Annotated in this window: 56 protein-coding genes (2 of these 56 running past the window's edge); 9 read left to right on the plus strand and 47 right to left on the minus strand. The window is 43.9% G+C overall.

Annotated elements, in window-relative coordinates; genetic code table 11:
• The 24 genes from NQZ91_02250 to ligA all read right to left on the minus strand — a co-directional run.
• Positions 1 to 1,182, minus strand: the 5' portion of a protein-coding gene (locus NQZ91_02250) for a beta-hexosaminidase (GenBank protein UUM58213.1). 609 nt of this gene lie to the left of the window's left edge; the window shows 1,182 of its 1,791 coding nt (coding positions 1–1,182); its start codon is at positions 1,180 to 1,182; its stop codon lies off the left edge, out of view.
• 48 nt (positions 1,183 to 1,230) lie between these two features.
• On the minus strand, positions 1,231 to 2,031 hold the full coding sequence (locus tag NQZ91_02255; protein UUM58214.1) for an HAD hydrolase-like protein: 801 nt from the start codon (positions 2,029 to 2,031) through the stop codon (positions 1,231 to 1,233).
• The gene (locus tag NQZ91_02260) at positions 2,031 to 2,870 is read right to left on the minus strand and encodes an SDR family oxidoreductase (protein ID UUM58215.1); all 840 of its coding nucleotides are present in this window, start codon (positions 2,868 to 2,870) and stop codon (positions 2,031 to 2,033) included. Before NQZ91_02260 ends, NQZ91_02255 begins: the two co-directional genes overlap by 1 nt.
• 1 nt (position 2,871) lies before the next feature.
• Positions 2,872 to 3,972 (minus strand): mannonate dehydratase, encoded by a 1,101-nt coding sequence (locus NQZ91_02265; protein ID UUM58216.1) that lies wholly within the window; start codon positions 3,970 to 3,972, stop codon positions 2,872 to 2,874.
• A 13-nt stretch (positions 3,973 to 3,985) separates the two neighbouring features.
• Positions 3,986 to 5,386 carry a glucuronate isomerase gene (gene uxaC, locus NQZ91_02270; protein ID UUM58217.1) on the minus strand — a complete coding sequence of 467 codons (1,401 nt, stop codon included), beginning with the start codon at positions 5,384 to 5,386 and terminating at the stop codon, positions 3,986 to 3,988.
• A gap of 1 nt (position 5,387) precedes the next feature.
• The gene (eda, locus tag NQZ91_02275; GenBank protein ID UUM58218.1) at positions 5,388 to 6,008 is read right to left on the minus strand and encodes a bifunctional 4-hydroxy-2-oxoglutarate aldolase/2-dehydro-3-deoxy-phosphogluconate aldolase; all 621 of its coding nucleotides are present in this window, start codon (positions 6,006 to 6,008) and stop codon (positions 5,388 to 5,390) included.
• Positions 6,009 to 6,131: 123 nt separating this feature from the next.
• Positions 6,132 to 6,848 (minus strand): FadR family transcriptional regulator, encoded by a 717-nt coding sequence (locus NQZ91_02280; GenBank protein UUM58219.1) that lies wholly within the window; start codon positions 6,846 to 6,848, stop codon positions 6,132 to 6,134.
• A gap of 45 nt (positions 6,849 to 6,893) precedes the next feature.
• Positions 6,894 to 8,693, minus strand: coding sequence for a beta-glucuronidase (gene uidA, locus NQZ91_02285; GenBank protein ID UUM58220.1), 1,800 nt, complete (start codon positions 8,691 to 8,693; stop codon positions 6,894 to 6,896).
• A 15-nt stretch (positions 8,694 to 8,708) separates the two neighbouring features.
• A complete protein-coding gene (locus tag NQZ91_02290; GenBank protein ID UUM58221.1) occupies positions 8,709 to 9,737 on the minus strand; it encodes a sugar kinase in 1,029 nt (342 codons plus the stop codon).
• A gap of 55 nt (positions 9,738 to 9,792) precedes the next feature.
• A complete protein-coding gene (locus NQZ91_02295; protein ID UUM58222.1) occupies positions 9,793 to 11,346 on the minus strand; it encodes an MFS transporter in 1,554 nt (517 codons plus the stop codon).
• A gap of 187 nt (positions 11,347 to 11,533) precedes the next feature.
• On the minus strand, positions 11,534 to 12,367 hold the full coding sequence (locus NQZ91_02300) for a DNA/RNA non-specific endonuclease (protein ID UUM58802.1): 834 nt from the start codon (positions 12,365 to 12,367) through the stop codon (positions 11,534 to 11,536).
• A 28-nt stretch (positions 12,368 to 12,395) separates the two neighbouring features.
• On the minus strand, positions 12,396 to 12,587 hold the full coding sequence (locus NQZ91_02305; GenBank protein ID UUM58223.1) for a DNA-directed RNA polymerase subunit beta: 192 nt from the start codon (positions 12,585 to 12,587) through the stop codon (positions 12,396 to 12,398).
• Entirely contained in the window at positions 12,580 to 13,863 is a 1,284-nt protein-coding gene (gene murA, locus NQZ91_02310; protein ID UUM58224.1) for a UDP-N-acetylglucosamine 1-carboxyvinyltransferase, read from the minus strand. The genes NQZ91_02305 and murA overlap by 8 nt, the downstream gene beginning before the upstream one ends.
• Positions 13,864 to 13,877: 14 nt before the next feature.
• Entirely contained in the window at positions 13,878 to 14,108 is a 231-nt protein-coding gene (locus NQZ91_02315) for a DUF1146 family protein (GenBank protein ID UUM58225.1), read from the minus strand.
• 62 nt (positions 14,109 to 14,170) lie between these two features.
• Positions 14,171 to 14,587, minus strand: coding sequence for a F0F1 ATP synthase subunit epsilon (locus tag NQZ91_02320; GenBank protein UUM58226.1), 417 nt, complete (start codon positions 14,585 to 14,587; stop codon positions 14,171 to 14,173).
• Between the two features lie 9 nt (positions 14,588 to 14,596).
• Entirely contained in the window at positions 14,597 to 16,003 is a 1,407-nt protein-coding gene (gene atpD, locus NQZ91_02325) for a F0F1 ATP synthase subunit beta (protein UUM58227.1), read from the minus strand.
• Between the two features lie 99 nt (positions 16,004 to 16,102).
• The gene (locus tag NQZ91_02330) at positions 16,103 to 16,978 is read right to left on the minus strand and encodes a F0F1 ATP synthase subunit gamma (protein ID UUM58228.1); all 876 of its coding nucleotides are present in this window, start codon (positions 16,976 to 16,978) and stop codon (positions 16,103 to 16,105) included.
• A gap of 11 nt (positions 16,979 to 16,989) precedes the next feature.
• Positions 16,990 to 18,495, minus strand: coding sequence for a F0F1 ATP synthase subunit alpha (gene atpA / locus NQZ91_02335; protein UUM58229.1), 1,506 nt, complete (start codon positions 18,493 to 18,495; stop codon positions 16,990 to 16,992).
• Between the two features lie 21 nt (positions 18,496 to 18,516).
• The gene (locus NQZ91_02340; protein ID UUM58230.1) at positions 18,517 to 19,050 is read right to left on the minus strand and encodes a F0F1 ATP synthase subunit delta; all 534 of its coding nucleotides are present in this window, start codon (positions 19,048 to 19,050) and stop codon (positions 18,517 to 18,519) included.
• Positions 19,051 to 19,557, minus strand: coding sequence for a F0F1 ATP synthase subunit B (gene atpF / locus NQZ91_02345; protein UUM58231.1), 507 nt, complete (start codon positions 19,555 to 19,557; stop codon positions 19,051 to 19,053).
• 18 nt (positions 19,558 to 19,575) lie between these two features.
• On the minus strand, positions 19,576 to 20,292 hold the full coding sequence (gene atpB / locus NQZ91_02350; GenBank protein UUM58232.1) for a F0F1 ATP synthase subunit A: 717 nt from the start codon (positions 20,290 to 20,292) through the stop codon (positions 19,576 to 19,578).
• A gap of 36 nt (positions 20,293 to 20,328) precedes the next feature.
• Positions 20,329 to 20,529, minus strand: coding sequence for a F0F1 ATP synthase subunit C (locus tag NQZ91_02355; protein ID UUM58233.1), 201 nt, complete (start codon positions 20,527 to 20,529; stop codon positions 20,329 to 20,331).
• Positions 20,530 to 20,666: 137 nt separating this feature from the next.
• Positions 20,667 to 21,710, minus strand: a complete 1,044-nt coding sequence (locus tag NQZ91_02360) for a diacylglycerol kinase family lipid kinase (protein UUM58234.1) — start codon at positions 21,708 to 21,710, stop codon at positions 20,667 to 20,669.
• A 7-nt stretch (positions 21,711 to 21,717) separates the two neighbouring features.
• Positions 21,718 to 23,676: an NAD-dependent DNA ligase LigA gene (gene ligA, locus NQZ91_02365; protein ID UUM58235.1), complete on the minus strand. Its 1,959-nt coding sequence runs from the start codon at positions 23,674 to 23,676 to the stop codon at positions 21,718 to 21,720.
• 315 nt (positions 23,677 to 23,991) lie between these two features.
• Between ligA and NQZ91_02370 the strand changes: the two genes are divergently transcribed.
• From NQZ91_02370 to NQZ91_02385, 4 genes are read left to right on the plus strand one after another with little or no spacing between them, the layout of a single operon-like run.
• Positions 23,992 to 24,126, plus strand: a complete 135-nt coding sequence (locus tag NQZ91_02370) for an SPJ_0845 family protein (protein ID UUM58236.1) — start codon at positions 23,992 to 23,994, stop codon at positions 24,124 to 24,126.
• 57 nt (positions 24,127 to 24,183) lie between these two features.
• Entirely contained in the window at positions 24,184 to 25,671 is a 1,488-nt protein-coding gene (gene zwf, locus NQZ91_02375; protein ID UUM58237.1) for a glucose-6-phosphate dehydrogenase, read from the plus strand.
• A 42-nt stretch (positions 25,672 to 25,713) separates the two neighbouring features.
• The gene (locus tag NQZ91_02380; protein ID UUM58238.1) at positions 25,714 to 26,388 is read left to right on the plus strand and encodes a DNA alkylation repair protein; all 675 of its coding nucleotides are present in this window, start codon (positions 25,714 to 25,716) and stop codon (positions 26,386 to 26,388) included.
• A 1-nt stretch (position 26,389) separates the two neighbouring features.
• Complete coding sequence (locus tag NQZ91_02385; protein UUM58239.1) at positions 26,390 to 26,947, plus strand: GNAT family N-acetyltransferase; 558 nt, start codon at positions 26,390 to 26,392, stop codon at positions 26,945 to 26,947.
• Between the two features lie 27 nt (positions 26,948 to 26,974).
• Here the strand turns inward: NQZ91_02385 and ftsY are convergent, their stop codons facing one another.
• The 5 genes from ftsY to rnc are packed head-to-tail and all read right to left on the minus strand — an operon-like array spanning position 26,975 to position 34,081.
• Positions 26,975 to 28,249: a signal recognition particle-docking protein FtsY gene (ftsY, locus tag NQZ91_02390; GenBank protein ID UUM58240.1), complete on the minus strand. Its 1,275-nt coding sequence runs from the start codon at positions 28,247 to 28,249 to the stop codon at positions 26,975 to 26,977.
• A gap of 1 nt (position 28,250) precedes the next feature.
• Positions 28,251 to 29,063: a Cof-type HAD-IIB family hydrolase gene (locus tag NQZ91_02395; protein UUM58241.1), complete on the minus strand. Its 813-nt coding sequence runs from the start codon at positions 29,061 to 29,063 to the stop codon at positions 28,251 to 28,253.
• Positions 29,053 to 29,862, minus strand: a complete 810-nt coding sequence (locus NQZ91_02400; GenBank protein UUM58242.1) for a Cof-type HAD-IIB family hydrolase — start codon at positions 29,860 to 29,862, stop codon at positions 29,053 to 29,055. Before NQZ91_02400 ends, NQZ91_02395 begins: the two co-directional genes overlap by 11 nt.
• A complete protein-coding gene (gene smc / locus NQZ91_02405) occupies positions 29,859 to 33,392 on the minus strand; it encodes a chromosome segregation protein SMC (protein UUM58243.1) in 3,534 nt (1,177 codons plus the stop codon). The genes NQZ91_02400 and smc overlap by 4 nt, the downstream gene beginning before the upstream one ends.
• Before the next feature lie 2 nt (positions 33,393 to 33,394).
• Positions 33,395 to 34,081, minus strand: coding sequence for a ribonuclease III (rnc, locus tag NQZ91_02410; protein ID UUM58803.1), 687 nt, complete (start codon positions 34,079 to 34,081; stop codon positions 33,395 to 33,397).
• Positions 34,082 to 34,277: 196 nt separating this feature from the next.
• On the opposite strand from rnc, the gene NQZ91_02415 reads away from it, so the two are divergent.
• Positions 34,278 to 35,276, plus strand: coding sequence for a hypothetical protein (locus NQZ91_02415; GenBank protein UUM58244.1), 999 nt, complete (start codon positions 34,278 to 34,280; stop codon positions 35,274 to 35,276).
• Positions 35,277 to 35,297: 21 nt separating this feature from the next.
• Here NQZ91_02415 and NQZ91_02420 read toward each other — a convergent pair whose 3' ends face one another.
• Positions 35,298 to 36,338: an ArsR family transcriptional regulator gene (locus tag NQZ91_02420; protein ID UUM58245.1), complete on the minus strand. Its 1,041-nt coding sequence runs from the start codon at positions 36,336 to 36,338 to the stop codon at positions 35,298 to 35,300.
• A gap of 11 nt (positions 36,339 to 36,349) precedes the next feature.
• The gene (locus tag NQZ91_02425) at positions 36,350 to 37,621 is read right to left on the minus strand and encodes an MFS transporter (GenBank protein UUM58246.1); all 1,272 of its coding nucleotides are present in this window, start codon (positions 37,619 to 37,621) and stop codon (positions 36,350 to 36,352) included.
• A 273-nt stretch (positions 37,622 to 37,894) separates the two neighbouring features.
• Here NQZ91_02425 and NQZ91_02430 point away from each other — a divergent pair, with 273 nt between their 5' ends.
• Entirely contained in the window at positions 37,895 to 39,382 is a 1,488-nt protein-coding gene (locus NQZ91_02430) for a DUF1846 domain-containing protein (protein UUM58247.1), read from the plus strand.
• A gap of 80 nt (positions 39,383 to 39,462) precedes the next feature.
• Here the strand turns inward: NQZ91_02430 and ptsP are convergent, their stop codons facing one another.
• The 5 genes from ptsP to acnA all read right to left on the minus strand — a co-directional run bounded on the left by ptsP (position 39,463) and on the right by acnA (position 46,588).
• Positions 39,463 to 41,196 (minus strand): phosphoenolpyruvate--protein phosphotransferase, encoded by a 1,734-nt coding sequence (ptsP, locus tag NQZ91_02435; protein UUM58248.1) that lies wholly within the window; start codon positions 41,194 to 41,196, stop codon positions 39,463 to 39,465.
• Between the two features lie 4 nt (positions 41,197 to 41,200).
• Complete coding sequence (locus tag NQZ91_02440; GenBank protein ID UUM58249.1) at positions 41,201 to 41,464, minus strand: phosphocarrier protein HPr; 264 nt, start codon at positions 41,462 to 41,464, stop codon at positions 41,201 to 41,203.
• A gap of 155 nt (positions 41,465 to 41,619) precedes the next feature.
• Entirely contained in the window at positions 41,620 to 42,801 is a 1,182-nt protein-coding gene (icd, locus tag NQZ91_02445; protein ID UUM58250.1) for an NADP-dependent isocitrate dehydrogenase, read from the minus strand.
• A 2-nt stretch (positions 42,802 to 42,803) separates the two neighbouring features.
• Positions 42,804 to 43,922 (minus strand): citrate synthase, encoded by a 1,119-nt coding sequence (locus NQZ91_02450; GenBank protein ID UUM58251.1) that lies wholly within the window; start codon positions 43,920 to 43,922, stop codon positions 42,804 to 42,806.
• Positions 43,919 to 46,588, minus strand: coding sequence for an aconitate hydratase AcnA (acnA, locus tag NQZ91_02455; protein UUM58252.1), 2,670 nt, complete (start codon positions 46,586 to 46,588; stop codon positions 43,919 to 43,921). The genes NQZ91_02450 and acnA overlap by 4 nt, the downstream gene beginning before the upstream one ends.
• Positions 46,589 to 46,905: 317 nt before the next feature.
• Here acnA and nrdH point away from each other — a divergent pair, with 317 nt between their 5' ends.
• The 3 genes from nrdH (at position 46,906) to nrdF (ending at position 50,451) form a co-directional block, all read left to right on the plus strand.
• Positions 46,906 to 47,124 carry a glutaredoxin-like protein NrdH gene (gene nrdH / locus NQZ91_02460; GenBank protein ID UUM58253.1) on the plus strand — a complete coding sequence of 73 codons (219 nt, stop codon included), beginning with the start codon at positions 46,906 to 46,908 and terminating at the stop codon, positions 47,122 to 47,124.
• A 29-nt stretch (positions 47,125 to 47,153) separates the two neighbouring features.
• The gene (gene nrdE / locus NQZ91_02465; GenBank protein ID UUM58254.1) at positions 47,154 to 49,313 is read left to right on the plus strand and encodes a class 1b ribonucleoside-diphosphate reductase subunit alpha; all 2,160 of its coding nucleotides are present in this window, start codon (positions 47,154 to 47,156) and stop codon (positions 49,311 to 49,313) included.
• 169 nt (positions 49,314 to 49,482) lie between these two features.
• A complete protein-coding gene (nrdF, locus tag NQZ91_02470) occupies positions 49,483 to 50,451 on the plus strand; it encodes a class 1b ribonucleoside-diphosphate reductase subunit beta (protein ID UUM58255.1) in 969 nt (322 codons plus the stop codon).
• 39 nt (positions 50,452 to 50,490) lie between these two features.
• Here the strand turns inward: nrdF and NQZ91_02475 are convergent, their stop codons facing one another.
• From NQZ91_02475 to alaS, 11 genes are all read right to left on the minus strand, one after another.
• Complete coding sequence (locus NQZ91_02475) at positions 50,491 to 51,168, minus strand: CPBP family intramembrane metalloprotease (protein UUM58256.1); 678 nt, start codon at positions 51,166 to 51,168, stop codon at positions 50,491 to 50,493.
• A gap of 9 nt (positions 51,169 to 51,177) precedes the next feature.
• Positions 51,178 to 51,495, minus strand: coding sequence for a hypothetical protein (locus NQZ91_02480; GenBank protein UUM58257.1), 318 nt, complete (start codon positions 51,493 to 51,495; stop codon positions 51,178 to 51,180).
• A gap of 15 nt (positions 51,496 to 51,510) precedes the next feature.
• On the minus strand, positions 51,511 to 52,194 hold the full coding sequence (locus NQZ91_02485) for a CPBP family intramembrane metalloprotease (protein ID UUM58258.1): 684 nt from the start codon (positions 52,192 to 52,194) through the stop codon (positions 51,511 to 51,513).
• Positions 52,195 to 52,215: 21 nt separating this feature from the next.
• Positions 52,216 to 52,974, minus strand: a complete 759-nt coding sequence (locus tag NQZ91_02490) for a DUF3169 family protein (GenBank protein ID UUM58259.1) — start codon at positions 52,972 to 52,974, stop codon at positions 52,216 to 52,218.
• On the minus strand, positions 52,971 to 53,186 hold the full coding sequence (locus tag NQZ91_02495; GenBank protein UUM58260.1) for a helix-turn-helix transcriptional regulator: 216 nt from the start codon (positions 53,184 to 53,186) through the stop codon (positions 52,971 to 52,973). Before NQZ91_02495 ends, NQZ91_02490 begins: the two co-directional genes overlap by 4 nt.
• 12 nt (positions 53,187 to 53,198) lie before the next feature.
• On the minus strand, positions 53,199 to 53,765 hold the full coding sequence (locus tag NQZ91_02500) for a DUF3267 domain-containing protein (GenBank protein UUM58261.1): 567 nt from the start codon (positions 53,763 to 53,765) through the stop codon (positions 53,199 to 53,201).
• A gap of 152 nt (positions 53,766 to 53,917) precedes the next feature.
• Positions 53,918 to 54,121 carry a hypothetical protein gene (locus NQZ91_02505; GenBank protein UUM58262.1) on the minus strand — a complete coding sequence of 68 codons (204 nt, stop codon included), beginning with the start codon at positions 54,119 to 54,121 and terminating at the stop codon, positions 53,918 to 53,920.
• The gene (locus NQZ91_02510) at positions 54,105 to 54,329 is read right to left on the minus strand and encodes a hypothetical protein (GenBank protein ID UUM58263.1); all 225 of its coding nucleotides are present in this window, start codon (positions 54,327 to 54,329) and stop codon (positions 54,105 to 54,107) included. The genes NQZ91_02505 and NQZ91_02510 overlap by 17 nt, the downstream gene beginning before the upstream one ends.
• Before the next feature lie 252 nt (positions 54,330 to 54,581).
• Positions 54,582 to 54,791: a hypothetical protein gene (locus NQZ91_02515; protein UUM58264.1), complete on the minus strand. Its 210-nt coding sequence runs from the start codon at positions 54,789 to 54,791 to the stop codon at positions 54,582 to 54,584.
• A 198-nt stretch (positions 54,792 to 54,989) separates the two neighbouring features.
• Positions 54,990 to 55,892 carry a PfkB family carbohydrate kinase gene (locus NQZ91_02520; GenBank protein UUM58265.1) on the minus strand — a complete coding sequence of 301 codons (903 nt, stop codon included), beginning with the start codon at positions 55,890 to 55,892 and terminating at the stop codon, positions 54,990 to 54,992.
• Between the two features lie 72 nt (positions 55,893 to 55,964).
• Positions 55,965 to 57,671, minus strand: the 3' portion of a protein-coding gene (gene alaS, locus NQZ91_02525; protein ID UUM58266.1) for an alanine--tRNA ligase. It continues 912 nt past the right edge of the window; only the last 1,707 of its 2,619 coding nucleotides appear in the window; its start codon lies off the right edge, out of view; it ends in the stop codon at positions 55,965 to 55,967.

A 57,671-nucleotide genomic window follows, 5' to 3' on the forward strand; every position in this document is an offset into this window, starting at 1 on the left:
CGCCTTGTCAGCTATTTCTTTTGCAAGCTGTTTCGCCTCATCTCTACCAATCAAAGCCAGTGCTTCTTCTTTTGGCAACATGATTTCCTGACGACGACCTTCAAACTGATGAAGACCGAGTTTAGCTTTCAAGCCCAAGGTACGACGAAGAGCATCATGGAGGCGTTCCTCAGAAAGCAGACCATTTTCCAATCCTTCTTTCATCCATTGCAAATCTTCTTCTGGATCGTTGAAGAAAAGGAAAAGATCACAACCTGCCTCAATAGCTGTAGGCAATAACTCACGACGTGGCATAGAGGCTGTCATACCAATCATGTGACTAGCATCCGTGACAATGGCGCCATTGTAACCTAATTCTCCACGAAGCAATTCATCCAAGAGGGTTTTATTCAGCGAAGCTGGCAACATATCATCCAATTCACGTTCTGGATGCATTTCTTTCTCAACATTTGGCAAATGAATATGCCCCGCCATAATACCTGGGAGACCTGCGTCAGCCATCTCACCATAAATCCGTCCAAATGTTTCCATCCATTCAGATTTGGTCATGGGATTCGAAGCAAAAGAGAGATGATGGTCACGTTCATCAATACCATCGCCTGGGAAATGCTTAGCAAACGGCACAATGCCATGCTCCATAATACCTCGCATGTATTCTTTGGATAATTCAATGACTTGGTCTACATTAGCTCCCCATGTTCGGTTTGCAATGATTGGATTGCGCCAATTACGACTGAGGTCCATAATCGGTGCAAAGGAGGCATTGCAGCCTACTGCAGCTGCTTCAAGTCCTGCAACTTTCCCCATTTCATAAGCATAGTGGGGATCGGTTGTCGCAGCAATCTTGATCTCATCCCCAATTTTCGTTCCGTCCGTAACAGCGCCATTCCCACCAGATTCGGTATTGGCTGCAATCAAGAGAGGAATTTTAGACTTGGTCTGCAAAATATAGTTTTGCTCCCAAATATCTACAGCAGGTCCAGGATTGTAACGAACAGCAGCAATCTTATAATCATTTAATACTCCAGTCAGATATTCTTCTGTCCGCTGGCTCCCCATGTTGACAAAGAGGTGACCGATTTTTTCATCCAAGGTCATCTGAGCAATAGTTTCTTCAATCCAAGAAATAGCCTCTTCATCAAGGCTGTAAGGTTTCTTCCGTAAATCTACTAAATGTGTCATGTTTGCCTCCAAAAAAGCTAGAGGGCATAGCGCCTCTAGCCCTTCTCTCTAGTCGTCTAAATTATTCCAAAATGCCTGTGTCAATTCTATTTCTTTCTCATTTGTGAATGCTTGATGAACAAAGTCATCTGCAATCGTTTCTGTCAAATCCGCCCAAGATTGCATCTCTTGTCCTACTAAAATGGGATAGAAGTGAACATTATTGAGTTCCGCCGCCTTCAAATCACCTGGCGAGTCACCAATCATCATAATCTTATCAGGACAATACCCTTCCTCTATTAACAGTTTGATGACATCTTCTTTCTTGCCACGGTCTTGACAGTACAATTCTGTAACAAAGTCCATCAAACCCTGGTCTGTCCACTCTTCTTCTACCGCTTCCTTATTAGCAGAAGAAACTACGTAGACTTTTCCTAACTGGCTCAATTTTTCCAAGCCCTTGTGAACGCCGATGAAGGCTAAAACTGGTCCACTATACTTCTTAATGGCTTGATTGACTTGAGTGGACCATTCTAAAGCTAATTCCAAGTCTTTTGACGGCTGCTCCTCTATCAATCTTTCCAGAGAAGCATTTGACAAAGAATCTGTAGTAACGACCCAATTTTTCAAGTTATCTATACCAGTCACACCTGCAAATTCTAGAGCTTTAACTAAGCCGACAAAACGGTTAATGCCACGTTCTCGTGAGTAGAGATTAACTCGATTCCATTCAGCTAAAAATGGTTCTTTATCTTCAACACCAAAAACTTCCGCAGCCAAGGGACCGAAAAAGAGTTTATGTTTGTAGGTCATGGTGTCCATGGCGCAGCCATCAGAGTCCACACAAAATACGTAATCCGTTTTCATCATCAAACTCCTGAATAGGCTGAGAAGCCACCGTCAATCGGTAAAACAACACCGTTGACAAAACTTGCCAAATTCTCGTCTGCCAAGAAGAAGACTCCGCCGACTAGCTCTTCCGCTTCACCAAAACGCCCCATTGGTGTATTGGTCAAAATCTTGTTGGCACGTGCGGTCGGTTGACCTGACTCGTCAAATAGCAAGCCACGGTTTTGGTTGGTAACCAGAAATCCAGGCGCAATCGCATTACAACGAATACCAACTTTTGAAAAATGGACTGCTAACCATTGGGTAAAATTACTAATAGCAGCCTTGGCACCTGAGTAGGCTGGAATTTTTGTCAAAGGAGTAAAGGCATTCATGCTGGAAATATTGATAATATTTGCTCCCGAGCGACCAATCATATCCTGTGCAAAGACCTGTGTTGGCAATAAGGTTCCCAAATAGTTCAAATTGAATACAAAGTTGATACCTGCCTCATCCAAGTCGAAGAAAGTTTTGGTCTCAGCTGGCAGTCCAATCTCATGGAATTCATTGTCCGTTGTCGCTTTTGGATTATTGCCTCCTGCACCATTGATTAAAATATCTACAGGGCCAAAATCTGCTAGGACTTGCTGGCGAACTTCTTCCAAATTTTCCTTAGAAAGAACGTTAGATTTATATGCTTTCGCAACGCCTCCTGCTGCTGCAATCTCATCAACGAAGACCTGAGCCGCAGCTTCATTTAAGTCCAAAAGCGCAACCTTTGCGCCTGCCTTAGCAAATTCTTTTGCCAAATAGCCACAAAGCACGCCTCCTGCACCTGTAATAACAACAACCTTATCCTTAAACTCAATAACACGTGACATATTAGCTCTCCTTATTTCCAACTGTTTTGACTGTAATTCCAAAATCTGGTGTCTTGCCTGCTGCTCGCATATTGGCTTCATAGAGACCGTTAAAGTAGGTTGCCCCAAGGGCTCGGTCATACAGACCATAACCAGGTGTCTTGGTCTGGTCTCTCCAGATACGACGACCGTGGTCTGGACGCAAGGCACCAGTCCAGTCATAGTCCACCAATAATTTAACAACAGCGTTCATGTCAATGTCACCAGCCTGTGACAAATGTGCAGTTTCTTGGAAGCCCCAAGCACCTGCCGTCACATTGCGCGTATGCATAAAATTGATACGATTGCGTTTGAGAGCATATTCCGTCATGGCAAGGACATCATTTTTCGGATCAGAAGCATAGGATCCTACACACATGGTAATTCCATTGTGTTCTGAATCATAGAGATTCAAAAATCGTTCAACGGCTTCTTGACCAGTAATAATACGTGGCAATCCGAAAATTCCATACGGAGGGTCATCAGGGTGAATAGCCATTTTGACTCCAGCTTCCTCAGCCGTTGGCAGAATCGCTTTGATGAAATACTCCAAATTCGCCCATAAATCTTCTTCAGAGATATTCTGACGATAATTTTCAATAATCGCCTTCATTTCTTCCTTGGAGTAGGACGAATCCCAACCCGGTAAGTTCAAATCATCCGCCACAGGATCAACACCTGCCAAATCAGATTTAAGGAAAGCTAAAGAAGTTGAACCATCTGGAAGTGGGTGGTGCAAGTCTGAACGGGTCCAGTCAAACACAGGCATGAAATTATAGCATACAACTGGAATACCTGCAGCCCCGACATTACGGATGGAAGTTTTATAGTTTTCAATTAACTCATCACGATTTGGCTTCCCTTGTTTGATGTCTTCATGAACAGGAATGGATTCAATAACAGTAATTTCAAGTCCTGCATCTTCGACCATTTTTTTCAGCTCTAGAATGTTTTCAAGGGGCCAAGCTTGACCAACTGGCACATCATAGACAGCTGTTACGATTCCCTGCATACCAGGGATTGCTTTAATCTCTTCCAGTGTCACAGGATCTTTTTTCCCGTACCATCGAAATGACATTTTCATGATTTACTCTCCTTTATTGTTCAAAAAATTCTTTGGCATTGTAATAGGATATGGCTTCTACAAACTGGCCTAAACGCTTGTAATCTTCAGGCACTTCTTCATCAACAATCCATTGACCAACATAGGTCGCTAAAATGCGTCTGAAATAATCATGCCGTTGATAAGATAAAAAGCTACGCGAATCTGTCAACATACCAACAAAATTAGCAAGCATGCCCTGTTCTGCATAGGCATTCATCTGGTCAATCATGCCCAACTTGGTATCATTGAACCACCAACCAGCACCAAATTGTAGCTGACTACGAAGCCCTTCCTCATTGGACTGGAAATTCGCCAAAGTATTGGCCAGAGCAATGTTGTAACTTGGATTGAGATTGTACCAAATCATTTTTGGAAGGGCATTTTCCCTGACCAAGTTATCTAACAAACGATTCAAATTCACTGTCAGACATGTCTGGTCTCCAATCGAATCCACACCTACATCTGCTCCAAGTTTTTCAAATAGTCCGGTATGGTTGTTCCGTAAAGAACCAAAGTGAACTTGTGTCACAAAGCCATGTTTCTTATACAATCGGCACAATTCTCTAAAGATAGCAGTCTGCCATTTATTGATACTGGATTGGCCAGCCTCTTTACCTGCCAGTCTTGCTAGTAAAATTTCATCCAACTCTTCGAGGGTAGCCTCTTCATAGGAAATAGTCGTAAAACTGATGTCACTTGCTCGGCAACCGTGTTGAGCAAAATAGGAAACGCGCTGACCAAGTGCCTCTACAAAACTTGCAAAGTCTCTTACTGCTACCCCTGTGACTTCTTCCAAGCGTTTCATAAATGGATTGAAATTTCGATGTTCTATAAAAGCTTCATCTGGTCGGAAAGTCGGTGCCACTACAGTATCTATGGTCGAGTCCTCAGCCAAGCACTTATGCCATTCTAGTGTATCTAATGGATGGTCAGTAGTCCCAATAAAGGTCACCCTAGCATCCGCAATCAACTTCCGTGGACTAACTTGATGTTCTTGCAAATAAGTATTGAGCTGATGATAGAGTCGCTCTGCATTTTCTGCGGTCAACAATTCCTCAACACCGAAAACCTGTCGCAATTCCAAATGACTCCAATGATAAAGAGGATTTCCGAAAGCCCGTTCCAAGGTTCTTGCCCAGGCCTTAAACTTATCTAGTTTACTTGCTGAACCTGTGATTTCTTCTTCTGAGATACCATTAGCCCGCATCAAGCGCCACTTATAATGGTCACCCCCCAGCCACAGATCAACAATATCTTCATAAACCTTATCTTCAAAAATTTCCTTAGGATCCAAGTGGCAATGGAAATCATAGATAGGAAGCTCTGCTATTTTCCCGTAAAGCTCCTTAGCAGGCTCATTTTTTAGCATAAAGTTTTTGTCATTAAAACTCATTTCATCCCTCCAAAGCTGCAACAAAACTGCGAGCAATCGTCGTTACACTTTCATAGCCTTCAGCCTGTACTCGACTTGCCAGAGCCGAACCAACTCCAACAGCACAAGCGCCTGCCTTTTTCCAATCTGCAACATTATCAACTGATACACCACCAGAAGGCATCAGATCCACTTCAGGCACAGGGCCGTGAATATCCTTGATAAATCCAGGCCCCAACACGCCACCAGGGAAAAGCTTGATAATAGGACATCCCGCCTGACTAGCTGTGACAATCTCCGTTGCAGTTGCACAGCCTGGGAAGTAGAATACCTCAGCCTCTTGCGCCAAGTCTTGAATTTCTTTATCAAAATGAGGACTAACCAGAAAACTAGCACCTGCATCAATGGCTGCTTGTGCCAACTTAAGATTCATTACTGTTCCCGCCCCAATGACTACGGAAGAATCATCTGAGAACTCCTCTTGTAATTCTTTGATAACTGTCGCTGCATTTGGAGTCGAAAATGTAATTTCAATATTTCGAATACCTCCCAAAATCGCATGGCGAGCGATTTCTTTCGCATCTTCTTCATCTTTTCCTCGAATCACTGCGAAAAAGTAATTTTCTTTTAATTGCTTTAACATCTTGACCTCCAATTAGAAAGCGATATCATTTTATAGTTATAGTATATAATTCATCAGATGATTTGTCAAGAAAAATGCAAAAAAATACCCAGAAAATTATTCTGGGCAGTCTATTTCGTATTTCTATTTATGATCGTTGAGACCATGCAAAGTCATATCTTTATCGAACCATTCGCTTAAAACAACCTGTCTTACTGATGTAATATGTGCTAACATGCTATCATATGCTGCAACAGGGTGACGTTGCTTGATAGCCATTAAGATATTCCTGTGGGCCTGTAAACTATCCGATTTCATCTGACGATTTGAATAATTTTCATTGATTAGATGAATAGATTGATTAATGACAGGCATGAGACTAGTCATTGCCAGATTCCCACTCATCTCCGCCAACATACAGTGAAATTGCACATCCAATTCCAGATGCTTCGAATCTCCAGCAGCTACCGCCTCTTCAATAGCAAAGACAATTTCTTCTAGTCGAGCAATGTCTTCATCCGAGGCAAATTGAGCGACACGCTCCGCAATTCTCGGTTCAAGCAAATACCGCACTTCAAACAAATCTGTCGTCAGTTTCACACGGTCTCTGACCAACGAAAAACCTAAAGGATCCTCTGAAACTCCTTTTTTGGAACTGATGTAAGTTCCCGACCCTTGCCGCACCTCCAGAATATTTCGAGTAGCCAAACTTCGAACAGCTTCACGAACAGTCGAACGTCCAACTTCTAAATCTTGGGCCAATTCATACTCATTTGGAAGCTTGTCACCAACTTCATATCCTCTTTCCAAAATCAATTCCAATAAGCGTTCTGATGCTTTTTCTACCAAGGGTTTCGCCATGTGCTTGGTCCTCCATTACAACTTTCTATTTGCTACTATTATAGCTCATTTCCTCTTATAATGGTAGTTTGGAATGGCAGTCCAACGTTTCTTGATTTCTCTTACAATTTGCTTGGGTTGTCTATTTCTTGAGAACAATCCTTTGTGATTTCCTTGAATACGAATGAGTCCAACCGTGGTTTCAAAATCCGCAAAATTCCAGACTTGCTCACCGATTAGATTAGGAATTGAATCAAAGACGCGATGGTTCATATCGTAGTAATCCACCTGAAATTCCTCTGTATAAGGAATATCCCACATTGAATGCAAACCTGGAAGAGTATCTGCACCATATTCCGTAATCAAAATTGGCTTGTCTGGATAAAGCCCTTGCCAGGTCTCTAATTCCTGTCTCAAGCCCTTTTCTGCTGCCTTCAAGTCACCATGTTCAACATACCAACCATAGTAACGATTGAGACAGACAACATCGACCAAATCCATAACCTCATCCTTATCAGGCGTTGCTGTCATAATATTGACCAAGGTCACAGGACGCTTAGAAGGATCTCTGTCCCTCATGCGCTGAATCAGAGGTTCAAAATAAGCACGTGCTCCCTTTTCATGCCCTGCCGGTTCATTGGCAACAACCCACATCACTACAGAAGGATGATTCTTATCACGAGCTATCAATTCATCAATCACCATCTCATGAGCCTCCTTGGTTTGCATAACTTCCCAAGTATTTTTTACTTCTTCAGAATCACCTGCCAAATTCAATGCTGCATTGAAAAGCTGGAACAGGCCAACTGCTGGCACTTCATCAAGGACGACAATCCCCAAACGATCTGCCAGCCGCATCATTTCCTCAGAATAGGGATAATGAGATGTCCTAAAGGAATTTGCTCCAATATCTTTAAGCAAATTCAAATCCATCAGATTGGCTGCTTCATTGAAACCACGACCATTAATAAAGGTATCTTCATGTTTACCAAATCCCTTGAAATAGAAAGGTTTTCCATTGATGAAAAATTGCCCATTTTCAACTGCTACACTACGAATACCAAATTGTTCTGAGTAGGTATCTAGCAAGTTTTCTCCGTCAAATAATTCAACTTTAGCAATATAGAGATAGGCATCCAAAACCTCCCAAAGGCGTGGATGTTCAATGACCATTTGTCCATTTTCAAGAACCCCCACTTCCTGTCCCTCTTGATCTAAAATATGAATACAAATTGAATCATAGTAACCAACTGCCTTCACATCAACATTTACTACCGCCTGAGTCAAATCTTGATTTATCTCTGTCCGAATAACAATATCTTCAATCCTATTTTTTGGACGTTTATAGAGATGAACCGTTCGCTGGATACCAGCATAGTTGAAAAAGTCAAAATTTTCCTTAACAGTCTTCACAATTTGGCCATTCTCATCCACTTCTTCACTATAATTCCCTACTGGGAGGGTTGTATAATTTAGTTCATTATTGGCACAAACCGTCAATCGGAATTGGTCAGCATCGTATAAGTTTGATGGAATCAAGCATTCAAAAGGGGTAAAACCACCCTTATGTTCCCCGATTAACTGACCATCTGCATAAACTTTTGCCTGATGTGTCACCGAACCAAAGCGTACAACTAACTCCTCATCATCAGCTACTACTGGAAGAGCTACCATCAGTTCATACCAATTATCACCGACAAAACGACGCTTTGCTTTATCGACAACAACATCATTGAAAGAACTCGGTACAACCATTACTTCATCTGTATCTAACAGAGTATGAACATCATTGTTCCCTTGTTTAAATTTCCATATTCCATTTAAGGAATAGACTGAGCGTGTTTTTGTTTGTATTGGATACAACATACTTTTTCCTTCTTTCTATCGTTTTATTTCACGTGACCCTTTTTTCAATAGCAAATCAATATCCGATTGACTGATGACATTAATGTCCCCTTCAATGGTATGTTTGAATTGAAAACTAGCCATCCCCAAGTCGACTATTTCTTGTGGCGTTTTTTCCTGCAAATAGCCCAAAATAATTCCTGCTGTAAAGGCATCCCCTGTCCCAACTCGGTCCAAAACTTGAATGGATTCTTTTTCCGTTTCATAAAGAATACCATCTTGATACAAGTATGCCTTCAACAAATATTCATTATTGTAGGTCATTTCCCTCTGGGTAAAAGCAAGACCCTGCAAAGAATAGTTCTCTGCTAAAACTTTAACAACCTTCAGCAAGGTATCCTTATCTTCATAAGGACGCTTCAACCCCAATTCATCCTTCACATCTTTTCCAGATTCATTGAAGAGTTGAATAGGCTCTAGGCCAAAGCAGATATCCGCCAATTGCACAAAGGGAGATAGTTTTTCCCTTGCTTCTTCAAAAGAAGACCACAAACTTTCTCGATAATTCAAGTCAAAGGAAACCTTAACACCCTGCTCCTTTGCCATTTCCATCAAACGAAAGGCCAGTCGATAAATATTTGGATTCAAAGCGACCGTTATACCACTGACATGAAACCAATCGACACCGTCAAACATGCCTTCCAAATCATAATCTTCTTCCTTGGATAAGCTAAAGGCAGAATAATCCCGATCATAGGTCACCTGGCTAGGTCTAAGAGAGAAGCCCTTTTGATAATAATAAAGCCCCAGCCTTCCTTTTTTTCGAATCAGATGCTTCTGTCCAATCTGCCGTGCAAAGAGAAAGTGTTCTGCCATTTTCCCAACTTCATTTTCCGAAAGTGCCGTCACCAACTCAACTGAATGCCCCAGCTGAGCCAAGCTGGCTAAAACATTCAACTCCGAACCACCAAACTGACAATCTAAACCGGTAGCCTGTGTTAAGGTCTGATAATGAGGAGGAGATAGCCGCAACAAAACTTCTCCAAATGCTAAGATTTTTTTCATACCGCCTCCTAGATGAAAGACCCAGCTGGACTCCTCCAGCTAGGTCGTTATTGTATTATTTATCGTCGTATTGGTCAACCTTATATTGAGTTACATCTACATAATCCATATCAGATAATGGAACATTTTTCGCAATTGCACGCACACGTTCCTCATCTTTTGCCGCTTTCATAACATGGATTTTCTCTTGAATACGAGCCATTTCTTCACGGTCTAGTTTGTAGAATTTCATCAAGAACAAGGATACGCTCAATACCGCTGCTGGAATCACTGTCAATAGGACAATCAGTGCCATTCTCAAATCTGTTGAGAATGCTGTTTCAACGGTTGGGTACTCTTTGCCAAAACCGATACCTGCTAATACAAATCCAACAACCATTGGGGCAAATGAAGAAGCAATTGAGTCTGTCAATGAGAAGATAGTCCCAATCATACCTGACAAGTAACGACCAGATACTGAAGTTTCATAGTCTGTAATATCCGCACCCATGGTCAATACCAAACCAGATGGAGCACTAGATGCGTAGCGAGCAATGATATAAACAACAAAGAAGCCGATTGTGTAAAGATTCCAATTTGTCAAATCCAACATACCTGGTTTAGCTAAAAAGAGCATCGCTGCCAAAGTCACAAGACCAGCAATCCCAAGTTGAAGCGCTGTAATATAGGCAAATCGTAAACCTTTACGACGAGCCAATTGCGCAGCACCAACTGTTACAAGAATACCTGGCAAAATCAACAGCATAGACATTTTTCCAGAAAGAGCATAGTCACCGAAGATAATACCATACAGCATAACCCCGATAACGGAATCTCCAAACAGTTGAGCAACAAATTTTACAAAAGCTGCAGAGATTGAAAGAACCTGCAAAGGTTTGTTTCCTTTGATAACTTTCCAGTAGTCTTTCAACTTCGTTTCTTGTGTCTTCTCACCAAGACCAAAGTATTTCTTATTGTCTTTCTCCCAAATACCGATAATAGCAAGAATACCCAGAACAGCTGAAATCACTACTACACCGAGGAACAATTCTTGGAAGAAACTTGGGGTGAAACCACCATGTTTCGGAACCAAGGTTCCTGATACAACAACCTGACTACCAGTCATCAACACAGTTGTCGCAATACCATCAATAATGTTAAAGATCGGACGTTGTTTTGGATCATTGGTAAGCGCAACTTGCCCTGCTTTAGTAATCGTTTGTTGCAACGAATAACCAATTTTATGAATAATTAAAACAACTAGGAACAATGGTAGACGCAAATTTTCGCTAATTCCACTTAAGCCTAACATCATAAAGAGTGAGGAAGCTGTGATAATATTCCCTAAAACCAAAATAGGACGATATTTACCAAACTTTGTATCCGTTTTATCAATGATAACTCCGATTGTAGGATCGATGAAACCATCAAAGATACGAATATAGCCCATCAGCTGACTGACAAACAGGGCTGCTAAACCAAGTACCCCTGTCGATAAATAAGTCACAAAAGTGAAGGCAACTAAGTAGATATTGGTCGACGAATTATTCATTGCAAACAATATAATCTGCCATAATTTAGCCTTGTTATAAGTAACGTCTTCGACACGTTGCTCAACATGTTTTTCCATTGGAAATTCCTCCTAAATGTTTTCTACGACAAAGTCGTAAGCGTTTTCTTTAACTATATTCTAATATTCATCAGATGATTTGTCAACTGTTTTTGTAAAAATTTTAAAATTATGCACAAAAAAAGACGATTCTCTACGAAAATCATCTGATATATTTGATTTATCAAGAAGGAATTCATCTGATTATTTACTCATTCACCGTGATCTCACCACTATGGTAGTTGATACTGAGTCCACTCTGGACATTTGGCACAAAGACGTTGAATTCCAGGCTACCGTCTGACGATTTAGCCTCCAGGTGACTTCCTAGAGCAATCAGGTCATCATCATCCGCATAGATCAGTGTGACACGGTAGCGGACACGTTTGTTCTTGTCCAAGGCCCGGCGGACTTTTGTTTCATAGTAGTTTTGCCCAGTAGAATAATCCTCATAAGCCTGATTGGACCAGGCCGTTTGAGTGGCAATATTCTTGGGATTGCTGGTTGAGGCGTCAAATCCATCTAAGCCACCAATCAAGGCATAGCCAAGCAAGTGCCCACGGTCCACCGCATGGTCGTATTCTCCTGGCAAATCATGAACCTGATGCCAACCAGCCGGCGTCCAGGAGGTTCGCCCTTGGCCTGTCTGATCACGGTCCTTGTACTGACGCGTAGATTTAGCCATGAGGGCATTAGCGACAGTTGGAATCTCCTCGCCCTGCACCCGCTTGGTCTTATTATCCGCATAAGGCATACTGGAAACTGACGCATCCAAGTTGGTTTTATTATTATTGATAATGAAGGCACCGGCCCCATTCCATTGAATCGAGCCACCCAGTTGTTTCTTGGCCTCATCCGTCAATACACTGGACGCCAACTCCTTGTCGGGTGTTGATTGACTTGCACTGGACTGATTGACATAGTAGGACAAATCCTGACTTGTAGATGACGGCTGATTAAAAAAGTAACCTCCGCCGACCACCAAAATAGTCACCAGCAGGCTCAGCAAACTAGTCGCCTGTTTTTTCGTTTTATTATTCATCATTTCTCCAAAAAGAAAGTAGGCTACCCTACTTTCCTGTAAATTTATTAATCAATTCCTGCCATTTTTCAGGCGAAAGGACAGACCAAATATTGTCACCATCACCAATGACGCCATAGCCAATCATCAAGCCCACTGCAAACAGAAGGAACATGGCCAAGAGGACCAGCAAGACAATCAATAATTGTTTTTTGATATACCCAAACTGTTCTTTATCCATTTTCTACTTCTCCACTCACGCGCTCAATATCCGCTCCCAATCCAGCTAATTTCTCATGGAAACGATAGTACCCCCTGTCCAGATGACTGAGACGGCCAACAATAGTTTCACCTTCAGCAACAAGTCCAGCTAGAATCAGAGCAGCACTGGCCCGCAAATCAGTCGACATAACTTCAGCACCTTGAATTGGCTGACCACCAGTAATAATCGCTGTATCTCGCAAGATTTCTGAAACAACGTCCATCCGGCGCATTTCTTCCAGGTGCTGGAAACGATTTTCAAAAACAGTCTCAATCATGGTTGACTCACCTTTGGCAACGGCCATCAAAGCCGTAAATTGAGCCTGCAGGTCCGTAGGAAACCCTGGATGTGGCATGGTTTTGACCGTCACAGGCTTGAGTTGTTCAACCTGCGAACACACACGAATACCTGCATCCTCTTCTGTTACTTCCACACCCATTTCAAGCATTTTAGAAATAAGGGGACGATTGTGCTCCCAGACGGCATCTTTGACCAGGACATCACCACCAGTCATGGCAGCAGCCACCATAAAGGTACCTGCCTCAATACGGTCCTGAACAACAGGATGCTCTGCACCAGTCAATTCCTCCACACCGTGAATGGTCACCGTTTCTGTACCAGCTCCCTTGACCTTAGCCCCCATCTTATTGAGGAAGTTAGCCAAGTCAACGATTTCTGGCTCCCGCGCAGCATTTTCCAAGACAGTCGTTCCATTGGCTAGAGTAGCAGCCATCATCAGGTTTTGAGTAGCGCCGACACTTGGGAAATCAAGGTAAATCGTTGTCCCCTGCAAACGCTCAGCTGTCGCCTCTATATAACCAGCCCGTTGCTTGATTTTTGCGCCCATAGCCTGCAAACCCTTGAGATGCAAGTCAATCGGCCGGCTACCAATGGTGCAGCCACCAGGCATAGACACCTTGGCATAGCCATTTCGCGCTAAAATTGGGCCCAAAATAACAATCGAAGCCCGCATCTGACTGACGTACTTGTAAGGGGTTTCTGAGCTCAACTTACCGGTCGCATCAATATCGACCGTCTTAGTCTCCTCATCAAACTTAACACGAACACCGAGACCACGAACCACATTATTCATGGTATAAACATCAGACAAAATCGGTACCTGGGTAAAACGAGATTGACCATTTTTTGCTAAAACAGTAGCCGCCAAGAGTGGCAAGACTGCATTTTTAGCCCCTTCGATTTCAACCTGACCCTTGAGAGCAGCTTTCTGACCTCGAACAATAATTTTATCCATGAAATTCCTCTACTTTATGCAAAATTCGTACTGAAAGACCGACCTATGATCACTAACTCCAGGAAGAAGGTCGATACCAGGTAGCCCAGGGCAATTGCAAGAAATAAAATCAGCAAGTTAATTTTTGGCTGATTGTCTCCTGTCACCTTGAGCCAACGTGCCCAATCAACGGTTGTCACCAGAAGATGATGGGCCAAATAGATAAAAAGGATATGACTTAATAATTGTAAAATTGATGTCACCATGTTTCCATTATACCACGAAAAAAGGAAAGAGACCGAACTTAAGTCCAGTCTCCTAGTTATTATTAGTGTTTCCCTACGCGGATACGGTTGATAGCCCGTTGGAGGGCAACGGTCGCCCGTTTCTCCAAGTCAGCATTTTGGGTCGTCTGCGCTTCTTGCAATTCACGCTCGGCCCGCAATTTAGCCCGTTCAGCCCGACTAATATCAATGTCCCGCTCCCGCTCAGCAGAATCCGAAACGACCGTAATCTGGTTTTTATTTACCTCGATAATACCACCGTTGACAGCAATCCAGTCAACGTGGTTTTCATCGTCAATACGACGAACCTTGATTTCATCAATTTCCAGTACAGCAATCAGTTCTTCGTGGCCAGGGTAGATACCCATTTCACCTTCAGGAGTTTTAACCAGAATAAAAGCAGCATGGTGGTCATACTTGATACCATCAGGTGTCACGATTTGAACAGTCATTTGTTCCATAAGTCACCTCTAAAATCTCATTTTAGCAGCCTTGGCAACGACATCTTCAATGGAACCAACATTTCGGAAGGCATCTTCTGGCAAATGGTCATGTTTACCATCCAAGATTTCCTTGAAGCCCTTGACAGTCTCCTCAACCGGTACATAAGAACCTGGCATACCAGTAAACTGCTCGGCAACGTTGAAGTTTTGTGATAGGAAGAATTGGATACGACGAGCGCGACCAACCAAGGTCTTCTCCTCATCTGACAATTCATCCATACCGAGAATGGCAATGATATCTTGCAGTTCCTGGTAGCGTTGTAGGACACGTTTGACTTCCATTGCTACCTGATAGTGCTCTTCTCCTACAACTTCAGGAGCCAGGGCACGAGATGACGATGCCAACGGATCAACGGCTGGATAGATACCCAATTGGGTCAATTTACGCTCCAAGTTAGTTGTCGAATCCAAGTGGGCAAAGGCTGTTGCTGGAGCCGGATCCGTATAGTCATCAGCTGGTACGTAAATCGCCTGGATAGAAGTAACCGAACCTTTCTTCGTTGACGTAATCCGTTCCTGCAATTGACCCATTTCTGTCGCCAAAGTTGGTTGGTAACCAACGGCAGACGGCATCCGACCGAGAAGGGCCGAAACTTCTGAACCTGCCTGCGTGAAACGGAAAATGTTGTCGATGAACAAGAGAACATCCTGACCTTCAACATCACGGAAGTATTCCGCAATAGTCAAACCAGTCAGAGCGACACGCATCCGTGCACCAGGTGGCTCATTCATCTGACCAAAGACCATGGCTGTTTTTTCAATAACGCCAGACTCTTTCATTTCCCAGTAAAGGTCATTTCCCTCACGGGTCCGTTCGCCAACTCCGGTAAATACAGAGATACCACCGTGTTCCTGGGCGATGTTGTGAATCAATTCTTGGATAAGAACTGTCTTACCAACCCCGGCACCACCGAAGAGACCGACCTTACCACCTTTCAAATAAGGGGCCAAGAGGTCAATAACCTTGATACCTGTCTCCAAGATTTCATTGGATGTAGACAATTCATCAAAGGTTGGTGCCTTCTTATGAATCGGTTCACGTTCTGCATCTTCTGCAAAAGGCTCATCCAAATCAATGGTATCACCAAGAACGTTGAAAACACGACCCAAGGTTTCCTTACCAACTGGCACAGAAATGGGACGCCCGGTGTCCAAGACTTCCATACCACGAGTCAAACCATCTGTCGACTCCATAGCGATAGTCCGAACAACACCATCGCCCAACTCCAAAGCAACTTCAAGCACAACTTTCTGTTTGGAGTCATCATTTTTATATACAACCAGTGCGTTGTTAATCTCAGGTAGTTTGTCCTCAGCTGCAAACGCAACGTCTACAACGGGTCCGACAACCTGAGTAATTTTGCCTGAACTCATCTTATTTCCTCTATTTCTATTCTTTACCCAAATCAATCAAACACAAACTAGGTTCCTATCTAGTCGTCTACTGAAATTTGATTTGTCCGAGTAAAACTACTAAAGGGCTGATGCGCCTGCTACAATCTCTGTAATTTCTTGCGTGATTGCAGCCTGACGAGCCCTGTTGTATTGAATGGTCAAATCATTGATGACATTTTTTGCATTGTCTGTCGCAGTTTGCATAGCTGTCATACCAGCCGCATTCTCAGCCGTCTTAGCATCCAAAATAGCACCATAAATGGTTGATTCTGCATACTGGGTCAAGAGCTGTTCCAAAATCACTTCACGATTTGGCTCTAACTCAAAGGTAGCTGTGTAACCATCTGTTTCATGATAGTCCAAATCTTCTACTGGCAACATCTGCTGCACACGAACCTGACTGGTTAAGCTATTGACATGGTGGTTGTAACAAACATACAATTCATCAAACAGTTCATTTTTGTACATTTCAACAGACTTGGAAATGATTTTTTGAACTTCTTCAAAGCTAGGATTATCAGCAATTCCCCGCAATTCAAAGACAGGATTGATACCACGCGCACGGAAAAAATCCGCACCCATACTGCCGATAGCAATAATGGCATACTCATCTGGTGAGTCATGGTCTTGATCAATCATGCCCATAACAGCCTTCAGGATACTAGAATTATAAGATCCTTTGAGGCCGCTATCGGATGTAATGACGATATAGCCTGATTTTTGAATCGGACGGCGGAGCAACATAGGGTGGCTAGTATCAGATGCAACCAATTCACCATGCAACAAGTCCGTTGTAATCTGACGAACCTTGCTAGCGTAAATCTGGAAGGATTGGGCTAGTTGCTCTGACTTAGCTAATTTTGAGGCCGAAACCATCTGCATGGCACCTGTGATTTGACTGGTTTTCTTAGTTGATGTAATTTTTGACTTGATTTCATTGAGAGAACCTGTCATATTTCACTCCTTTACTTAAAGACAGACTGGTCTTTGAAGGCTTGAATGGCCGCATTCAACTCATCTGTATCTGGAAGATCCTTGGTTGACCGAATAACTTCCAAGAGGTTATCGTAATGCAAATCAAAATAAGCATACAATTCTTCTTCAAAGGTCAAAATATCATCAATCGGCACTGAATCCAAATAACCATTAGTCAAGGCGTACAAAATCAAGACTTGTTTTTCAACAGGTAATGGTTTGTGCAATGGTTGTTTGAGAACCTCGACTGTACGACGACCACGGTTGAGTTTAGCCTGCGTAGCCGCATCCAAATCCGAACCAAATTGCGTAAAGGCCTCCAATTCACGGTAAGAAGCAAGGTCGATACGGAGAGTACCAGCCACCTTCTTCATCGCCTTGATTTGAGCCGAACCGCCGACACGCGATACAGAAGAACCTGCATCAATGGCCGGACGAATACCTGAGTTGAACAAGTCATCCTTGAGGAAAATTTGTCCATCGGTAATAGAAATCACGTTGGTTGCGATATAGGCTGAAATGTCTCCTGCCTGTGTCTCGATAAATGGCAGAGCTGTAATCGAGCCTCCACCCAACTCATCAGATACCTTAGCCGAGCGCTCTAGTAAGCGACTGTGCAAGTAGAATACATCCCCTGGATAGGCCTCACGACCTGGAGGACGACGGAGCAAGAGAGACAATTCACGGTAGGCTACCGCTTGTTTTGACAAATCATCATAGACAATCAAAACGTGCTTGCCTTCGTACATAAATTCTTCCGCCATAGCAACACCTGCATAAGGGGCCAAGAACAAGAGCGGAGAAGGTTGCGATGCAGAAGCTGTTACAACAATTGTGTAGTCCAAAGCACCGTACTGACGAAGGGTTTCTACCTGTGTACGAACCGTTGATTCCTTCTGACCAATGGCCACGTAGATACAAATCATATCTTGGCCTTTTTGGTTGAGAATGGCGTCAATGGCTACAGACGTTTTACCCGTCTGGCGGTCACCGATAATCAACTCCCGCTGGCCACGACCGATTGGTACCAAGGCATCAATGGCTTTCAAACCTGTTTGCAAAGGCTCTGTAACAGATTTACGTTGCATAACACCGGGAGCTGGGTATTCAACTGGACGTGTCTTTGTTGTACGGATTTCTCCTAAGCCATCAACTGGTTGACCGAGCGGATTGATAACCCGACCAATCAAGCCTGAACCAACTGGTACTTCCATGATTTTACCAGTCCGACGGACCACTGAGCCTTCACGGATGTCTGTAAAATCTCCGAGAATGATGATACCAACGTCATTGGTCTCCAAGTTTTGAGCCATACCAATAGTATCGTTTTCAAAAATCAGAAGCTCGCCACTCATGGCATTATCTAGACCCTGAGCACGAGCAATTCCGTCACCGATATAGGTCACTACACCTGTCTCAGTATAGTCAAAATCAGGCTGAAAGCCCTCTATTTGTTGTTTTAGTAAAGCGCTAATTTCTTGTGCATTAATCACCAAAAGAACACCACTTTCTATTTTCTAAAGTTTTTTCTTAACGTCATTCAACTGACTGCGTACACTGGCATCAATGACCTTGTGGTTGACCGTCACAATAAAGCCCCCCATCAAAGTCCTATTCAGCTCTTCAACAATACTACGAACACGAAGAGAAAAACGTGTTTCTATCAGTCGACGAAGACGCTCTTTTTGTTCTTCTGTCAGCGGATAAACTGAAACCACATGGGCCTCAAATTCATTTTTAAACTTACTAATTTGTAGCTGAGCACGTTCCAGTGTTTCCAAGAGCAAATCAGCATGCCCATCTCGAATCACATCTTCGATAAGGTCATTGATTTGCCAAAAACTGGACTGACGAACAGTCCGAACGAATTCAGCCTTCTCTTCTTTAGAAACAGTCGCTGACAGCAAGAGACGATTGAGCTTACTATCATGAATAATGGAAATCAAGGCTGAAATTTGGTCATACATTTCCCAAATCTCTTCATGATCACTAACTTTTTCAGCAAATGATAGAGCATACTTTTGCACCAGGGCATTTTCTCTAGCGTTCATCTACTTGTCTCCTAGTTTATCCAAATAACGATCAATCAATTGACTATGGGCCTCCTGGTCCAAATCTTCCAAGATAATCTTTCCAGCCAAATCAACTGCCAACTCCGCTACCTGTACATGCAGGTTTTCTTGAGCTTCGCGTCTTTCTGCCTCAATTTCAAGCTGAGCCTTCTGTTTCAATCCTTGAATTTCAACATCAGCTTGTTCCAACAAGCGCTTCTTCTCTAATTTTGCACGTTCAACAGCATCTTGAATGATTTTTTGACCTTCGATACGGCCTTGAACCAACTCATCTTCTCTCTGTTGTACAAGGTTAGAAGCCTGCGTTAATTTTTCTTCCGCACTATCAATATCATTGGCAATCTTAGCAGCACGTTCTTCAAAAATTCCAGTAATCTTGTCCCACGCAAATAGGCGAATTAAGACGAGCAGAACAGCAAAAGATGCTGTTACCAGAATAAAGTTCCCCAAAACTGTACTTGATTGCATTGCAATAAGTGTTACCATCTTTTCATATTCCCTTTCTTACTCTGCCACACTACTAATTTTCTTGTTCAAATACATAGACACCAGCATGACAAATACATAGGATTGCAAGCAGGAGATGAACACAGAAAAAGCAGTCCAAATGACGTTTAAGCCAAATGCGATAGGATAAACGAAGGCGCCTTTTTGAGATAATTGCAAGAGGAGAGAAACCAATACTTCCCCCGCATAGATATTCCCATATAAACGGAGTGCAAGAGAAGCCAGATTAGTCACTTCTTCCAAAATATTCATTGGAGTCATGGCCCATGGCGTTACAAATGCTTTCAAATACTCCTTAAATCCGCGACGACGAATACCTTCGACATGACAAAATACCGTTGCAACGGTAGCAAGACCAAAGTCGTAGGCCATATTGGCTGTTGGAGAGGTCCATAGATTCTGTCCTTGAGCGGTTTCAATCTTTGTCATCAAACCAAGGTTATTGGCAACCAAAAGAAATGTGAAGGCTGTAAAGAAGAAAAGTGCATAGCGTTTTGCATTTTCATCACCCAAATTTCCCTTAGTAAAATTGATAACTAGTTCATACACGTACTCCAAAACATTCTGTTTTCCTTTTGGCTTCAGTTCCATTCGACGACTGGCCCAAAAAACAAGTAAGAAAATAACGGAAATGGTTATAATAGAAACCAATACCATGGTCAGGTCAAAGGTTATGGGACCAAGGGTAAGGGTTGGACTTAAATGTTCTTCCAATGGAGGTTCCCCCCTTTTCTATTTCTCTATTTTCTACTATTTCAAGACAAACATCATAGCCAAGGTTACGAAGAACGTTCCCTCGATAAAGGCAACACCCAAGAATACACCAGCCATTAACTTGCTTTGCATTTCTGGTTGACGTGCAGTCGAACTAAGGTAAGAAGCTACCAACAGTCCCTCACCAATACTTACACCAAGACAGGCTAAACCTAAAGCCAATGCGCCTAAATTCATAACGAATTCTCCTTTTAAAATTTTAATACCATGTAAGGATACTCCTAAAACATCTATTTGTCAAGAAAATACCGTCATTGGAAGCGTTTAATTCGCTTTAATTAATCAAAAAGAAAAGACACTTTTGTCCTTTCTTCCTATTTAATTGACACTTCAAAATGATTTGTTTCCTCAATAAATCGCTGTGCCATTTTTTCACGATTGATTTGTTCAGTATCCAGGGTAATAGCATGGTCTGAAACCAAGTCCGTATCCGCAAAGAATTCGATATGGTTGGCCAGATTGTATAAATGGACCGGAGCATCTCCACCAAACTCTCCATCTAGGTTGAGCAAGAGGCGACTGGAATTGTCCAAGTGCTTGATAGATAAGCTCCTGGTCTTGATATACTCGACCAAATTGCTATCTACATGCTTGCCACCGTCCAAGACCTGACGAATCAGATGTAGAATTTCAAAGAGATTGCCTGTTTTCACCATGAGTAAGGTAAAATTGCCGTCATCCAGCTTGGCATCCGGTACAATTTGCTCAAATCCTCCGATAGAATTGGTCAGGGCCACAAAAATCATGGAGACAGACCCTTCAAAAATCCCCTTGTCATGTTGGACACGAACCGGTGTAAACTGGACCTGCGGCAATAGCTCTGCCCCCTTGACCACATAGGCTAGGTAGCCAAACATGGTCTTGAGCTGGCTAGGCACACTGTAAGTCAATTCAGTCAAGGTGCCCAGAGCAGCAATATTGATAAAGTAATGCTCCTGGGAATAGCCGTTCTTCACGTTCTTAGCCAGACCAATATCCATTAAAATGGTCTGATTTTTTCCAATCAACTTGGCTGCCTCAACTGGATTTCCCCGTGGAACCTTTAGGGCACGGGCATAGTCATTGGTCGTTCCCGTTGGAATAATCGCCATACGAGGTCGTTTTTCAAGCGGAGCAATGCCATTGACTACTTCGTTAATAGTGCCGTCACCACCAGCAGCAATGACCAAGTCAAATCCAGCCAGGGCTGCCCGTCTAGCCTCGTTTTTAGCTGAATCTTTTTCTGGAGTAGTCTGAAAGGCAGAGGTTTCATAACCAAATCCTTCCAAAACATTCAGCACTTCTGCTACATTTTTCTTCATGATTTCTTGTCCCGAGGTCGGGTTATAAATCAATCTTGCACGTTTTTGTTCTTCCATGATTTCCTTAGAGGCTCTCTAACCAGACCTCGTCTCTTATTTCAATTCCTAATTCTTGGGCCTTGGCCAACTTACTTCCAGCATCTGCGCCAGCGACGACTAGATTAGTTCTCTTGGAAACAGAGCCAGCTACATTAGCACCCAAAGCCTCCAGTTTGGCCTTTGCCTCACTGCGTTTCATCCGTTCCAACTTACCTGTCAAGACGACCGTCATGCCAGATAAAGCTGCATCCGTCGCTACTTGTTGACCTAAATAGGCTAGATTGACACCGGCTTCTTTCAGTTCGCTCAGCAATTTCTGTGCACCTTCGCTAGAGAAATAAGTTACCAGCGATTGGGCGATGACCTGTCCCAAACCCTCTAGGCCAGAAATAGTTTCTAAGTCAGCCTGTGCCAGATTTTCCAAATCACCCAAGGCCGTCAGCAAAATCTTACTAGCCTTGCTACCAACGTGGCGAATGCCCAAGCCGAACAGCAAGCGCTCCGCTGAATTGTCTTTCGATGCCTGAATAGCTTGATAGAGTTTTTCAGCTGATTTTTCTTTGAAACCTTCCAAGGTCAGCAAATCTTCAACTGTCAGCTTGTAGATGTCTGCCACATCATGTACCAGACCAGACTGGTAGAGTTTTTCTACAATCGAAGTCCCCAAGCCGGCAATATTCATGGCATCTCGGCTGGCAAAATGCTCTAGCTTGCTCATGAGCTGGCTTGGGCAAAGGGGATTGATACAGCGTAGGGCCACCTCGTCCTCATAATGCTGCAGGTCACCTGAACAGCTTGGACAAGCAGTTGGTATTGGCATCGGTTCTTGGTCATTTCGGTATTTGTCCACGACTTTGAGGACTGCTGGAATGATGTCACCAGCCTTGTAGACGATAACCGTATCGCCGATTCTGATATCTTTTTCAGCAATATAGTCGACATTGTGGAGTGTGGCGCGGCTAACAGTGGTTCCTGCCAATTGAACTGGGCTGAGGTTGGCTGTCGGTGTTACCACACCAGTCCGGCCGACTGTCCAGTCGACAGACAGGATTTCCGCCTCTTTTTCCTCTGCTGGGAACTTATAAGCCACCGCCCATCGGGGCGCTTTGACAGTGAAGCCCAATTCTTCCTGGACAGCTAGTTCATTAACTTTGATAACGATACCGTCTATCTCATAGGGCAAACTGTCTCGCTGCTCTGCCATTTTTTCAATAAAAGCCCAAACAGCGTCCATATCAGCCGCCAACTGATAGTCGTGGTTGGTCACAAAGCCAAGTCTGTCCAGCTTGTCAAGGACCTCCGACTGGCTGGTCGCCTCTGTCGGACTGGCCTCCTGGTAGAGGAAAGTCGCGAGTCCACGCTGGGCAACGACACCTGTATCCAGCTGGCGGAGAGTTCCTGCAGCAGCATTGCGAGGATTGGCAAACTCAGCCTCACCATCCTCCTGCCTCTGGGCATTGACCCGTTCAAAGGAAGTCTTAGGCATGTAGCACTCGCCCCGAACAGTCATGTCGATAGGCTCTGGCAGGGTCAGCGGAATATCCGCCACACGCTTGAGGTTTTCCGTGATATTTTCACCGACACTGCCGTCTCCACGGGTAGCACCGACCACCAGCTGGCCAGCCTCGTAGGTCAGGGAAATGGATAGACCATCAATTTTCAACTCACAAATATAGCTGGCACCTGGAAATTCCTTGCGGACACGCTGGTCAAAGGCGTCCAACTCCTCACGAGAAAAAGCATCCTGCAAGCTAAAAAGGGGATAAACGTGGCTGTATTTTTCAAAACCGTCCAGGATTTTTCCGCCGACACGGTGGGTCGGACTGTCTGGCAAGACCAGTTCTGGGCGGGAACTTTCTAATTCCACCAATTCACGATAAAGCTTGTCATATTCAGCATCGGACACGCTTGGTTTATCAAGTTGATAATATTCTTTGGCATACTGGTTGAGCAGTTCTACCAGTTCTTCAATTCTCGTTTTCATATTCTATATTATAACACGATTTTTAACATTGTAACTCAAAATGAGCAAGACAAAACAGAATTGATAGATTGATTGAACAAGTTTTGTAGTGCATTACACATTCTACATAGATAAGGAGTAAAGAAAATTGAAATTATAGATTATCACCAGGATATAAGGATTATGGTCACTTTGAATTCTAATCTGACTGATAACTAAACAGTAGGATGTTATTAAAATAGGCTGCAGTATTTTAAGTCTTCTAATAAACCAAGGATTATCGCTTTTAATTTATTCATTAAAATTATATAATAGGTAGTAGAATGGAGGTCTAACATGGCTATTACGTATAAACGACAAGATGAACTTGACACTTTATTTGAGCAATTTGCACGTATTGAACAATTCGATGACAAAGATGATGTAAATTCAGTTGCTCCTAAACAAAAAGAATTTCAATTGAAAGATTGAATTTTCTGACAATTTTAGATATAATAGATGTTATATTCAACAGATAGGAATAAAATTATGTCATCACATGTATTGTTTACAATTTTTGGTGCTAGTGGCGACCTTGCCAAGCGCAAACTCTATCCATCCCTCTTCCGTCTTTATAAGGCAGGCCATATCCGAGAAAATTTTGCAGTAATTGGTACAGCTCGCAGACCTTGGACCAAGGAATTTTTTGAGCAAACTGTCATTGAATCACTCGGTGATTTGCCCGATACTCCACGTCAAGCTCATGAATTTGCAAGTCATTTCTACTATCAAAGCCATGATGTCAACGATACTGAGCATTATGTAGCTCTTCGTAAATTGCAGGACGACTTATGTGAAAAATACGATACGCAACACAACAAGGTCTTCTTCCTCTCTATGGCTCCTGAATTTTTCGGAACCATTGCCAAACATCTCAAATCAGAGCAAATCGTTGACGGACAAGGTTTTGAGCGTTTGATTATCGAAAAACCTTTCGGAACTAGCCTTGCTACAGCTACCAAACTCAATGATGAATTGGCAGCAGCCTTCAATGAAGACCAAATATACCGTATCGACCATTACCTAGGCAAGGAAATGGTGCAAAATATCTTTGCGGTTCGCTTTGCCAATATCATTTTTGAGCATATCTGGAACCGTGATTACATCGATAACGTTCAAATTACATTTGCTGAAGGGATTGGTGTTGAGGATCGTGGGGGCTACTACGATCATTCTGGCGCCTTAAAAGACATGGTGCAAAACCATGCCCTCCAAGTTCTTTCCCTTCTAGCAATGGATAAGCCAGCCAGCTTCAAGGAGGAAGATGTCCGAGCTGAAAAAATCAAGGTCTTCCAACACCTTCGTCAGCCTTCTGATGAGGACCTCAAGCGCAACTTCATTCGAGGCCAGTACGCAGCAGGTTCCATCGACGGAAAAGACTATGTTAGCTACTTGGATGAACCAAATATTGCAGAAGGTTCTCAAACAGAAACCTTTGCAGGAGGTGTCTTCTTCGTTGATACTGACCGTTTCCGTGATGTACCTTTCTTCTTCCGGACAGGTAAACGCCTGACGGAAAAGGGCACGCGCGTGACCATCACCTTCAAGCATGCGGAAGATATTTTTGGTCAGCCTTCTGAAGCCAATGTCTTGACCATCTTCATCCAACCAACTGAAGGCTTTATGCTCTCTATCAACGGTAAGGAAGTTGGTTCCCACTTTGCTCTTACTCCTGCCAAACTCAACTTCCGCCACAATGCAACGGCACTTGGTAATTCACCTGAAGCCTACGAAAAACTATTTTTCGATGTGCTAAATGGTGATTCTACTAACTTTAGCCATTGGGAAGAAGTGAAAGCAAGCTGGAGCTTGATTGACCGCATTGTTGATTTGTGGGCAAATAACCAAGTCCCACTCCACACCTACCCAGCAGGAACCATGGGACCTCAAGCAGCCTTTGATTTACTAGAAAGTTACGGCTGCAAGTGGGTTTGGACACCTGATGTCTGGTATCGTGAACGTGGCTTATTGAAATAATATATGAAAACTGGAGCCATCCAGTTTTTTTCGGAGATATTTATGACTGAACTAAACACTATTCTCTCCCAACTTGAAGCAGCCAGTCATGCTGGCACCCTCAAGCGCTATGAAAAAATTGGCGAAACCAAGCCCTACTACGGCGTTCCAATGGGAGCTATTTCTGGTATTGCCAAGGCCTATAAAAATCGACTGGACTTGTTTGCCCCACTCTGGCAAACGGGGGTCCTAGAGGCACAATATTTAGCAATTCAAATTGCAAAAAATAAGCCTGACCAGCTTCTCCAAGCTGACCTAGAGAATTGCCTCAATGAAGAAGTTTCTGTCAATGTCTTAGACAAGCTGGCTTCTATCATTCTCAGCAAACGAAAAGACAGCAGGGATTGGGAAGAAACCTTGCTTGCCCAAAAACCAGCCATCTTTCAACGCCTAGGCTGGTTCCTTCGCGCCAAATACTTTGCTGGCAAATCCGCTTCAAATCAAGAAATTGAAGAAACTCTAGACCAAATTCGCCAGCATTTGCAAACCGCTGACCCGCTTGTCCAATGGACCATGAACCAATGCTTGGTGGAGATTGCAGTTGCCTATCCTGACTATCTGGAGCAAGGTCTTGCAATCGGTCAGGAACTCGCTGTCTATTCCGATATGAAGGTTCCAAAAGGCTGTACTTCTGCCTACGCACCCGACTGGATTGAGGCATTGTTGAGGAGGAAATAAAATGCATCATAAAGGAACTCAGGTATTAGAAACCCAACGCCTAGTCTTACGCCCTTTTCAAACAACAGATGTTGAGCCCGTTTTCCAAAACTGGACTTCAGATGAAAAGGTTACCACCTATCTGACCTGGCCAACTCATCAGACAATTCAAGACACCCAAGACTACATCCAGTTCTGTATCCAATCCTATTCACAAGAAAAAGCGTACAGGTGGGCTATTGAACTCAAAGAAAGTCAGCAACCCATTGGAGATATTTCCGTCGTCAGTCTAGATGAACGGGTACAGGCTGCTGAATTGGGCTGGGTCTTAGGCAGTAAATGGTGGGGACAAAATTATATGCCAGAAGCCCTTGAAGCAGTCACTCACTTTCTACTGGAAGAAGTTGGTTGTTTACGGATTACGGCTGTTCACGATAGTAAAAACCGTCCTTCTGGTCGCGTTATGGAAAAAGTCGGTATGTCCTACGAAGGCACCCTCCGACAAGCCGCTCGAAATAATCGTGGTATTGTTGACATTGCTGTTTACTCACTGCTACATACAGATAGAAAAAGTCGCTAGTTTTTCAACTAACGACTTTTTTCAATATTACACCAATCCCTCTAAAAGTCCACGCATGAACTCTTCGGACTTGAATTCACCGATGTCATCGATTTTCTCACCGAATCCAATCAATTTCACTGGAATATCTAGTTCCTGACGAATAGCAAGAACGACACCACCTTTTGCAGTACCGTCTAGCTTGGTCAAGACTAAGCCTGTTAATGGAGTAATTTTTGCAAATTCTTTGGCTTGACTAAGGGCGTTTTGTCCTGTGGAAGCATCCAATGCTAAGAGGGTTTCATGCGGTGCTTCAGGCAGTGTTCGTTTAATGATACGGCCGATTTTTTCCAGCTCTGCCATGAGGTTTTCTTTATTCTGCAAGCGACCTGCTGTGTCAATCATGAGAATATCCACGCCTTCTGCCACGGCACGTTTTACCCCATCAAAAACCACACTAGCTGGGTCTGACTTTTCAGGACCAGTCACTACTGGCACATCAACACGGCGACCCCACTCGACCAGCTGGGCTACCGCACCCGCACGAAAGGTGTCCGCCGCAACCAGCATAACCTTCTTGCCAGCCTGCTTGTACTTGTAGGCCAACTTACCGATAGACGTCGTCTTCCCAACCCCGTTAACACCGACAAAGAGCATGACCGTTAGGTCGTCTTGGATGTTGATTTGCTCGCTGAACTGGCCATCTTTTTCGTAAATATCCACCAATTTTTCAATGATGACCCGACGGAGTTCCTCGGTCTTTTTGGCCTTCTGGAGCTTGGCTTCATAGCGGAGCTCCTCTGTCAGTGTAGAGGCAACCTGTACTCCCACGTCTGACAAAATCAGCATTTCTTCCAGTTCCTCGAAAAAGTCCTCATCAACCGAACGGAAGTTGGCAAAGAACTCATTGAGCCTTGCCCCAAAGCCTGTACGGGTCTTTTTCAAGGTCCGCTGGTACTTGTCCTGCTCACTTTCTTGCTCTACTGGAACAACTTCCTCAACAGGCTCTTCTTTGGCCTTGGTTTGAATAGCTGGGTCAAGCCCCAGCTCCTGTGCTTCTTTGATACGGGACGCAGCAGCCTCCTTGGCAGCATAATACTGGGCCATCATGTCTAAGGTCCGTTGTTTCTGAGCTTCTTGCTCTGCTGAGAGGTCTGCATTCTCCGCAGGAGCCTCTGCAACAGCAGTTTCTTGAGCAACTGATTCAGTTTCAGATACTTCTGTATCTTCACTAGAATCTAACTGTTCCGTCTCCACTTCCTCAACAAGAGAGACTTGCTCTTCTTGTTTTTCTTGTCCAAATAATCGATCAAATAATCCCATACTAGTCCTCGTTTAATACATAATGTTCGATTGCCCAGGCAATCCCATCCTCATCGTTGGTTTTTGGCAGAACAAGCTTGGCCGCAGACTTGATTTCATCAGTCGCATTAGCCATGGCAACACCCAAACCTGCCCATTCGATCATAGACAAGTCATTACCTTCATCACCACAAGCCATGACTTCTGATTGTTCTATCCCCAGATGTCCTATCAACTTGGACAAACCGTTTGCTTTATGGACACCTTTGGGGCTCCACTCAAGCAGAATATCACGCGATTTGAAAATCTCAAATCGTTCGTGCAATTCCGCAGGAATTTTCGGAATTTGTCCATCTAAAAAATCTGCATCTACTGCCGACACAGCCTTATTGTAAACGAAGTCCTCTGGCAATTCGTCATCAGTCACCTTGATTTTTTTCAAAAGGGGGTTGGCAGTTAAATAGAGAGATTCGTGGGCAGCCGGTAGAGAGTATACATCCCCCCCGTGCAAGATATCCAAGGGCAAATCCAATTGATTGGTTACCTGGCGAATAGCACGGACTTCATTGATTGTAAAGCCCACCTTATCCAAAACCCGACCTGTATTTTCCTGAACCAGACCACCGTTAAAAGTGATAGAATATTGATTTTCTCCAAGTAAATCTAGTTCTTCTAAGAAACCTCCAATAGCTTGCAGGGGGCGCCCTGTTGTCAGAGCGACGTACACACCCTTGTCACGCGCTGCTCGCAGGGCTTTTTTATTTTCCTCAGAAATCCTCTTGTCAGACGTCAACAAGGTTCCGTCTAAATCGAGTGCAACTAACTTAATTGCCATATACTACCTCCTCCAAATAGGTCAAAACTGCATCGTCATTGCAGTGACCGATAACCTTAACTGCGACTGCCTTGACTTCAGGGCGAGCATTCTCCGTCGCAATGGCCAAGCCAGCAAATTCCAGCATTTCCAGGTCATTTTGATTGTCCCCGAAAGCTGTTACATCCTCTGCCGTCAATCTAAGATGCTGACAAAGATGACCAAGACCGACCGCCTTGTGCACACCTGATAGGATAATGTCAATAGAGGTAAATCCTGTCGTTACCGCTGAAAGATTGCCAAAATGCTGGTTGATCCAATCCTGGGCCTGCTGGCGTTTTTCCTCCGCAACATAGATGTTGAGCTTGATGACCTCTTCCGTCACCTGTTCAAAAGAAGCTATCAAACGAATATCTTGATAATAGCCCGACAAATCACGCAAAAGATCGTCCTCAACAGCTTCCAGCATATAAGAACCCGACAAACTAGACAGGGTGACATGGTGAGCTTCCACAATGCCACTGGCCACCAGCTCCTCAATCAGCCTCAAATAAACCGAGCTCGGAATGGGATTATCCATAAAAATCAGCTCATCCTGATAGGATACAACCGCCCCATTTTCCGCCACAAAGGCGATACGATGTTCAAATCCTGCAAAAACTTGCTTCAAGCTGGGGTAGGACCGACCGCTGGCAGCCACAAAAAGATAATCCCTATCCTCAAAAGCATCCAACAGCCGGCCAAACCGCTCCTTATCAAAGCTATGGTCCTCTCGCAAAAAAGTCCCATCCATATCACTGGCAAATACTTTCTTTATCATAGTTTCTCCACATCTTTCAATTTGACAGACACAATCTTGGACACGCCCGACTCCTGCATGGTCACACCATACATAGCATCCGCCGCCGCCATGGTCCCCTTACGGTGGGTCACGACGATAAACTGACTCTCCTTATCAAAGCGATTGAGATAATCCCCGAAACGCTTGACATTGGCCTCATCCAAAGCCGCCTCCACCTCGTCCAGAATAACAAACGGGATGGTCTTGACACGGATAATGGAAAATAGCAGAGCCAGAGCCGAGAGGGCCTTTTCGCCACCAGACATAAGGTTGAGCGACTGGATTTTCTTCCCCGGAGGCTGGACAGAAATTTCCACCCCCGCAGTCAAAATATCATTGTCCGTCAGTATCAAATCCGCAGAACCTCCGCCAAACATCTGTCTGAAAGTCTGCTTGAAACTACCGCGAATGGACTCAAAGGTAGCCTTAAAGCGTTCCTTAACCTCGTCATCCATCTCATGAATGGTCTCCAGCAGTAAATCACGCGCCGACAAAATATCTGCCCGTTGCTCATTAAGGAAAATCAAGCGACTGTTGACTTCATCATACTGCTCAATAGCATCCAGATTGATAGGTCCTAGCGCTCGAATAGCTCGTTCCAAATCCTTGAGCGCCTGCTCAGCCAGTGGCAAATCATCAACAAGTTTTGCCTGAGACTGGGCCGCCTCAAAGGTCAGTTTGAATTGCTCGGTCAAATTGGTCAATAAATGACGCAGTCTGTCACTGAACTGCTCCACATCGGCCTCCAACTTGGCCTGCTTGCGAATGAGGTCATCATTCTTGGCACGCGCCTGTTGCAACCGCCCTTCCAAATCCTCAAATTGCCCCTCAATATCTTCTAATTCAAACTTGAGGCGGATGAGAATCTGATTGGTATCAGTCTGCTTGGTCGTCGCGGCCTGCAATTGTTCCTCCAGAACATCCAGACTGGTATCTTCCAGTGCAACCAATTTTTGGTCAATGACATCCTGCAACATCAGGATTTCCTTTTCAATCGCCACTTGTTCGTCCTGCAAACGGCGGAGATCCGTCTGTTCAAAGCGCAGTTGACTGGTCCATTCCGTCTGTTCCAAGGTCAACTGACTCTTCTGATTGCGCAGGCGCTCCAAACTTTCTTGGATGCTGTCGCGATCGTCCCGCACCTGTTGGATTTGCTCTTCTAATTGTGCTTTTTTCTGGTTTAAACTATCAACCAGTGTAATTTCCTTGTCCGCCTGCTCCTGCAATTCTGAGAGGATTTCTGGACTGACTTGGCTGATTTGCAAGTCGTAGCGCGCTCTTACCTGCCCCAAGTGTTGCTCGGCTTGTTCCAGATGGATCTGAGCAGATTGTTGGGCCAGACGCGCCTCCTCACCTTGAGATTTAATTTCTTCAAGCGTTGATCTTGTCTGGTCCAAGTCTTCTTTTCGGCTGGCAACAAGGCTTTCCTGCTCCTTCTGCTTACGAGACAGCTCTGCTATTTCGCCCACAAGGGCATCCAATTCCGGCTTGATAAAGGTCGTATTGTTGTTGCGGTTGCTACCCCCGGCAAAGGCACCACCGGGACGGATTTCAGAACCATCCATAGTGACTATCCGCACCTGAAACTTTGTCGCTCGCGCCGCTTGATTGGCTTGGTCAATGGTCTCAAAAATGGCAATGGTGCCCAGTAGATTTTGGAAAATATTTTCCAAATGCGCTTGGTAGGTCACCAAATCACTGGCCATGCCCAAAAAACCGGGTGTCGCCTGCAAGATTGCCAGCTGCTGATTCGCCAAACTACGAGGTTTAATGGTCGTCAAGGGCAGGAAGGTCGCCCGACCCTGACGCTTGTCTTTCAGATAAGCGATCGCCCGCTTGGCAGTCGACTCATCCGCTACAATGACGTTCTGGCCGGCACCACCCAAGGCGATTTCCAGTGCCGTCTGATAGCGTGTATCAAAGGTCAATTGCTCGCTGACCGCACCAATAATGCCACCGATAGTCGGCGCTACCTGCAAGACCGCCTTGACACCTGCATAAAAGTTCGAATGATTTTTTAAAATGGCCTCTAAACTTGACTGGCGCGCCTGCTTAGACTTAATCGCATCCAAGAGGTCGAACATAGCCGACTGTTGCTCCTTGTAAGCTTGCTCCGCTTGGCTCACCTGCATTTCTGCCTGACGGTAATCGGTCAAGAGGTCTCGCAAATGCTGTTCGGTCTCGGCTAATCTGGTCTGACCGGCTGCCTGCTCTTTCTCTGCTGTCTCTTTTTCAGCCTGCAAGCGGGTCAATTCCTCCGACTTGCTTTCTGATAGGCTGATTTGATTGGCAATTTCCTGCTGCAATTTGGTCAATCGGTTGGACGCCTCTGCCTCCGCCTGCATAAGGGCTACATATTGCTCCCGCAGATGGTCCAAGACTTGGTCTGGATCTTCTGAAAAATAAGAAATTTCCTTGTCCACGGCCGCAATCTCTGCCTTTAAGGCAGACAATTTTTCTTCCAACTCTATCATGGCCGCGGTCTTTTTCGCCACTTCTTCTCTTACCGTAGCCAATTTGTCCTGCATGCTTTGCAGGCGGACTTCTGCCTCTTGGCGACTGATTTCATTCTGGCTGGACTCCAACTTATGGACTTCGATTTTTCGTTCCAAGTCACTGATTAACTTGGTCAAGTCCAAGAGGACAGCCTGTTCCCGCTCCATTTGCTGAGACAAAGCATGACGATGCGATTTCAGTCGCTGATTTTCCTCTTCCAGCTGGTCACGCTGTTGGTAATAGGTGGTCAAATCCGCCTTAACCTGTGCCAATTCTGCTTCCTTAGCTGTTAATCTTTCCTTGCTCCCTTTGAGCTGGGCCACCAAGACATCCAAATAGAGCTCCTTGCGCTCTGCATCCAATTTCAAAAATTTCTTGGCTGTCTGTGCTTGTTTTTCCAAAGGCTTGACCTGATTGTCTAACTCATAGATAATATCGTCCAAACGATCCAAATTTCCCTGAGCCTGGGCTAACTTGCTCTCGGTTTCTTTCTTTCTGGTCTTGTACTTGAGGACACCAGCCGCCTCCTCAAAAATAGCTCTGCGTTCTTCCGGCTTGGAATTAAAAATCGCCTCAACCCGACCTTGGGAAATAATAGAAAATGAATCCCGTCCCAGACCAGTATCCATGAAAAGGTCATGCACATCCCGCAGGCGAACTTTTTTCCCGTCAATCAGATACTCGCTGTCGCCCGACCGATAAATCTGGCGCTCCACCTTGATTTCTTTTTCCTTCCCAGCAATAAAGCCAGAAGAATTATCCAGCGTCACCGTCACCGATGCGTAATTGAGCGGCTTCCGATTTTCCGTCCCTGCAAAGATGACATCCGGCATCTTGCCACCGCGTAGGCTCTTGGCAGATGACTCACCCAGTGCCCAACGCAGACTTTCTGTAATATTGGATTTGCCTGAGCCATTGGGACCGACAACGGCCGTCACTCCACGGTCAAAAACCACCTTGGTCTTGTCCGCAAAGGACTTAAAGCCCTGCATTTCAATTGATTTCAGATACATACTTATCCTCTAGCCTCCACAGCATTTTTTGCGGCGGCTTGTTCAGCTAATTTCTTGGATCGACCAGTACCTCGACCGATGACACGACCGTCTGCTGATACTTCGACTTCAAAGGTCTTGTCATGAGCAGGTCCAGACTCCGCAACGACTTGGTAGGAAATCACAATCTCTCCGTTGACCTGCAAGAGTTCTTGCAAGGTTGTCTTGTAGTCGGTCACGCGCTCAAAATTCCCCTCTTCCAGACGAGGAATCATGACCTTATGGATAAAGTCCTCCACGGTCTTTTCTCCCTTGTCCAATAGCAGAGCTCCTAAGAAAGCCTCGAAAGCATCTCCCAAAATGGTATCACGATTGCGCCCCCCAGACTTCTCTTCTCCTCTACCAAGACGAAGGAAGCTATCAAAGCCACAGGCACGCGAAAAACCAGCCAAGGACTCCTCACGAACAAAGGTCGAACGCAACTTGGACATCTCCCCTTCCGGTCTATCCGGATATTTTTTATAGAGGTACTTGGAAATCATCAATTGGAGAACAGCGTCTCCTAAAAATTCCAAGCGTTCATTATGTGAAATTTTTAGAAGGCGATGCTCATTGGCATAAGAAGTATGGGTAAAAGCCGTTTCCAACAAATTCAAATCCGAAAAATCAATCCCAAAATCCGCCAAAAGTTTTTTATGTAAATCTTTCATCATCTAACTCCTTTCTAAAGAGTAATCCTTACAAAATAGAAGTTTCAAATTCACTTCATCCTAATATTATACCACATTTCCCACAGGACTTCCCTCTGGAACTGAACATTCAACAAATAGCCCTCTTCATCTTTTTGCAAACATTTACATATCCATCCTTTTTCGATAAAATGGAAGAAAAAAGAAGGGAGTTAACATGCAAAACAAACCAAAACCACTCAACACCTCGCTCCTCTCCCTCCTGCAATTTATGGGAGCTGTTTTAGTCATTGCTCTCCATTGTCGCAGACTATTTGAAGTAGACCAGCTCCACTTCATCCAAAAATCCATCTTTAGTCGCATGGTGGTTCCCTACTTCATGGTTACAGCCAGCTTCTTCCTCCGACGCAACTACCCCAGCCTTTCCAAACAATACCTGATCCGCTACAGCAAGCAGTACCTGACCTGGTCCGCCCTCTACCTCCCCTTCTTCCTCATCTACTTGACATTCCAAGAAATCCCCCTCCCCTACTATCCCCTCGCCCTACTAGTCGGACTGACCTACACCGGCACCAGCTACCAACTCTGGTACATGCCCGCCTTCCTGCTAGGTCTTGTCCTCGTCCACTATTCTTTAAGGAAATGGGGCTGGCGCATCACAGCATGTCTAGCCTGCCTCCTCTATCTCCTAGGCTCAGTTGAAACCTACTCCTCCTACCTGGCAGAATCGGCTTTACTAACCGCATTTGAACACTACAAAACCTTCTTTTTCACCAGCCGCAACGGCCTCTTCTACGCACCGATTTTTGTCCTGACAGGCTTTTATCTAGCCGACAAACTCAATCAACCTTTTTTCCAACACCGACAAAAAACCAAACTACTTGTCTGCATAGCTCTTTTAACTTTTGAGGCTACAATCATCTATCTCAATCAGGGCTACGACAAGAACTTTCTATTTAGCCTAATTCCATTCACAGCCTATCTAGTCGCTTGGACCCTAACCACAGACCTCTTCCGCCAGAAAAAATTCCAATTTCTAAAGGAATATGCCAGTTACTATTATTTTATCCATGTTATCCCAGTCGAAGTCAGCTTTTTCTTCCTAGAAACTAGTTCCCTGACCAAAATACAGCAAGGTTGGTTAGTCTTCCTTATCACCATCATCACTTGCCAACTGCTCAGCTGGTTAATCATTAAGCACAAAAGAACCTTGTAAGATCTAACTTACAAGGCTTTTTTACAAATCAAAATCCTCTTTCAACTTATCAATCACCTCTTGGAGCAAATCTTGATTGACACTGTATTTGACATCACTATTTTTTGTATTGAAGAGAAGTAAGTCACCGTTAATCAGCTTTTGGGTGTGGAAAGACACTGCCGCCCCTGTGATATTGAGTCGTTCTGCAATGTCCTTGCTCTTGGCATGGGGCTTGGTCAGTTCCACCAAGACCTGATAACGCGTACTATCGCTGATAACCTTGAGGACATTAGTCAAGTCATCTATATCCAATTCCTCATTAGACAGCAAAATCTGGTCGATCCGACAGGAAGCCAAAAGAGCGACTTTCATATTGTCAAACTGCTCATTGCCGTAATAGGCAAACCAGAAACACCATGGACTGAGGACAAAAAATGGGGCATTTTCTACACCCAAGCTATCCAAGCTAGTCATGGCTAACTGCTTGGATTCTCTGTAGAGTTGTTCAATGTCAAAGTTTCTAGCAAAGGCTTCCCGCTCTGCTCTTGCCCCTTCAAAGTAAGGCTGATAGATTGGCAGCATCTTATCCAAGAGATGGACAGACCGCTCAACTGTTTCCAAGGGATTGCGGATAGCCAATGACCAGTACCACTTATCTGCCGGCTTTTTATCCGTTTTTTCCAAAAGTTCCATGAGGCTGAGGGTCTTCTCATGATGTCCGTCATTTTCAGATGCCAACATGGTTCGCATGGCATCTTCTACTTCTTCTTGAGACAGCTTTAAAATCAACTGACAGGTTTCCTCAACCGTCTTTGGATCCTGCCCATCATTCAAGAGATAGAAATAAAGACTATGCAAAATGTTAAAAATATATCCCCAGACAAAGACTTGATTGACTTCCTGACGAAAATCTGCCAACTTTTCTTCCATCTCATCACGAATGTCCAAGGCATCTTTGAGAATGTCTTTTTCTTTCTGTGAAAAATCCGCCTCAAACGGCTCTTCACGATCCTTGACAATCAAGGGAATGAACAGTTTTTCTACAATTTCACTGCGGTAATCACGGTAATCTAATTTCATACGCATACTTTCTAAGCTTTAACAACTACTTCATTTTTAGGCCTACGCCCCACAAGAATAGTATAGCTTACTAGTCCTACAGAAAGCAAGAGGAAGATAAGGGAAATGCTTGTAACAGATAAGATTGTTACCATAAGGGCGACCAAGGCTTGACCTGCAAGCATCCCAATATTAAATATGGTCCCCATTCCTGCATTGATAGTCGCCAATTTATCCTCGGGTAGTTCATTCATTATCAGGGCATACAATTTGGGATTGATAATACCAGTCGTCATGGTAGTGACTAAGATAGTCGCCATCACAATATAAATATTATGAAGGTAGAAGCCAACAAACAGGATGACCGACAAAACTGTACAACACTTGAGCAGATTTGACAAGCTGACATGTTTGAAGAAAGCCATACCTAGACTAGATCCAAGGATGTAGCCGACAGAAAATAGATTAAAGACCAAGGCAAGAGTTATGCCAGAATTGACAATCATGAAGTCTGAAAACTCCTTCATAGCCAGGATAACCAAGGGAGGTACGGCACTGCCAACCGTATTGATACCCGCAATGGTCAGAATAGAAGTCTTTAGTACAGTGATGTTTTGAATGGCTTGATAAGATTCTTTGAGGCTCTGACCAATTCCCTTGATAAGTCCTGCTCCTGTTTCGGTTCGTTCAACCTCTTGGATAGGATTTTCTTTCAACATCTTGGCAAAAGCTGGACGCAGACCTGCCATAATCGCAAGGCTTACCAAAAAGGTCCCAGCGTTGAAAAAGGCAAGATTCTGGTAAGACATATAACCGATTAGAATGGCACCGCTGGATCGAAAGACAATCATCAAGATGCCACCCACGGTGTTCTTAAAGGCCATCGCAGTTTCACGGTCTTCCGCCTCCAAGACCCGCAGGCTAAGTGGCATATAAAGGCCGTTTTCATACTGACCAGCCAAGTCAGATAGGAAATTGACCAGACAAACAACTGCTACAATCCAGAGGGCTGGTGTAAATCCCATTAGTAAACCAACGAGGGCATAGAGAACGACACGAACCAGCAGGGTTGCAAGAATGGTATCCAGTTTATTTTTAGTCTTGTCCGCCCAAATCCCGATAAAGAGACCAGCCAAAATCGGCAAGGTTTCAGATGCGGTAATCATAGCCAAGGCAAACTTGGTATCTGGTAGAAGCAAGACATAGTTCATCAGGGCTAGGTAGTAGAGTGTGTCACCAAAGTTGGAAATCAAATCCGCTACAAAGCTGGATAGAAATAATTTATTGTTGACCAGTTTTTTCATAAACATCTCCTTAAACAGATATTAAATATTTGTTTAATATTATTTTACACTTTATTTCAGTAAAGTCAATACTTAATTTCATAAAAATTAAATATTTTTTAAGCAATTATTTAATTTTCCTTCTATCTGACTTTTTCTTGACAAGATTAGCACAGTTTGTTATAGTATTGTTCGGGCACCTCATTTGAGAGGTCGGAGAAAAGGCTCCCTAGTTTTAGGGAGCTATTTTTTGTTTTCCCAGAGATTAATACACATTTGGAGGACATATTTATAATGAAAAAAATCGCATTTGATTCAACTAAATACTTGAATTTGCAACGTGATCACATTTTAGAGCGTATTGCCCAATTTGAAGGCAAGCTCTATATGGAATTTGGTGGAAAAATGTTGGAAGATTTCCACGCAGCCCGTGTTTTACCTGGCTATGAACCAGATAATAAAATCAAACTCCTCCAAGAGTTAAAAGACCAAGTAGAAATTGTCATCGCCATCAATGCCAGCAATATCGAACATTCTAAAGCACGTGGTGACTTGGGTATTTCTTATGACCAAGAAGTCTTCCGCTTGATTGATACATTCAATGATATTGATATCTATGTTGGTTCTGTGGTCATTACCCAATACCGCAACCAACCAGCCGCAGATGCCTTCCGAAAACAGTTGGAAAAACATGGCATCAAATCCTATCTCCATTACCCAATCAAGGGTTACCCTTCTGATATTGACCACATCATTTCACTAGAAGGTATGGGTAAAAATGACTACATTGAAACCAGTCGCAATCTCGTCGTTGTCACCGCACCTGGACCTGGTTCAGGTAAATTGGCGACTTGTATCTCCCAGCTCTACCACGACCAACTGCATGGCGTAACATCAGGCTATGCTAAGTTTGAAACCTTCCCAGTTTGGAACTTGCCACTCCACCATCCCGTTAACTTGGCCTATGAAGCAGCAACTGCCGACCTGGACGACCTCAACATGATCGACCCCTTCCACCTGCAAACCTACGGCAAAACTGCGGTCAACTACAACCGTGACATCGAGGTCTTCCCTGTCCTCAACCGTACCTTTGAACGCATTTTGAACAAATCACCTTATGCCTCACCAACGGACATGGGCGTTAACATGGTGGGCTATTCCATCGTGGACGAAGAAGCTGCGATCGAAGCATCCAAGCAAGAAATCATCCGCCGCTACTACCAGACCTTGGTTGATTTCAAAGCTGAGCGGGTTGGTGAACAAGCAGTCAAAAAGATTGAGCTCCTCATGAATGAAGTTGGCGTGACACCTGCTGACCGTAAGGTTGTTATCGCTGCGCGCGAAAAAGCAGAGCTAACAACCAGTCCTGCCCTAGCTATTCAGCTGCCAAATGGTGAGATTGTCACAGGTAAAACCTCTGACCTCCTCAAGCCAACTGCAACTGTCCTTCTAAATGCCATCAAGCAAATTGCTAAAATCGATGATGAAACACTTCTCATCGAACCAAACTACATCCGACCAATCCAAGAATTGAAGGCAGATTATCTGGATAAAACCAATACACGACTCGATGCAAGTGAGATTCTTAACGCCCTTGCCATCACTGCACAAGACAGCCCTGTCGCTACACAAGCAATGAAAGAATTGGGCCAATTAAATGGTAGCGAAGCCCACTCAACCGTTATCCTATCCGATGAAGACAAGAGTGTCCTTCGTAAATTAGGCATCAATCTAACCTTTGACCCTATCTACCAGCATAACAAGTTTTATCAGAAGAACTAAAGACAACAATAGACTTGCCAGAAGCAAGTCTATTTTTTAGCATAAAAAAGCAAGGATTCAGTCCCTGCTTTTTTCAATGATTAGTTGAAATCAACATACTCTTTTTGAAGTTCAAGAACTTCTTCTGCCGTTGCACATTCTGTCAAGGCACGGTGAGCATATTCTTCCATCTTAGCTGTGTCAAGTGTCTTCATGAGGCTACGCGTACGAAGGACAGATGTTGCGCTCATAGAGAACTCATCCAAGCCCATTCCGACAAGAAGTGGAACAGCTTGTTGGTCACCAGCCATCTCACCACACATACCAGCCCATTTGCCTTCTGCGTGTGCAGCCTTGATAACGTTGTTGATCAAGCGAAGGATAGATGGGTTGTATGGTTGGTAGAGGTATGAAACTTGCTCGTTCATACGGTCTGCTGCCATTGTGTATTGGATAAGGTCGTTAGTACCGATAGAGAAGAAATCAACTTCTTTCGCAAATTGGTCCGCAAGCATAGCCGCAGCTGGGATTTCAATCATGATACCCACTTGAATATCATCTGCAACTGCAATGCCTTCCGCAAGCAATTTCGCTTTTTCTTCTTCAAGAATAGCTTTTGCAGCACGGAATTCTGTTACCAAAGCAACCATTGGGAACATGATACGCAATTTACCGTGAACAGATGAGCGCAACAAGGCACGCAACTGGGTACGGAACATTTGGTTACCAGTCTCAGAGATAGAGATACGAAGGGCACGGAAACCAAGGAATGGGTTCATTTCATGTGGAAGGTCGAAGTAAGGAAGCTCCTTATCACCACCGATATCCATAGTACGAACTACGACTGGTTTGCCGTTCATGCCTTCAAGAACAGCCTTATAAGCCTCGTATTGCTCATCTTCAGTTGGGAAGTCTTGTGAGTCCATGTACAAGAATTCTGTACGATAGAGACCAACTGCCTCAGCACCGTTATCATTTACACCTTCAACGTCTTTAGGTGTACCGATGTTAGCAGCCAATTCAAAGTGTTTGCCGTCAGCTGTCACTGTTTGAGCATCTTTCAAGAGTGCCCACTCAGCTTTTTGTTTAGCATAGGCTTCGCCAGCTGCCTTAAATTCTGCAATCACTTCTTCAGATGGGTTGATAACAACTTCACCAGTGATACCGTTAACAGCGAGGACATCACCATCTTTCACGATTTCAGTAATATTATTTGTACCCAATACAGCTGCAATTTCAAGTGTACGAGCCATGATAGCTGAGTGACTTGTACGTCCACCGATGTTTGTTACAAAAGCTTTAACAAATTGCTTATTCAATTGAGCCGTATCAGAAGGTGTCAAGTCATGAGCAATCACGATAGACTCTTCATCAATTGTTGCTGGGTTTGGCAAACGAACACCAAGCAAGTGAGCTAGGACACGTTTTGCAACGTCGCGAATATCTGCTGCACGCTCTTGCATGTATGGGTTATCTTCCATACCTTCAAAGATAGCGATGAACATATCCGTTACTTCTTTCAAACCTGTTTCAGCATTTGTTTTCTTAGCACGGATAGTTTCCTTAATCTGTCCAATCATTTCTGGGTCAGCAAGAACCATCAAGTGTGCATCAAATACGGCTGCGGCTTCTTCACCTAGGCTAGCTACTGCATTCTCACGAATAACAGAAAGCTCGTTTTGAGACGCTTCAAGAGCTGCATCCAAACGAGCTTCTTCTGCATTTGTATCTTCAACTGTAACAGTTTCAAAAGATAAATCGGGTTGAACCAGTAGATATGCCTTAGCAACGGCAACACCGTCAGATGCTGCAATTCCTTTAAGCATTTCTGTCATGTTCTTATGCCAATCCTTCTTTTTCCATTGTTTCTGTGATTGCTGCGATTGCATCGTCAGCATCTGCACCTTCAGCAGAGATTGTTACGTCAGCACCTTGGCCAACACCAAGAGACATAACACCCATGATAGATTTAAGGTTAACTGATTTTTCTTTGTAGTTCAACGTGATGTCTGAAGCGAATTTGCTAGCAGTTTGAACAAGCAAAGTTGCTGGACGTGCGTGGATACCTGTTTCTGCCACGATGTGGAAGTCTTTTGAAGCCATATTTGGATTCTCCTTTTTGTTTTACAAAATTTGGGCTATTATGATAACCCTTACAAGGAGGATTATACCACTTTTTGAAATCATTTTCAAGATTTTTTTGCATTTCTTTCATTTTTCTAAGAAAAAGACCTGCCTGGTCGCAAGGCCTTTCTATCTTAAAAATATTGAATAAGAGCCGTAACAAATTGACTAGTAGATAGGGGTTCTACTCCCAAATCCTTTGCAAAGTCAACAGTTACCTGTTTATTTTCAAAAGCTTTTTCGAGTCCAGAAACAATAATCTCTGCTGCTTCTTTCCAATTCATATAATCCAACATCATACAAGCAGACAACAGAACTGAACTTGGATTAGCCTTGTTTTGGCCAGCAATATCTGGCGCTGTTCCATGTGTAGCTTCAAAAATGGCATGTCCTGTTTGGTAATTGATATTTGCACCTGGTGAGATGCCGATTCCACCAACCTGGGCCGCTAGAGCATCTGAAGCGTAGTCTCCGTTGAGATTGGTGAGGGCCACCACATCGAACTTTTCTGGAGCAAGTAAGATTTGCTGAAGGAAATTGTCCGCAATAATATCGTTGACTACCAAATCACCCGACTTAAGAAGATCCGCATATTCTTGTTGAGCCAGTTCATAACCCCATTTTCGAAATCCACCTTCAGTGAACTTTTGAATGTTGCCCTTGTGGACCAGGGTTACATTTTTTAGGCCATTTTCCAAGGCGTAATCAATAGCAGAGCGAACCAAGCGCTTGCTACCTTCCTCAGAAATCGGCTTGATACCGATACTGGATGTCTCAGGGAAACGAATTTTACTAACTCCCATCTGGTCCTTCAAGAAAGCAAGCACCTGTGCTACTTCAGCAGTTCCAGCATCCCATTCGATACCTGCATAAATATCTTCTGTATTTTCACGGAAAATCGTAATATTGGTTTTTTCTGGTTCTTTTAGTGGACTAGGCACTCCCTTAAAATAGCGGACTGGCCGCACACAGGCAAAGAGGTCCAGTTCCTGGCGCAGGGCGACATTGAGCGAGCGATGTCCCTTACCGACTGGCGTTCCCAAGGGCCCCTTGATAGCCAAGAGGTGGTCCTTAATGGTGGCTAAGGTCTCGTCTGGTAAGGAAGTTCCTGTTGTTTCATAGGCCTTTTCACCGGCCAATACTTCCTTCCAGACAATCTGACGCTGGCCATTATAAGCCTTTTCAACTGCCGCATCAATCGCAGACTGAGCCGCTGACCAAATATCCTTACCGACACCGTCCCCCTCGATATAGGGAATAATGGGTTGGTCAGGAACCAGCAACTTTCCATTTTCAAATCTAATTTTTTCTGCCATACTTATCTCTTTCCGATTGGGATATAGGTCAAATTCCGTCCACCTAGATAGGACGAACGAGGACGGATGAGCTTATTGTTCTTGCGTTGTTCCTGTACATGGGCAATCCAGCCGGCCATACGGCTCATGGCAAAAATCAAGGTAAAAATATCACTGTCAATTCCCAAAACATGATAAACAGTTGCCGAATAGAAATCCACGTTCGGAATCAATCCTTTTTTGTGCTTGATAAAGTCCTCTACTTCTTCGGACAAGCGATAGAAGGCCTCATCATCCGTTCCCATTGTCAAATCACGCGCCATTTCCTTCAAATATTCTTGACGAGGATCCACCGTTTGATAAACCCGGTGACCAAAGCCCATAATTTTTTCTTTTGAGTCCAATTTTTGCTGCAAGTAACCTTCTGTATCACCAGATTCACGGATAGCCAGCAACATATCGAAAACCCGCTCATTAGCTCCGCCATGTAGAGAACCCTTGAGCGTTCCAATAGCTGTCGTCACGCAAGAATAAATATCTGTCAGGGTGGAGGCGGTCACGCGCGCCGCAAAGGTCGAGGCGTTGAGTTCATGGTCAGCATGGAGGACCAGTGCCTTGCTAAAGGCCTTGACTTGCAAATCTGTCGGCTCCTGCCCATTGAGCATATAAAGGAAATTAGCCGCAAAGCCCAGATCCTCACGAGGCTCAATCGGCACCAAGCCCTTCCGCAGACGAGCAAAGGTTGCAATGATTGTCGGAACCTTAGCCATAATCTGAATCGACTGGTCATAGAGGGCCTCCAGCGAACTTTCCTCAGCCCGAACATTGTAAACACCTAAGAGTGACACCGTTGACCGCAAGACACTCATCGGGTGCAGGTGTCTGCGTGACTGGATGAGAATGCACTGCTCCACCGCATCAGAAATGGCATACTCAGCCCGCAAGGCTTTTTTAAAATAATTGAGCTCAATCTGCGTCGGGAGGTGCAGATTCCAAAGCAGGTAAATGACCTCTTCAAAAGACGCATTATTGTCCATCAACTCTGAAATATCATAACCAGCATAGGAAAGGCGGTCATTTTCAATCGCACTAATGCGCGTATCGCAGGCAATGGCATCTTTCAATCCATTTGTTTCTGTCATAGTTGACCTCCTAGTTTCTTTCTCACCACCATTGGCAAAATGCCTCCGTGGCGGTAATAACGAATATCAGCCTCCGCATCAAAGCGAGCCAGAGCCTGAAATTCCTTGGTTTCATTTTCCGAAATAGCCCGAACGGTTACCATCTGACCGACCGTCACATCCTCCGGCAAATCGATAGAGTAGGTTTCCAAACCAGTCAATCCCAGACTGTCTGCTGTCTGCCCCTCAAGGAATTGCAAGGGTAGGACACCCATCATGACTAGATTAGAGCGGTGAATGCGTTCAAAGGATTCTGCCAATACAGCCTTGACACCCAAAAGATTGGCCCCCTTGGCTGCCCAGTCACGACTAGAACCCATCCCATAGTCCTTACCAGCAATTACCAGGCTACCAATTCCAGCCTCCTGATACTTCATAGCAACATCATAAATCGGCAGAATTTCGCCATCATACTTGGTAAAACCACCAATTTTTCCATCTGCCAACTCATTTTTAATCCGGATATTGGCAAATGTTCCTCGCATCATGACTTGGTGGTTCCCACGGCGACTACCATAGGAGTTGAAGTCAAAATATGAAATCCCATTATCCTCTAGGTAGCGAGCAGCGGGACTGAGTCGCGCAATGTTCCCCGCTGGTGAAATGTGGTCGGTAGTGACAGAGTCTCCAAATTTGGCCAGGACTGCTAGATTGTCCAAAGGCTTGATAGATAAATCTGCCTGCATATTATCAAAATATGGCGGGTTTTGAATGTAGGTTGACTTGTCATTCCAGGCATAATTTTTATCCGACGTCGTTTCAATGGCATTCCAAGCTTGACTATCTGTAAAGACCTGTTGGTATTCTTCCTTATAAAGGTCACGGGTCACATACTGCTCGATATAGGCATCTACCTCCTCACGACTTGGCATGATGTCTGAGAGATAGACATGTTGACCATTCTGGTCTTGACCAAGTGGCTCTGTCGTCAAGTCAACATTCATGTTTCCTGCAATGGCATAGGCCACTACAAGAGGCGGACTTGCAAGGAAATTAGCTTTGACAAGCGGATTGATACGGCCCTCAAAGTTACGGTTTCCAGATAAGACTGCCGAAACCAGCAAATCTTCTTCCTTAATGGCTTCTGCAACTTCTACTGGCAAATCACCGGAATTCCCGATACAAGTGGTACAACCATAGCCGACCAAGTTAAATCCAAGCGCATCCAGATAGGCTTGGAGGCCTGAATTTTTCAAGTAACCTGTAACAACTTTTGAACCAGGTGCCAGAGAAGTCTTGACCGTTTTATTGACTGTCAGGCCTTTTTCAACCGCATTCTTAGCCAGTAATCCTGCCGCTAAAAGTACGTAGGGGTTAGATGTATTTGTACAAGAGGTAATAGCTGCAATGGCTACATGACCTGTCTGAATCGTCTCATCTCCGTCCGCATAATGCACCGTCGCTGTCTTATCTAGCTCTGCCTTGTCCAAACCAAAACCACGAACACCAACTTCACGAGTGATGCTGGCAGCAAATTCCTCCTTGGCATCGGTCAATTCAATCAAATCTTGCGGCCGTTTTGGTCCAGAAATAGACGGCACCACCGTTGACAAATCCAACTCCAAAACCTTGGTGTAGGTTGGGAAATTGACCTCATCGTAGAACAGATGATTGACCTTGGCATAAGCCTCCGTCAAAGCGATATGGTCCTCTGAACGGTTGGTCAGGCGCATGTAGTTCAAGGTCTCAGCATCGATCGGGAAGTAACCACAAGTCGCGCCATACTCAGGTGCCATGTTGGAAACCGTCGCCCGGTCAGCCAGTGCCAATGAAGACAGACCCGGTCCAAAAAATTCAACAAACTTGCCGACAACATTTTCCTGGCGGAGCAATTGTGTCACCCGTAGAGCCAAATCTGTCGCTGTCGCAACCTTGGGCAGACTGCCTGTCAAATGAACACCAATCACTTCTGGAATTGGGAAATAAGACGCCTCTCCCAACATAGCTGCCTCGGCCTCAATACCTCCGACACCCCAGCCCAGAACACCGATACCGTTGATCATGGTCGTATGGCTGTCCGTACCGAACATAGAATCTGGATAAAGTAGGCCATCCTGCTCGATGACAACATCACTGAGGAACTCAATATTGACCTGGTGGATAATCCCTGTTGCAGGTGGCACAGCCCGATAATTCTCAAAAGAGTTTTCCGCCCATTTTAAGAATTCATAACGCTCATTATTACGCTCAAATTCTAGCTCAATATTTTTTTCCAGAGCCTGGTCCGTACCGAAGTAATCGACCTGCACAGAGTGGTCAACCACCAAATCAACTGGAATTTCAGGGTTAATCAAATCAGGACTGCCACCCGCCTTAACCACCGCATCACGCATGGATGCAAGGTCAACCACAACTGGAACCCCTGTAAAATCCTGCAAAATAACACGACTAGGCTTAAAAGGAACCTCACCCTGTGGAGCTGCAGCCTGGTAGGTCACCAAATCTTTAATGTGACTTTTGGTCACATCTACACTATCTTCCTTACGAAGTAAGCTTTCTAACAGAATACGAATCGTATAAGGGAGTGCTTGAATATTCACACCATGTTCTTGGGCAACCTCTCCCAAATCATAGTAAGAGAATAATTGTTGTTTGTGTTCAAAATTCGATTTGTTCTTTTGAGTCATGTCTGCTACCTCTATGTATTCATTATGTATATTATACTGGAAGTTGCTTTTTTTATTCAAACACAACTTAACCATGAATGTCATATTTTATGACATATGGTGATTTCGCATAGAAAACAGCTCTACTACGGCTTAAACAAAGCTTGTAGACCTCATTTTCAGAAAACACTACATGTAGTATTTTCTTGTTCGTTATTCGTCTATATTTTGTGATTTATTTAAGCTAACCCCTTGACTTTAACCCCAAAATCTTGTATTCTAGATTGGTAAATTTGAAGGGAATTATGCAATTTCCTTGTAAACAAAGGAGAAATCGAATGGTTACTATCTATTCAAAAAATGATTGTGTACAGTGCAAGATGTCTAAGAAATTCCTAGACCAACACGGTGTGGAATACAAGGAAATTAACCTGGATGAGCAGCCAGAATTTATTGACCACGTCAAAGGACTTGGTTTCTCATCAGCGCCAGTGATTGAAACCGAAAACGACGTTTTCTCTGGTTTCCAACCTGCAAAATTAAAAGCCTTAGTATAAGAACCCTATTATAGAAAGAGATTGCGACTATGAGTTTGAAAGATTTGGGCGATGTGTCCTACTTCCGTTTAAATAACGAAATCAACCGTCCTGTCAATGGACAAATCCCCCTCCACAAGGATCAGGAGGCCCTTAAAGCCTTTTTCAAGGAAAATGTTATCCCTAACAGCAAGCAATTCGATAGCATTTTGGATAAAATCAACTATCTTGTCGAGGAAAATTATTTAGAAAAAGAATTTTTGGAGCAGTACAGCCCAGAATTTCTCATTAAAATTGACCAATTTTTGAAAGACCAGAACTTCCAATTTAAGTCTTTCATGGCAGCCTACAAGTTTTATAACCAGTACGCCCTCAAGACAAACGACGGTGCTTACTATCTGGAAAGCATGGAGGACCGCGTCCTCTTCAACGCCCTCTATTTTGCGGAAGGTGACGAAGAATTGGCCTTGGATTTGGCAAACGAGATGATCCACCTGCGTTACCAGCCTGCAACTCCTTCCTTCCTCAATGCTGGTCGTGCTCGCCGTGGTGAATTGGTATCCTGTTTCTTGCTTCAAGTAACAGACGACATGAACTCTATCGGTCGTTCTATCAACTCTGCTCTGCAATTATCCCGTATCGGCGGCGGTGTCGGTATCTCCCTCAGCAACCTGCGTGAGGCTGGCGCTCCTATCAAGGGATATGAAGGAGCTGCATCTGGTGTCGTTCCAGTTATGAAACTTTTTGAAGATAGTTTCTCTTATTCCAACCAGCTTGGTCAGCGTCAAGGTGCCGGTGTGGTTTACTTGGATGTTTTCCACCCAGATATTATCGCTTTCCTTTCGACTAAGAAGGAAAATGCGGATGAGAAAGTTCGTGTAAAAACCCTTTCTCTCGGTATCACTGTTCCTGATAAGTTCTACGAATTGGCTCGTAAAAATGAGGACATGTACCTCTTCAGCCCTTACTCTGTTGAGCTAGAATACGGCGTGCCATTCAGCTATTTGGACATTACAGCTAAATATGACGAGTTGGTGGCCAACCCTCGCATTCGTAAGACAAAAATCAAGGCCCGCGATTTGGAGACAGAAATTTCAAAACTCCAACAAGAATCAGGCTATCCGTATGTCATCAACATTGACACGGCCAACCGCAGCAATCCAGTTGACGGTAAAATCATCATGTCCAACCTTTGCTCAGAAATCCTGCAAATCCAGACACCAAGCGTCATCAACGATTCGCAAGAATATTTGACAATGGGTACTGACGTTTCATGTAACTTGGGTTCAACCAACATTGTTAACCTCATGAAATCACCTGACTTTGGTCGTTCTGTTCGTGCTATGACACGCGCCTTGACCTATGTTACTGACCATTCGCACATTTCTGCTGTGCCTTCGATTGAGGCAGGTAATGAGCGTGCACATTCGATTGGTTTGGGTGCCATGGGACTTCATTCTTACTTGGCGCAAAACTTGGTGGACTACGGTTCAAAAACAGCCGTTGAATTTACCAATATCTACTTCATGCTCCTCAACTACTGGACTTTGGTAGAATCAAACAACATTGCACGCGAACGCAAGGCGACTTTTGATAACTTTGAAAACTCAAAATACGCAGACGGCACTTATTTCGATAAGTATGTGACAGGCGACTACCAACCACAATCTGACCGTGTTAAAGAATTGTTCCAAGGTATTTTCATTCCAAGCGGACAAGATTGGGCTGACCTGCGTGATAAGGTGATGGCAGACGGTCTCTACCACCAAAACCGCTTGGCAGTTGCACCAAACGGCTCTATTTCCTATATCAATGATGTCTCTGCTTCCATCCACCCAATTACTCAACGGATTGAAGAACGTCAAGAGAAGAAAATCGGTAAAATCTATTATCCAGCAGCAGGCTTGGCAACGGAAACTATTCCGTTCTACAAATCAGCCTACGACATGGATATGCGCAAGGTGATTGATGTCTACGCTGCTGCTACTGAGCACGTCGACCAAGGTTTGTCACTGACCCTCTTCCTCCGCAGCGAATTGCCAAAAGAGCTTTACGAGTGGAAAAATGAGAACAAGCAGACAACCCGTGACCTCTCTATCCTGCGCAACTACGCCTTCAACAAAGGCATCAAGTCTATCTACTACATCCGCACCTTCACCGACGACGGAGAAGAAATCGGATCAAACCAATGTGAAAGTTGTGTAATTTAACGTGGCAAGTGTTGTTGAAACTAACGTTTCTAACAACACTACGGAAAGTTCTATGGAACATTTCCTAGCCACCTTACTAACTTCCACAAAATAGTTAACTAACGTCCTTTGGGCGTTTTTTAACAGAAATATGATACAATAGTTTCAACACTTTATGATAAGGAAAGAGATGAACATGTCACAAACCTACTACAAAGCCATAAACTGGAATGCCATTGAAGATGTCATTGACAAATCGACCTGGGAAAAATTGACCGAGCAATTTTGGCTCGACACGCGTATCCCTTTGTCCAATGACTTGGATGACTGGCGTAAATTGACTGCCGAAGAGAAAGACCTGGTTGGCAAGGTCTTTGGTGGTCTGACACTCTTGGATACCCTTCAATCTGAAACAGGTGTTCAAGCCCTCCGCCAAGATGTGCGGACACCACACGAAGAGGCTGTTTACAACAACATCCAATTCATGGAGTCTGTTCACGCCAAGTCCTACTCTTCTATCTTCTCCACTCTTAACACCAAGTCAGAGATTGAAGAAATTTTTGAATGGACCAACAGCAATGAATACCTGCAACGCAAGGCTAAAATCATCAACGAAATTTATGAAAATGGCACAGCGCTCGAGAAGAAAGTAGCCAGCGTATTTTTAGAGACTTTCCTTTTCTATTCTGGTTTCTTCACTCCGCTCTACTATCTTGGAAATAACAAGCTGGCCAACGTTGCAGAAATCATCAAACTGATTATCCGTGACGAATCTGTCCACGGTACCTATATCGGCTACAAATTCCAGCTCGGTTTCAATGAATTGACCGAAGAGGAGCAAGACAAGCTCCGCGACTGGATGTACGACCTACTCTATCAGCTTTATGAAAATGAAGAAGGCTACACTCGTTCGCTCTATGATAGCGTTGGCTGGACTGAGGAAGTTTTGACCTTCCTACGCTACAATGCCAACAAAGCCCTCATGAACATGGGACAGGACCCACTCTTCCCAGATTCAGCGGATGATGTCAATCCAATCATCATGAACGGTATTTCGACCGGTACATCCAACCACGACTTCTTCTCTCAAGTTGGTAACGGCTACCTGCTTGGTGAAGTAGAGGCCATGCAGGATGATGATTACCTTTATGGTTTGTAAAATAGATAAATAAAAAAGCAGTCGACCACTGCTTTTTTTCTATACCCCAACCAATATCATGCCGTAGGCAATCAGGTTGTTGACAAAATGGAGCGCCATTGAATAGCGGATATCTCGTTTGAGCAAGAAAATCCATCCCAGATTGACTCCCATTGTAAAGTAAATCAAGAACTGCGGAATGGTTGCTGGTCCGTGTGGTAGGCTGAACAAAAGCCCTGACACAACCAAGTAAATCCCCACTGTTTTCATGCTCTGCATTTTCGGGAAGAAATAGGTGGCCAGAAAACCACGGAAAATCAATTCTTCCAGGATAGGGGCAAATACCACTACGGAGAAAAAGGCAAGAATGGGGTAAGCAGAAACAAACTGCACCACTATCATCTGGTTTTGGCTTTCCTCTACAGGAATGAGAAACTGAATGACAAAATAGACCAGGTAGACCAGAATCGGCCAGTGTAGCTTGTGGAACCAGCTGCTTTCGACGGTGTAGGCAATGGTCTTGCGTGGATAGACGACCTTCCAGAGGACCACAGCGAGGATTGTGGTCAGCACGATGCCGATAATGCCGCTAATCCAGACTGCTTGTTCCACAATTGGAGCTGGTAGCTCTGCTGCTAGTTGGTCCTTGAAGATGCCCAGCGAGATAAAGCTGCTGGTGACCTGGCTTGCTAGGAAATAAAGCACTATCAAGCCTAAGTGTTTGATAAATTTTAACATAGATAACCCCTAATCTACTTTTCTAAATTCAGCAATAGCATCCAGTCTGACCAAGCGAGTCGTGGTCTTACCGGCCTTGCCTGTCTGACTGAGCTTGACCCAATCCTCATCGCAGGCCCCAATCGTAAAATCCTGTCCAATCCCATCTTCAAAGACTACATGTACTGTAGCACCAACCAATTCTTCCACCATTTTTGACATGACATTTCCTCCATTTATCTGTTTTTTGAGTTTCTTGATCTGCTTGGCCATTTTCTTGACTTTTCCATCGTAGGAAAAATAGGATACAAACAGGAAACCAACCGCTGCAAGGGCTATATACTCCATACTTTCACCTCCGACTTATCCTAATGAACCATTCATGAGCATTTGCATCAAAAGCATGAGCAAAAATCCGATGATATTGTTGATGAAATGCACCAGCATGCTGTACTCCAAGCGTTTGCCTAGGCGGTAAATGAGACCTAGCACCAGCCCCATGCCCCCATACATAATCCAAGAACCAAGCCCTGTCGGAGCGTGCATGAGACCAAAGAGTAGGCTGGATAAGATGAGACCGAAGATAGATTCCTTGCCAAAGATTTTGCCCATGATAAAGCCTCGGAAGACGATTTCCTCGACAATAGGAGCAAAAATAGATGTCAATAAAAACAAGATAATCGGAGGAAATCCCATATCTTCAATGGCTTGCTGATTGACTGTGTTGAGCCCTTCACCCGACAATTGCATGACAATGCCTGCTATGATTTTAACAGCAAAAACTGCGATAAATCCAAGACCTACATAGGCCAACATCTTGAGAAAACCGTCCTGCCAAAATTTTGAGAGTAACTTCGCTTTACCTGCTAAGAAGATTTCCAAACCTGTCACTACCAGCAAGGCAGCGCTTGCCCAAACTAGATTGAGCCCTTGGTAATTGTCCAACCGAACTAAAACAAAGGTCGCTCCTATATTTAATGCAAAAGCCAAGAGAAACCATAAAATATAGGGCCAATTTTTCACCATATTCCATTCTTTAATTTTCATCGCAATCTCCTTTTTTCTATATTATTTATAATAATTTTTTGCCATTTTTAACTGCATGACCATAATATAGATATGAATACCTCCTGCAATCAATAGGCCTGTCAATTCTACTTCTCCTTGAATAGCTGAAAGAGCAAAACAAAATAGATAAATCCCCGGTAAAATCATACTGCTCAAGTTCATCACGATTTCAAAAGACATTTTGTAGTTTGCCTGCAATTCTGCCTCATCCAACCCTAAAACGTTAGCCTTTACTTCTTTCAAGGTTGGCACAAGAGGCGCCTTAATACCTTTTATCTTATTGTGCCGTTTCATCAGCAACATTTGCATAACAGTGGTGTAAACCAAGACAACAAATGGCCAAATTGAAAAGAATATAAATAACCCATTAGAAGAAATATCCAATTTCAAATTGAGCATCAAACTGACCATTCCCAAAACTGACATAAGACCTGTAAATGTCACTGCGTACAAGTAGTCTAAACTCAGTACTCGATATAGTTCATCAATGCGCTCATCGTCATCAGCTAAATCCTTATATATTTTATAGTTCTTTTCTGCTTTTATAAAATAATAAAGCTGTACCAATAAGGAAACAAGTGTCATGAACAAGAGTACTCCGCTAGCTATATCAAGGATAGTTTGGAAGGGTAGTTGCAAAGGATGATCTAATAAGCCAAAAAATCCAATTAAAAAACCTATAGGCGCACCAATTAAAACACCAATACCCAGTTGTTTACCTAATCTGAGAAGACTATTTTTTGATTTTTCTTTCTTCATCCCTCTACCTCCACTAATTGAAAGACATTTTCCACATTTTCATTAAAAATCTGTGCAATTCGCATGGCAATGACCACCGAGGGCGTATATTCGCCACGCTCTATCAGACTAATGGTCTGCCGCGAAACTTCTGCTAATTTTGCCAACTCTGTCTGGTTGAGGCTATCCCGTGCCCGCAACTCCTTAAGCCGATTTTTTAAGACATATTCCATGTTGTTTCCTTTCTAGGCTTGGTAGATAATCAAGCCTGTTTCTGTGTCTTCGACAGCTATATTCCCCTTAGCAAACTTAACCAACAAGAGATAAGTATAGTAGAAATCACCAGCACAAGCAGCTGCATGCATGGTAGCTACCATCAGATAAAGAGATACGTCCATTCCCCCTAAGCACGCTAGTATTGTCAAGCCTAGACTAATCACGACAAAGGGAGCCAGGGAAATTACCAACATTTGCATCCGATTATAGAGGGAACCTGGACTGGTTGCATAGGCCATGCCGGACTTCCATTTAAACCCGTATTTGACAGGATTTTCAGGACAAAAAATCTTGAAAAATAATCCATGAATAGCTTCATGTACAACTATCAAAAGAGGAAATAGAACCATTCCTATCCATAACTCTGGTAAGGTAAGTGGCAAATTTTGTTCTACATTGGCCAACAAGGAAAAGGCTAACTTACCAAATAGCAGAGCAAATGGGAAGACTAGAACAATCGCAAGAATATTCAATCCCCAGACAAATTTCTTATTTTCCATGATATTGACTTCATATAATTTCTTTTTCGCTTCCATCTTTCTTCTCCTTCATTTTCCTTCAAGCTAGACTAAACTATATAGTCCTAGAGCAACTCCAATCAGTAAGCCGAATATAGTTGCCCCTGTAATCATAATTGCTGCCATATCAGATGAAATGTGTCGTTTCATAAGGTTTCTCCTGTCTTTCCTTAGCTTTTTTCACTATTTTTCTTTTTGTTAAATTGCAGAGCTAACACCAGTGTCGCCAATAAAGGAGGAAAGGGATAACTCATTTCCGTCAAACCAATGTCAAATCCTAGCAAGGCAAAAATTTTAAATATCAAAATAGTTATCAAGAAGAGTGCGAAAAACAGTAGGACTACTTTCATTCCATTTTTAACTGTCTTGTTCATTTTTCTTCTCCTTTTCTCTGCTGAGAGTGACATCTAAAAGAAGGAGAGAATTCATCATCATCAAGAGTATCATGGTATCTATCTCCCGACCAAATACGATGTTTTTAACTAAACTATAAATCAAATATAGTGCAACTAGAACCTGCACTCCTCGCACAACGCTTGTTCCTGTAATCAAAATTCCTTTTTTATTGTTATTGTTTTTCATAACGACCTCCAAGATCAATCAATACGCTTTTCTGTTTTCAATTCCTTATCCTAGAACCAGGCCGTCAAAGCCTGTCCAAACTCCAATCCAATGTGATAGAGAGTAAATATGATCTCTTTAATATCAATCAACGTAATAATAAGTAGAGTTAGAAGAACTTTCTCACGTTTGGTCCAATTATTGAAATTCACTTCAGATTTTGTAGGTGACATATTTTTACTCATGATGATTTCCCGCTTTCTTTATTTTTACTTACTTTATTCTTTTCCCGTTTTTCTCTTTTCTGCCAGCTAGTTTCCACAAGTTCTCATCTGTCACTACGATGGCACAAATGGCAAGAACGACATGAGTATTATCCAACTGCTGCCACTTCATGATGTCAGCCAGCAGGACAAAAACTAGATAGGCAATTGCCAGTACTTGTACGAAGCGCGCAATGTGAAGATTGTTTAACTTTTTCATAATAGTTTCCTACTTTCTTTTTATATGATGATTTCGCTTTCATCTCTTATCTTGATATCATTGTAACACTTCTTTTTCTTTTTGACAAGTATATTTGTCAAAAAAATAATAAAAATTGTCAAAAAGTTTATGAAGATAGTCAAAATGTAGCTGATAATGGGCAATTAGACAAGCAAAAAAGCCCAAATGGGCTCGAATTTATAATTCTGATAAATACTTTCTTAAATCCTCATAGGTTGATGAAGGCAGGTGTACGCCGGGGTTGGCCACAATATAACTGGCGACACGATTGGCAAAGTCGAGCAACTTGTCCAAGGATTTTCCACTAGCTAATCCTGCCAATAGAGCGCCAACATGACTATCCCCCGCTCCCACCGCGTCTACCACTTGCGCTGGATAAGACCTTTGCTCATGCCATTGTCCATCGTAGGCCAAAGCTCCAGCCTCTCCTCTGGTTACCACCAGCGCTTGCCCGGTGCGTTCATTTAAGATCTGCACAGCCTGCCTGATGTCAGTTTGACCTGATAATGTCAAAGCCTCTTGCTCATTGACATGGAGGATAGGAGACAAATCCAAGACTTGCTCCATGCGCTGCTTATCTATCAGATGTCCTCGCGGTCCCGGCGCAAAAATGAGCTGGGCAGGAATAGTTTCCAAACTGTCCACTAATGCCTGACCTGTTTCTTCCTCCACTTCTAAACCACAAACGTAAGCATAATCGTACTCCGATAAATCCAACTGGTCCAGCCAAGTAGGGTCAAAATGGTATTCCACACCATGGTCGGACAGAAAGGTCCGTTCTCCGTCGCTTTCGATAAAGCAGTAACAACAGCCGTTGGCTCTTTCCACTAAAACCCGTGGTTCAATTCCAATTTTTTCCAGCTCATTCCTGACAAAATGACCGTAAATGCCCGTCCCTACAGGTGAAATGAAATCATAGTCCACACCCATGTGGTGCAGGATATTGACCACATTGAAAGCACAACCGCCCAGAGACAGGACCTGTTTGTCAATATGCGCATCGCCTTGCCGCCCCGGTAACTGATCCAGATAAATCATCACATCACAAACGGTCGAACCGATTACCAAACATTTTCCCATAGCAAAACCTCCGCTATAGAGATAGTATAGCACAAAAACTCCCCTATCCAGAGATAAGAGAGTTTGAGAATGTTACAAATTTTCAGCGACAGCCTTCAACAAATCTGCAATCTTAGACGCATCGCTACCACCTGCCATGGCCATATCTGGCTTACCACCACCACGACCTGCTACGATTGGCGCAAGGACTTTGATGAGGTTTCCTGCATGGACATCGCTTGACTTGCTTGCCACAAGGACATTGACCTTGTCGCCGATTTCGGCAACCAGCACCAAGACATCAGAGTAGTCTTTCTGCTTCCAGTTGTCAGCGAAGGTACGGAGAGCACCTGCATCTGAAACTTGGACCTGGCTGGCAATGTAGCGAATGCCGTTAGCATCTTTGACATCTTTGAAGACATCTCCAGCAGCTGCTGCCGCTGCCTTTTCTTTCAGACTAGCATTTTCTTTTTGCAAATCGCGGAGCTCCGCAGCCAGTGCCTCCACTTTTGTCGGCACTTGGTCGATTTGTGGCACTTTAAGGGTCTGCGCAACAGCTTTGAGAGCATCCTCGCGGTCACGAAGAGCTAGGAAAGCTTCCTTACCTGTCACCGCTAAAATACGGCGAGTTCCTGAACCGATACCTTCTTCTTTGACAATCTTGAAAAGACCGATTTCAGCGGTATTGCTAACGTGGGTACCACCACAAAGCTCGATAGAATAGTCACCGATTGTAACCACACGGACCACTTTGCCATACTTCTCACCAAAGAGAGCCATAGCCCCCATTTCTTTAGCCGTATCCACATCCGTTTCAACTGTGACAATATCCAAGGCTTCCCAGATTTTTTCATTGACTTCATTTTCAATACGACGAAGTTCATCAGCTGTCACCGCTTCAAAGTGTGTGAAGTCAAATCGAAGGAATCCTTGCTCGTTCAAAGAACCAGCCTGGGTTGCATGCTCACCGATGACATTGTGAAGAGCGGCATGAAGCAAGTGAGTTGCTGTGTGGTTCTTCTCAACACCACGACGACGGTTTGTGTCGATTTCAAGTGTGTAAGTTTGACCTAGTGAAATGCTAGCAGATAGTTCTACGGTGTGCAATGGCTGACCATTCGGTGCTTTTTGCACATCCACAACTGTTGCAACGACATCACCTGAAGCATTTTTAATCACACCACGGTCGGCAACCTGACCACCCATTTCAGCGTAGAATGGTGTTTGGTCAAAGACAAGAAGGGCTTGACCTTCTGACACAGCTTCTGTCCGCTCATTGTCCGCGATAATCACTGCCAACTTGGCATCTAAGCTAGTTTGACCATAGACAAAAGTTGAGCTTTCGGTAATACCTGCTAGGGTTTCATTTTGCATACCCATTGAGCCACCTTTAACAACGGCCGCACGGGCACGGTCCTGCTGTTCTTTCATGGCAACCTTGAAGCCTTCATGGTCAATCTTATAACCCGCATCTTCAGCCAATTCCTCGGTCAATTCCACAGGGAAACCATAGGTATCGTAGAGCTTGAAGATATCCTTACCTTCAAGAGTATCCTTACCAGCTGCTTTCAACTCAGCTAAAAGTTCCTCCAAGTGACCGCTACCAGCATCAATGGTGCGAGCAAAGGTTTCTTCCTCACGTTTAACGATTTTCTCGATAAAGTCACGTTTTTCAAGCACTTCTGGGTAGTAGCTTTCCATGATAGCACCAACCGTTTCCACCAATTTGTACAAGAATGGCTCGGTGATACCCAAACGACGACCATGCATAACAGCACGACGGAGCAAGCGACGAAGAAC

The sequence above is a fragment of the Streptococcus suis genome, from assembly GCA_024583055.1.
GTDB lineage: Bacteria > Bacillota > Bacilli > Lactobacillales > Streptococcaceae > Streptococcus > Streptococcus suis_V.

What these genes read in the sequence shown, in the direction of transcription:
- NQZ91_02255 (UUM58214.1), bottom strand. Translation starts at nt 2,031, where the DNA reads ATGATGAAAACGGATTACGTATTTTGTGTGGACTCTGATGGCTGCGCC.
- NQZ91_02260 (UUM58215.1), bottom strand. Translation starts at nt 2,870, where the DNA reads ATGTCACGTGTTATTGAGTTTAAGGATAAGGTTGTTGTTATTACAGGT.
- NQZ91_02265 (UUM58216.1), bottom strand. Translation starts at nt 3,972, where the DNA reads ATGAAAATGTCATTTCGATGGTACGGGAAAAAAGATCCTGTGACACTG.
- uxaC (UUM58217.1), bottom strand. Translation starts at nt 5,386, where the DNA reads ATGAGTTTTAATGACAAAAACTTTATGCTAAAAAATGAGCCTGCTAAG.
- eda (UUM58218.1), bottom strand. Translation starts at nt 6,008, where the DNA reads ATGTTAAAGCAATTAAAAGAAAATTACTTTTTCGCAGTGATTCGAGGA.
- NQZ91_02280 (UUM58219.1), bottom strand. Translation starts at nt 6,848, where the DNA reads ATGGCGAAACCCTTGGTAGAAAAAGCATCAGAACGCTTATTGGAATTG.
- uidA (UUM58220.1), bottom strand. Translation starts at nt 8,693, where the DNA reads ATGTTGTATCCAATACAAACAAAAACACGCTCAGTCTATTCCTTAAAT.
- NQZ91_02290 (UUM58221.1), bottom strand. Translation starts at nt 9,737, where the DNA reads ATGAAAAAAATCTTAGCATTTGGAGAAGTTTTGTTGCGGCTATCTCCT.
- NQZ91_02295 (UUM58222.1), bottom strand. Translation starts at nt 11,346, where the DNA reads ATGGAAAAACATGTTGAGCAACGTGTCGAAGACGTTACTTATAACAAG.
- NQZ91_02300 (UUM58802.1), bottom strand. Translation starts at nt 12,367, where the DNA reads ATGAATAATAAAACGAAAAAACAGGCGACTAGTTTGCTGAGCCTGCTG.
- NQZ91_02305 (UUM58223.1), bottom strand. Translation starts at nt 12,587, where the DNA reads ATGGATAAAGAACAGTTTGGGTATATCAAAAAACAATTATTGATTGTC.
- murA (UUM58224.1), bottom strand. Translation starts at nt 13,863, where the DNA reads ATGGATAAAATTATTGTTCGAGGTCAGAAAGCTGCTCTCAAGGGTCAG.
- NQZ91_02315 (UUM58225.1), bottom strand. Translation starts at nt 14,108, where the DNA reads ATGGTGACATCAATTTTACAATTATTAAGTCATATCCTTTTTATCTAT.
- NQZ91_02320 (UUM58226.1), bottom strand. Translation starts at nt 14,587, where the DNA reads ATGGAACAAATGACTGTTCAAATCGTGACACCTGATGGTATCAAGTAT.
- atpD (UUM58227.1), bottom strand. Translation starts at nt 16,003, where the DNA reads ATGAGTTCAGGCAAAATTACTCAGGTTGTCGGACCCGTTGTAGACGTT.
- NQZ91_02330 (UUM58228.1), bottom strand. Translation starts at nt 16,978, where the DNA reads ATGACAGGTTCTCTCAATGAAATCAAGTCAAAAATTACATCAACTAAG.
- NQZ91_02340 (UUM58230.1), bottom strand. Translation starts at nt 19,050, where the DNA reads ATGAACGCTAGAGAAAATGCCCTGGTGCAAAAGTATGCTCTATCATTT.
- atpF (UUM58231.1), bottom strand. Translation starts at nt 19,557, where the DNA reads ATGGTAACACTTATTGCAATGCAATCAAGTACAGTTTTGGGGAACTTT.
- NQZ91_02355 (UUM58233.1), bottom strand. Translation starts at nt 20,529, where the DNA reads ATGAATTTAGGCGCATTGGCTTTAGGTTTAGCCTGTCTTGGTGTAAGT.
- NQZ91_02360 (UUM58234.1), bottom strand. Translation starts at nt 21,710, where the DNA reads ATGGAAGAACAAAAACGTGCAAGATTGATTTATAACCCGACCTCGGGA.
- ligA (UUM58235.1), bottom strand. Translation starts at nt 23,676, where the DNA reads ATGAAAACGAGAATTGAAGAACTGGTAGAACTGCTCAACCAGTATGCC.
- NQZ91_02370 (UUM58236.1), top strand. Translation starts at nt 23,992, where the DNA reads ATGGCTATTACGTATAAACGACAAGATGAACTTGACACTTTATTTGAG.
- zwf (UUM58237.1), top strand. Translation starts at nt 24,184, where the DNA reads ATGTCATCACATGTATTGTTTACAATTTTTGGTGCTAGTGGCGACCTT.
- NQZ91_02380 (UUM58238.1), top strand. Translation starts at nt 25,714, where the DNA reads ATGACTGAACTAAACACTATTCTCTCCCAACTTGAAGCAGCCAGTCAT.
- NQZ91_02385 (UUM58239.1), top strand. Translation starts at nt 26,390, where the DNA reads ATGCATCATAAAGGAACTCAGGTATTAGAAACCCAACGCCTAGTCTTA.
- ftsY (UUM58240.1), bottom strand. Translation starts at nt 28,249, where the DNA reads ATGGGATTATTTGATCGATTATTTGGACAAGAAAAACAAGAAGAGCAA.
- NQZ91_02395 (UUM58241.1), bottom strand. Translation starts at nt 29,063, where the DNA reads ATGGCAATTAAGTTAGTTGCACTCGATTTAGACGGAACCTTGTTGACG.
- NQZ91_02400 (UUM58242.1), bottom strand. Translation starts at nt 29,862, where the DNA reads ATGATAAAGAAAGTATTTGCCAGTGATATGGATGGGACTTTTTTGCGA.
- smc (UUM58243.1), bottom strand. Translation starts at nt 33,392, where the DNA reads ATGTATCTGAAATCAATTGAAATGCAGGGCTTTAAGTCCTTTGCGGAC.
- rnc (UUM58803.1), bottom strand. Translation starts at nt 34,081, where the DNA reads ATGAAAGATTTACATAAAAAACTTTTGGCGGATTTTGGGATTGATTTT.
- NQZ91_02415 (UUM58244.1), top strand. Translation starts at nt 34,278, where the DNA reads ATGCAAAACAAACCAAAACCACTCAACACCTCGCTCCTCTCCCTCCTG.
- NQZ91_02420 (UUM58245.1), bottom strand. Translation starts at nt 36,338, where the DNA reads ATGAAATTAGATTACCGTGATTACCGCAGTGAAATTGTAGAAAAACTG.
- NQZ91_02425 (UUM58246.1), bottom strand. Translation starts at nt 37,621, where the DNA reads ATGAAAAAACTGGTCAACAATAAATTATTTCTATCCAGCTTTGTAGCG.
- NQZ91_02430 (UUM58247.1), top strand. Translation starts at nt 37,895, where the DNA reads ATGAAAAAAATCGCATTTGATTCAACTAAATACTTGAATTTGCAACGT.
- ptsP (UUM58248.1), bottom strand. Translation starts at nt 41,196, where the DNA reads ATGACAGAAATGCTTAAAGGAATTGCAGCATCTGACGGTGTTGCCGTT.
- NQZ91_02440 (UUM58249.1), bottom strand. Translation starts at nt 41,464, where the DNA reads ATGGCTTCAAAAGACTTCCACATCGTGGCAGAAACAGGTATCCACGCA.
- icd (UUM58250.1), bottom strand. Translation starts at nt 42,801, where the DNA reads ATGGCAGAAAAAATTAGATTTGAAAATGGAAAGTTGCTGGTTCCTGAC.
- NQZ91_02450 (UUM58251.1), bottom strand. Translation starts at nt 43,922, where the DNA reads ATGACAGAAACAAATGGATTGAAAGATGCCATTGCCTGCGATACGCGC.
- acnA (UUM58252.1), bottom strand. Translation starts at nt 46,588, where the DNA reads ATGACTCAAAAGAACAAATCGAATTTTGAACACAAACAACAATTATTC.
- nrdH (UUM58253.1), top strand. Translation starts at nt 46,906, where the DNA reads ATGGTTACTATCTATTCAAAAAATGATTGTGTACAGTGCAAGATGTCT.
- nrdE (UUM58254.1), top strand. Translation starts at nt 47,154, where the DNA reads ATGAGTTTGAAAGATTTGGGCGATGTGTCCTACTTCCGTTTAAATAAC.
- nrdF (UUM58255.1), top strand. Translation starts at nt 49,483, where the DNA reads ATGAACATGTCACAAACCTACTACAAAGCCATAAACTGGAATGCCATT.
- NQZ91_02475 (UUM58256.1), bottom strand. Translation starts at nt 51,168, where the DNA reads ATGTTAAAATTTATCAAACACTTAGGCTTGATAGTGCTTTATTTCCTA.
- NQZ91_02480 (UUM58257.1), bottom strand. Translation starts at nt 51,495, where the DNA reads ATGGAGTATATAGCCCTTGCAGCGGTTGGTTTCCTGTTTGTATCCTAT.
- NQZ91_02485 (UUM58258.1), bottom strand. Translation starts at nt 52,194, where the DNA reads ATGAAAATTAAAGAATGGAATATGGTGAAAAATTGGCCCTATATTTTA.
- NQZ91_02490 (UUM58259.1), bottom strand. Translation starts at nt 52,974, where the DNA reads ATGAAGAAAGAAAAATCAAAAAATAGTCTTCTCAGATTAGGTAAACAA.
- NQZ91_02495 (UUM58260.1), bottom strand. Translation starts at nt 53,186, where the DNA reads ATGGAATATGTCTTAAAAAATCGGCTTAAGGAGTTGCGGGCACGGGAT.
- NQZ91_02500 (UUM58261.1), bottom strand. Translation starts at nt 53,765, where the DNA reads ATGGAAGCGAAAAAGAAATTATATGAAGTCAATATCATGGAAAATAAG.
- NQZ91_02505 (UUM58262.1), bottom strand. Translation starts at nt 54,121, where the DNA reads ATGAACAAGACAGTTAAAAATGGAATGAAAGTAGTCCTACTGTTTTTC.
- NQZ91_02510 (UUM58263.1), bottom strand. Translation starts at nt 54,329, where the DNA reads ATGAAAAACAATAACAATAAAAAAGGAATTTTGATTACAGGAACAAGC.
- NQZ91_02515 (UUM58264.1), bottom strand. Translation starts at nt 54,791, where the DNA reads ATGAAAAAGTTAAACAATCTTCACATTGCGCGCTTCGTACAAGTACTG.
- NQZ91_02520 (UUM58265.1), bottom strand. Translation starts at nt 55,892, where the DNA reads ATGGGAAAATGTTTGGTAATCGGTTCGACCGTTTGTGATGTGATGATT.